Origin of the sequence: Burkholderia sp. Bp9090, from assembly GCF_003857985.1 — a bacterium.
Lineage (GTDB): Bacteria > Pseudomonadota > Gammaproteobacteria > Burkholderiales > Burkholderiaceae > Burkholderia.
Map to the genome: position 1 here is coordinate 56473 of NZ_QTPV01000016.1, position 56825 is coordinate 113297.

Genomic DNA, 56825 nt, shown 5'->3' on the forward strand with positions numbered 1-56825 from the left:
AGTGCGCGGCCGCGTTGTAGAAAGTCACGAGGTCGGCTTTCTCCTGCGGACGCGACGTATCGTCGAGATAGACCATGTGTCCACCCTGATAGTCCTTGATCGTCAGGTTCGGTTGCGTGCCGAGCCGCGCGAGGTCGAGCTCGGTCTGGTAGAACGGCGTCGCGATGTCGTGATACCCGTTCAGCGACAGCACCTTCAGCGACGGATTCAGCGTCAGCGCAGCCGCGAGATCGGGAATCGTGTCGGGCATCGCGAGGCCGTCGTGCGTCCAGTCCCAGGTCTCGATCGCATTGCTGCTGAGCGAATACGCCGACTGCGCGCTGTACTTCAGCACGTTCGGCAGGTAGCTGCCGATCGTGTCGGTGAACGGCTTCGTGATGAACGTGCTCGACGGGTCCCCGTCCGCCGCGAGCGGGCTCGACGACGGCACGTTCACGCGTGCGTCGTAGCGGCCGATCAGCGTGCCCGGGATCAGCGCCACCTGGAAGCTGTTGTCGAAGAAGGTCGGGACCACGTTGAAGTCAGCATTCCAAAGCGACTGCTTCACGCCGGTCGAATTCACCATCGTCGTGACGAGCGCAGGCGGAGGCGGCGTGTGGCTCGCGAGATAGGCGTTCACGGCGGGCGTGTAGCTGCCGGCCGTCAACTGGCGCATCTGGTCCGCGTACTGCGGCAGGCTCGACGGGTTCGGATTGTCGAGCTGGTAGTACGCGCCGACGGTGCCGTAGGACGGCACGAAGCCCGCGCAGCTCACCGGGCTCGCCCCGTTGTTCGAGTTGCCGACATAGTCGCTCGCCATGTCGCAGTTCGCGTTGTAGTTCAGGATCGACGACTGCAGCACGATGCCGTCGAGCTTCACGCCGGCCGTCTCGAGCAGGTTCGCGAGCACGTCGGTGCGCGGCGTGCCGTACGACTCGCCGAACAGGTATTTCGGCGAATCGTTGCGCTGGTTCACGGCGATGTAGCGCATCACGAAGTCGCGGAACGCGCCGCCGTCCTGGTCGACACCCCAGAACGTCTGGTTCGTGTTCGGCGCGATCGCCTCCGAGAAGCCGGTCCCGATCGCATCGACGAACACGAGGTCGGTCGTATCGAGCAGGCTTTCCGCGTTGTCGACGAACGGGAACGTCGAGGTATTCGCGTTCGGGTCGCCCGTCTGGATCCGCTTCGGACCGAACGAGCCGAGATGCAGCCACACCGATGCGGAACCGGGGCCGCCGTTGTACAGGAACGTGACGGGCCGCTTCGCCGCGGGCTGGTTGTCCGCGGTGTACGCGATGTAGAAGAACGAGGCTTCGGGCGCGCCCGTCCGCGGATTGCGCGCGACGAGATGACCGGCGGTGGCCGTGTAGCGAATCGTCTTGCCGTTCAGCGTGATCTGGTGATGGGTGACGGCGGCCTTTTCGACCGCGGCGGACGCGTCGAGCGATGCGCTCGCGCTCGATGAATAACTGTTGGGATCGTTGTACGGCCTGTCCACCTGAGCGGCGGGATCGGCTGAATTGGCGGTACCTGCTGCCGAGGACGGGGTCACGTCGTCGTTGCAGGCCGTCAGAATCAGCGAAGAGAACACAACTCCCAACCACAGCTTCGCTTTGCTCGCTGGCATCGTTGCTTTCCTTCTCTCGAATGTTTTTTTGTGTCGAGCAGCCGGGTGAGCCGCCCCCCGCCTCGATTGCGGCCGATAAGCCGAGGCGCCGGCCAATATACGCGAGCGGGTCGGCTTTGAAAAATTTGGAAATATTCGATCGATGGCCGGTGCAGTGCACACCTTTCAGGAATGCTTCGATTCGCGAACCGTCGCTTTTCAGTCGCCTTTCGATTGCTTTCGCGTTTACTCCGGAGCACTAAAAATCACGCGGATTTCGTGCCATATCGACAAACAAAATTCCGCGCGTGCGGGCATTGCTCAGCAAAGCGAAATAGACGAATTCGTCTAATGGATGCGGCCCGAAATGCGGGCATCACGAATGCGCTGCAGTGCACCAATGGCGCACCAGCGACGGAACGGACAATGCGACGGCGCGGGTGCCCCGCTCACTGCGATTGCGGAAGTTCGGCCGCGCCCATGCGGCGGGCAATGACGGCCGCGCGCTGCGCCTGGTAGGCCGAGCCGCGGTGCGCGTCGAACCAGCGCGGCTTCGGCAGCATCACCGCGAGGCGCGCCGACTGCCATGCGCCGAGCCGGCTCGCGGGAATCCTGTAGTAATAACGGGCGGCGGCCTCGGCGCCGTACACGCCGCGACCCCATTCGACCGAATTCAGGTAGATCTCGAAGATCCGCTCCTTGTCGAGCACCGTCTCGAGCATCCACGTGATGATCAGCTCCTGCCCCTTGCGGATGTAGCTCTTCTCGCGCGACAGGAACAGGTTGCGCGCGAGCTGCTGGGTGATCGTCGAACCGCCCGCGACGATCCGGCCGCGCGCCTTGTTCTTCTCCCATGCCTGCAGGATCGCGTCGACGTCGTAGCCGTTGTTGGTCGCGAAGGTCGAATCCTCCGACGCGATCAGCGCGCGCTTCAGGTTGCGCGAGATCTGGTCGTACGGCACCCACTGGTGCTGGATCCGCGCGGGCGGGTTGTCGCGCGACAGCCACCATGCGTCGGTCCGCATGAACGCGGTCGAACCGGGATTGATGAACGACCACGCGGCGATCTGCACGAGATAGAACAGCTGCGTCGCGAGCCATGCGCCCGCGAACACCGAACCCGCATAGACGAGCCAGCGCGTCGCGCCGACCGTGCGCGTGCGCTGCGTGCCGCTTACCGCCACCACGTGCCGCGCTCCGCTCAGGCGGCCGCGAGCGCCTGGCGCAGCGCGGCCAGCACCGGTGCGCCGTCCGGCCGCACGCCGCGCCAGATGAAGAACGATTCGGCCGCCTGCTCGACCAGCATCCCGAGCCCGTCGGCCGTGCGCGCGCCGAGCGACGCCGCATGCTGCATGAACACCGTCGGCTGCGCGCCGTACATCATGTCGTACGCGAGCGTGCCCGCGCCGAACGCGGCCGCGTCGCACGCCGGCAGCGCCGCATCGAGGCTGCCTGCCGTCGCGTTGACGATCACGTCGTACGGCTCGGCACGCACGGCGTCCGGGCCGCCGCCCGACAGTACGCAGCCCGCATCGTGCGCGGCCTGCGCGAACTGGCCGACGAGCGCCTCGGCCTTGCTCGCGGTGCGGTTCACGATCGTGATCGACAGCGGCGCGCGCTCGAGCATCGGCAGCACGACGCCACGCGCCGCGCCGCCCGCGCCGAGCAGCAGGATGCGCGCGCCCGCGAGCGACACGCCGAGATTCGATTCGATGTCGCGCACGAGGCCGACGCCGTCCGTGTTGTCGCCGTAGATGCCGCCGTCGGCATCGATGCGCAGCGTGTTCACCGCGCCCGCCGCCGCCGCGCGCGGCGACAGCGTGTCGGCGAGCGCGTGCGCGTCGAGCTTGAACGGCACCGTCACGTTCGCACCGCGTCCGCCTTCGGCGATGAACGCACGCACGGCGGCCTCGAAGCCGTCGACGGGCGCGAGCCGGTGCTCGTAGACGATCGCCTCGCCCGTCTGCGCGGCGAACTGCGCGTGGATGAACGGCGACTTGCTGTGCGCCACCGGGTTGCCGAACACCACATAGCGGTCGGCGCCGCTCGTCGACGCGGCTGCGTTCACGATGCGCGCCCCTCTTCGCTGTCCTGGCCGTTGGCGGTCGCGGCCGCGTCGCCCGCGGCCGTCGCGCCGTCCGCTTCGGCCAGTGCTTCGGCCTCGGCTTGCGCCGACGCGTCCTGCGCATCGACCAGCGTGTCGTCGCCGCCTTCGTTCTCGTCTTCGTCGTCGGACGCGTCGCCGCTCGTCACGGTCGGCGCGTCGAGCACGTTAAGCAGCCGCACCGACGCCTCGATCGTCAGCTCGTCGAGCGACATCACGTCGAGCAGCACGCGCGTGCCGCGCGCATGCACGCCGAGCCCCGGCACGTGCAGCAGCAGCGGAATTTCCTCGAGGCGCACCAGGTCGCCCTTCACGACGCTCGCGACGACCTGCTTCTTCTGCTCCTGCGCGAGCCAGCGCAGGCACCAGAAGTACTCCATCCGGCGCTGGTAGTCGGCGTACGCGGTATAGGTGTCGTCGAAGCCCTGCACGACCGCGTACAGGTCGGCGTCCTTCGGCTTGAACGGCGCGGCGAGCTTCGCGGTGACGCCGTGCTGCACGCATGCCAGCAGTTGCCACTGGTTCACGAGGTCGACGTAACGGCGCAGCGGCGACGTGCTCCACGCGTATTGCGCGACACCGAGGCCTTCGTGCGGCGCGGCCGTCGTCTGCATCCGCGTGCGCTTCGGGCCCGGCGCGCCGAAGCCGCGCTGCGAGCGATAGATGCCGGGCACCGTGTGATCGTGCAGGAACGCGCCCCACGTCGAGTTCGCGAGGATCGCGAGCTCCGACACGATCAGGTCGAGCGGCGAGCCGCGGCGGCGCGGCGTGATCGTCACGTGCTCGCCTTCGACGTAGAAGTTGTAGTCTGTGTTGCGCTGCACTTCGCGCTTCAGGCCGTAGCCCGCGCGCGCGACCTGGCGCTTCTCGAACAGCGCCTGCGCGAGCGGCCACAGCACGGCGATGTCGTCCTTGTGCGGATAGTCGCCGGTGCCGGCGGCGAGCGTCTCTTCGTTGACGAGCTCGTCGAGCGTGTTGTGGCGCAGGTTGTTCTTCACGAACACCAGTTCGGCGCGCGTCTCGTTCGCGACGATCTCCTGCGTCTCACGGTTGACGATGATGTACAGCGACAGCGCCGGGCGGTAGTCGCCTTCCTTCAGCGTGAACACGTCGACCACGTCGTCCGGCAGCATCGTGATCTTGTCGCCCGGCATGTAGACGGTCGACAGGCGCGCGCGCGCGATCGCGTCGACTGCGTCGCCGCGCACGATGCCGAGCGCCGGCGCCGCGATGTGCACGCCGATCCGCACGCGACCGTCGGACAGGTGCTCGACCGAGAACGCGTCGTCGATTTCGGTCGTCGTGATGTCGTCGATCGAGAACGCCTCGACGTCCGCGCGCGGCAGGTCGTCCGGCAGCGGGCCGACCGTGACGGCCGGGAAGCCCGTGCCGTGCGGGAAGAATTCCGCGAGGAAGCGCGCCTCGTGCAGCGCACGCGGCGACGCGATGCCGCCGCAGTCGAGCATCAGCCGCGCCGGCGACACGCCGCGCGCGCCGGCCGCCGCTTCCATCGCCTTGTATTCGATCGCATTCTTGTCCGGCCGCGTGAGCAGCCCGAGCACCTTGCCCGCGAACGCTTCCGGCAGCTTGCCGGCCTTCAGCTCCTCTTCGTACTGCGCCTGGACGAGCGCCTGCTGGCGCTTGCGCTCGAGCGACGCGAGCGCCATCTTGAGCTGCTCTTCCGGCGCGCGCTGATACTGGCCGCGCCCCTTGCGGCGGAAGTAGACGGGCGAGCCGTGCAGCCGCAGCACCAGCGCCGCGCGCTCGACCGGACCGTAGGTCGCGCCGAAGTATTCCGCGGCCAGCGCCGTATACGCGAATTCGTCGGCCGGCGCGCATTCCCACAGGAAATCCAGGTCGATCTGCTGCGCGGCCGTGTCGGCTTCCTGCATCAGCTCGCTAGCGGCCGGCTTCTCGAATTCGATCAGCACGTCTTTCGCGCGCACCTTCGCCCGCCGCCCGCCGGGCAACTCGACTTGAAACGCGTCGCCCTGGCGCGACAGCACGCTGCCCGCCTTGAAACTGCCCGATTCCTCGAAGAAAACGTTCACTCAGTACTCTCGTTCAGACTGCCGGGCGCCGCATCGGCGGCGCCGCATGATGATGGGAATTCGATCGGCATGACGCCGGGTTCATGACGTTCGGTCGTCGCAAAAAGCGAGAACGTCGTCGACATAGTCGGCAAATTCGCTGATTCCGTGGTCGCTGCCTTCGATCACGCGCGTTTTCGCGCCGGGGTAGTGGGCGAGCATCTCGCGGTAGTCCAGCACTTCGTCGCCCGTCGCCGCGAACAGATAGTAGCGTTCGGGCCGCGAAATCGCCGGCACGCGCAGCGCATCGAGCTCCTGCAGGTGATGGCGTTCGACGACGATCGATCCGCCGCCGTGCCACAGCGGCTGTTCGCCCAGATGCTGCTCGAGGTCGCGCTGCGGCACGATCGCCGGATTCAGCAGCACCGCCTTCCAGCCGTGCTTTTCGGCGAGCCAGGTCGCGTAGTAGCCGCCGAGCGAGCTGCCGATCACCGTCACGTCGCGCACCCCGGCCACCTCGGCTTCCGCGACGGCGATCGCCTCGAGCGGCGACACCGACAGCGACGGGCAGCGCCATTCGGGCGTGCGGCCGAGCTCGGCCATGCGCGCGGCGAGGAGCCGCGACTTCTGCGACTCCGGCGACGACCGGAACCCGTGCAGGTACAGGATCACGCGCGGCTCCCGAGCGCGTCGAGCAGCTTCTGGTGCACGCCGCCGAAGCCGCCGTTGCTCATCACGAGCACGTGGTCGCCCGGACGCGCGGCCTCGACGACCGACTTCACCAACAGATGGAGATCGTCGAACGCGCGGGCCTTGTCGCCGAGCGGCGCGAGCGCGTCGCCGAGATTCCAGCCGAGCGCGTCGCGCCCGGTCGGCGCGCCGTAGCCGAACACCAGGTCGGCGTCGGCGAGACTGGCCGGCAGTTGCGCCTTCATCACGCCGAGCTTCATCGTGTTCGAACGCGGCTCGAGCACGGCGAGAATACGGGAGTTTTGGCGGCCGATGCGTGCACGAAGGCCGGCGATCGTGGTTTCGATCGCGGTCGGATGGTGCGCGAAGTCGTCGTAGACGGTTACCCCATCCACGCTGCCGCGCACTTCCATGCGCCGCTTCACGTTGCGAAACGATGCGAGCGATTCGGCGGCCTGCGCGGGCGGCACGCCGACGTGGCGGGCGGCGGCGATCGCCGCGAGCGCGTTCATCCGGTTGTGGTCGCCCTGCACCTGCCACGCGACCTCACCGACACGCTCGGCCTGCGAATACACCGCGAAGCGCTCGTCGACCGGTACGCCGTCCTCGGCCGGCAGTGCCTGCCAGCCGCCGTCGACGCCGAAGCGCTCGACCTCGCTCCAGCAGCCGCGCGCGAGCACGCGCTCGAGCGCGTCCGAGCGGCCGTTGGTCACGATCCGGCCGACGCCCGGCACGGTGCGCACGAGATGATGGAATTGCGTTTCGATCGAGGCGAGATCCGGGAAGATGTCGGCGTGATCGAATTCGAGATTGTTGAGCACCGCGGTGCGCGGCCGGTAATGGACGAACTTCGAGCGCTTGTCGAAGAACGCCGTGTCGTACTCGTCGGCCTCGATCACGAAGAAACTCGAATCGGTCAGCCGCGCCGACACGCCGAAGTTCAGCGGCACGCCGCCGATCAGGAAGCCCGGGTTCAGGCCGGCATCTTCCAGCAGCCACGCGAGCATCGACGACGTGGTCGTCTTGCCGTGCGTGCCCGCGACCGCCAGCACCCACTTGCCTGCCAGCACGTGTTCGCCGAGCCATTGCGGGCCGGATACATAAGGCAGGCCGCGATCGAGGATCGCCTCCATCAGCGGGTTGCCGCGCGTGACGACGTTGCCGATCACGAACAGGTCGGGCTTCAGGTCGATCTGCTCGGCGCCGTAGCCCTCGATCAGCGTGATGCCCTGCGCCTCGAGCTGCGTGCTCATCGGCGGATAGACGCCCGCGTCGCAACCCGTCACCGTGTGGCCGGCCTCGCGCGCGAGCACGGCGAGACCGCCCATGAAGGTGCCGCAGATGCCAAGAATGTGGATGTGCATAGATGAATGCTTTCGCGCCGCCGGGCGCCGTCGATTCGGAAAGATGGTCTGCGGCACGCCGGACAGGCCGCCCGGCCAACGACTTTCGCCGCGACACAAAGACCGCCATTGTAACTGACGGCCCGCCGTGCCCGGCGGCCCGAACGACGGATCCGGATGCCGCGCGGAACGGCGGATGACGCGCGGCCGCACCGCGTTCGGCCGCCGCACGATCGAGTATGATTGCCGGATCATGTCTCGCAAACCTCTTGTCGACCCGCGGCGCGCCCGCGAGGAAATCGCCCAGTCCGCCGCCCGCCTGATCGCGGAGGACGGCCTCGATTACGCCAGCGCGAAGCGCAAGGCCGCGCGCCAGCTGTTCGGCGATACGCGCGTTGCCGGGGAATGGCTGCCGGATAACGACCTGATCGAGGAAGAACTGCGCGAGTACCTCGCCCTGTTCCAGAGCGACACGCAGCCGGACGAACTGCGCCGCCTGCGCGAGATCGCGCTCGACTGGATGCGCCGGCTCGCCGAGTTCAATCCGTACGTGACGGGCGCGGTGCTGAACGGCACCGCGAACGCGCATTCGGATATCCATTTGCAGATATTCACCGACAACCCGAAGGACGTCGCGATCTACCTGCTGAACCAGAACGTTCAGTACGACGTGTCCGAGACGCGGCATTTCGCCGGTCGCGCCGACGTCGAGACGCTCAGCTTCCTGTGGCGCCCGCGGCGCGACGTGGACGCGATCGGCATTCACGTCGCGCTCTACGCGAGCGACGACCTGCGCGGCGCGGTCAAGGCCGACGCGCGCGGCCGGGTCGCCCGCGCGGACGCCGCCTCATTGCGTGCGCTCGTCGAAGCCAGCAACGCCCCTTCCGAACCGGAATGATTCAACGATGATGATGAAACGCATGTTGCCGCTCGCGGTGGTCGCGGCCGCCGCCGTCGCCGGCGGGCTCGCCGCCGGCCACTGGTTCCGCGGCGGCAGCGCCGATGACGGCGTCGCCGTCGCCGCGCCCGCTGCGCAGGGCAGCCCGGTCGACCAGCTGTGGGCCGCGTCGCTGACCGGCGTCGACGGCAAGCCGGCGTCGCTCGCTTCCTTCAAGGGCCAGAAAGTCGTGGTCAATTTCTGGGCGTCGTGGTGCGGCCCGTGCGTCGAGGAGATGCCGGAGCTCGTCGCGCTGTCGCACCAATACAAGCAGAAAGGCATCCGCTTCATCGGGATCGGCGTCGATTCCGACCAGAACGTGAAGAACTTTCTGCAGAAGGTGAAGGTCGACTATCCGGTTTTCGTCAGCGGTTATGCGGGCGCCGATCTGGCCCGTAATTTCGGAAATACCGCCGGCGCGCTGCCGTTTACGGTCGTCATCGACGAAACCGGCAAGATTCGCGAGACAAAATTAGGACAAATCCAACCGGCCGAGCTGAAAAAGACCCTCGACGCGTTGTGATCGCCCTGAACGGCGGCCCGCACGTTGGCAGCGATTTGTACGTCGATCGCCGCAATTTCACGTGAATTCGCTGATACTTTGCAGCCGCACCGGTAATTCTTGCAGGTCCGGCGCGCCCGGCCGTTCGGCAAAACTAGACAAATTTCTCTAAATAGCGCTAAAGTTCGCGCAATTCCGCAGAAATAGAAGCGACCATGACACGATTGCTGGTGCTGCACGGCCCCAACCTGAACCTTCTCGGCACCCGGGAACCGGAGGTGTACGGCCGCGTCACGCTTGCGCAGATCGATCAGGCGCTTGCCGCGCGAGCCCAGGAAGCCGGCGCCGAACTGTCGTCGTTCCAGAGCAACCATGAAGGCGCGCTCGTCGACCGCATTCAGGCCGCGCGGGAGGAACAGACCGATTTCATCCTGATCAATCCCGCCGCGTATACGCACACGAGCGTCGCGATCCGGGACGCGATCGCCGGCGTCGGCATCCCGTTCGTCGAGGTTCACCTGTCGAACGTGCACCGCCGCGAAGCGTTCAGGCATCACTCCTACTTTTCCGACCAGGCCGAAGGCGTGATCTGCGGGCTCGGCTGGAAAGGTTATCTGTACGCGCTCGAGTACGCGCTGGACAAGCTGCAAGGCGCGTCGCGCGGCTGATTTCGCGATCTAGATTCAGCGCCGGTCCCACCGGCGCTTTCACGTATTGAAAGGGGAATTCCCGATGGATCTTCGTAAGCTGAAAACTCTGATCGACCTCGTTTCCGAATCCGGCATCTCCGAGCTGGAAGTCACGGAAGGCGAAGGCAAGGTGCGTATCGTCAAGAACGCGCCGCCGGTCTACGTGCAGCCGACGGCTGGGTATGCCCCGCAAGTCAGCGCGCCCGCTCCGTCGGTCGCGCTGCCGACCGAAGGTGCTGCCGCGCCGGCAGCAGGCGCCGCCGCCACACCGGCCGCCCCGCAAGGCCACGTCGTGACGTCGCCGATGGTCGGCACGTTCTATCGCGCGCCGTCGCCGGGCGCGGACCCGTTCGTCCAGGTCGGCGACACGGTCAAGGAAGGCCAGACGATCTGCATCATCGAAGCGATGAAGCTGCTCAACGAGATCGAGTCGGACAAGGCCGGCGTGATCAAGGAAATCCTCGTCGAGAACGGCCAGGCCGTCGAATACGGCCAGCCGCTTTTCGTGATCGGCTAAGTCCGCCGCGCGGCCCGTCCGGCCGCGCGCCGCCGATGCTCGCCAGGCGCCGTTCGCGCGCCCCTCGAAGAGACGAATACTCGCTATGTTTGAAAAAATCCTCATTGCCAACCGCGGTGAAATCGCGCTGCGCATCCAGCGCGCGTGCCGCGAGCTCGGCGTCAAGACGGTGGTCGTCTACTCGGAAGCCGACAAGGAAGCCAAGTACGTGCGCCTCGCGGACGAAGCCGTCTGTATCGGCCCGGCCCCGTCGAACCTGAGCTACCTGAACATGCCGGCGCTGATCAGCGCCGCGGAAGTCACCGATGCCGAGGCGATCCACCCCGGCTACGGCTTCCTGTCCGAGAACGCCGACTTCGCCGAACGCGTCGAGCAGTCGGGCTTCACGTTCATCGGCCCGCGCCCGGAAACGATCCGGATGATGGGCGACAAGGTCACCGCGAAGCAGACCATGATCAAGACCGGCGTGCCGTGCGTGCCGGGCTCGGAAGGCGCGTTGCCGGACGATCCGAAGGAGATCGTGAAGATTGCGCGCGCGATCGGCTATCCGGTCATCATCAAGGCAGCGGGCGGCGGCGGCGGGCGCGGGATGCGCGTCGTGCACACCGAAGCCGCGCTCGTGAACGCGGTCAACATGACCCGCGAGGAAGCCGGCCGTGCGTTCGGCAACCCGCAGGTGTACATGGAGAAGTTCCTCGAGAACCCGCGCCACATCGAAATCCAGGTGCTGTCGGACGCGCACAAGAACGCGATCTGGCTCGGCGAGCGCGACTGCTCGATGCAGCGCCGTCACCAGAAGGTGATCGAGGAAGCGCCGGCGCCCGGCATTCCGCGCCGCCTGATCGAGCGCATCGGCGACCGCTGCGCGGACGCGTGCAAGAAGATGGGCTACCTCGGCGCAGGCACGTTCGAATTCCTGTACGAGAACAACGAGTTCTACTTCATCGAGATGAACACGCGCGTGCAGGTCGAGCACCCGGTGTCGGAGATGATCACGGGCGTCGACATCGTGCAGGAACAGATCCGCATCGCTGCCGGCGAGAAGCTCGCGCTGCGCCAGCGCGACATCGAGTTCCGCGGACATGCGATCGAATGCCGGATCAACGCGGAAGATCCATTCAAGTTCACGCCGTCGCCGGGCCGGATCACGTCGTGGCATACGCCGGGCGGCCCTGGCGTGCGCGTCGACTCGCATGCGTACAATGGCTATTTCGTGCCGCCGAACTATGATTCGATGATCGGCAAGCTGATCACCTACGGCGCGACGCGCGACCAGGCGATCCGCCGGATGCGCATCGCGCTGTCGGAAATGGTCGTCGAAGGCATCCAGACCAACATCCCGCTGCACCGCGAGCTGATGATCGACTCGAAGTTCGTCGAAGGCGGCACCAGCATCCACTATCTCGAACACCGGCTCGCCCAGAAGCAGCAGGTCGCACCGGAAGAAGCGTAAGCATGAGCTATCGCGAACTCGTCGTCGAACTGGCCCGTGAGCATGCGGAGGCGCTGTCCGACGCGCTGCTCGACCTCGGCGCGCTGTCGGTGTCCGTCGAGGACGCCGACGCCGACACGCCCGACGAACAGCCGCTCTTCGGCGAGCCCGGCCTCGTTCCCGAACGCACCGCGTGGCAGCACTCGCGCGTGATCGCGCTGCTGTCGCCCGATCACGACCCGGCCGTGCTGCTCGCGGCGGCCGCGAACGAGATCGGCGTCGCCGAGACGCCGAAGTTCGACGTGCGCGAAGTCGAGGAACAGGACTGGGTGCGGCTCACGCAGTCGCAGTTCGAGCCGATTCCGATCGGCGAGCGGATCTGGGTCGTGCCGTCGTGGCACGACGCGCCCGACCCCGACGCGCTGATCCTCGAACTCGACCCCGGTCTCGCGTTCGGCACCGGCAGCCACCCGACCACCCGCCTGTGCATGGAATGGCTCGAACAGTCGGTGAAGCCCGGCCAGTCGGTGCTCGACTACGGCTGCGGCTCGGGCATTCTCGCGATCCTCGCGCGGAAATGCGGGGCGAACCCCGTGGTCGGCATCGACATCGATCCGCAGGCGGTCGAATCGGCGCGCCAGAACAGCGAACGCAACCATGCAGAAGTCACGTACGGGCTGCCCGATGCGTGCCCGGCCGGCGAATTCGACATCGTCGTCGCCAACATCCTGTCGAACCCGCTGAAACTGATGGCATCGATGCTCGCATCGAAGGTGAAACCGGGCGGGCGCATCGCGCTGTCGGGCGTGCTCGCGCGCCAGGCGGACGAAGTCGCGGCCGTCTATGCGCGCTACGTCGACATCTCGGTCTGGCGCGAACACGAAGGTTGGGTATGCCTCGCCGGAACGCGGCGGGAAAGCCATTAGAATAGCGCTGTCCTTCACTCTGGCCAGCAGGCCGCCCGGCTCGACATGCTTCTTGCGACGCGCTGCCCTCATTGCGAAACCGTCTTCCGGCTGCAGCAGGAACAGCTCGCGCTGCATGACGGGCTCGTGCGTTGCGGACACTGTCAGCAGGTCTTCAACGCATCGCAGTCGCTCGTACCCGATCCGGCACCGCCGGAATCCGCGCTGACCGAAGCGGCGCCGGTCGAGCCGGCCGCCGCCAACCCGCAACACGCCGCCGCGCCCGCGCGGCTCTTCACCTCCGACGCACCGGTCGAACCGGCAGCGGGTTCCGATTACCAGCCGGAAGGCTGGGACATGTGGGCGCCGTGGCTCGATGGCGGCGTCGACCCGTCCCTGCAGCACAGTGTCGAGACCGTGCGCGCCGAGCCGCTGATCCCGCTTGCGCTGCCGTCGACGGAATCCGGTGTGGTTCACCTGTCCGGCACGCCGGCGCCGATCGCATCGCAGCCGGCCGAGTTGCACGCCGTCGCCGCGCGATCGGCCGGACCGGATGCAGTGCCGCCCGAGACCGACGAACCGCTCACGCCGCTCACCGAACCCGACCTGCGTGAACCGCGCTTCGTCGCGCCCGCGCCGTCGATCGAACCCGCCGCAGCAGCGCCCGTCGAACCGGTCGGCAACGCGCGCTTCGCCGTGCCCGACGACGAGCACGCGCCACGCGAACCGCGCTTCGCGTTCAGGCCGGTACAAGCCGAGCCCGGACTCGAACCGAAACCCGAACCCGACACCCACGCCGAACGTGCCGCCGCACCGGCCGCAGCCGCCAGCGAACCCGGTGCCGAACCGGACGTACAACCGGCCGCCGAGCCGGTCGCCCAGCCGGCCGCCCCCTTCCCCGCCGCACTGTCCGACGACGACCGCCCGCCCTTCGCCGTGACGCGCGAGCCGCGCGCGCAGCAGCGACGTGGAACGCTCGGCGGCTTTTTCGGCGGCCTCGTCGCGGCCGTGCTCGCGGTGCTGCTCGTCGCGCAGCTCGCGTGGTGGCAGCGCGAAACCGTGATGATCTACTGGCCCGTCACGCAGGGCTGGTTCCGGCAGGCGTGCGCGCCGCTCGGCTGCAAGGTGACGCCGCCGCGCGCGATCGACGGCCTGCGGCTCGACGCGGCCGACCTGCGCCAGATCGACGGCCCGCGCGTGCTGGAGTTGAAGGTGCCGCTGACGAACCGCTACCGCGTCGCGCTCGCCTACCCGTCGCTCGAGCTGACGCTGCTCGACGACACGAATCACGTGACCGTGCGCCGCGTGCTCGCGCCGCGCGACTACGTGCGCCCGGGCATGCCGATCGACGCCGGGCTGCCGCCCGGCACGACGCAGACGATGGTCGTCCGTCTCGACACGAACGGCGCGCCCGCCTCGAATTTCCGCGTCCAGATCTTCTATCCGTGACGCCCCGCGGCGCGCGCATGCGCGCCGTCTCAACCCGCGCGCCGCTGCGGCGCGCTATTTCGGAGCACGAACATGAGCAAAGTTACGCTGGGTGGCAACCCGATCGATCTCGCCGGCACGTTCCCGGCCGTCGGCTCGCAAGCCCCCGACTTCAAGCTGGTCGGCAAGGACCTCGCCGACCTGTCGCTCGCCAGCTTCGCCGGCAAGCGCAAGGTGCTGAACATCGTCCCGAGCCTCGATACGCCCACCTGCGCGACGTCGACCCGCAAGTTCAACGAAGCCGCGTCGTCGCTCGACAACACGGTCGTGGTGGTCGTGTCCGGCGACCTGCCGTTCGCCGCCACGCGCTTCTGCACGACCGAAGGCCTCGCGAACGTCGTGACGGCTTCGACGTTCCGCGGCGGCCGCGCGTTCGCGAACGCATACGGCGTCGACGTGACGAGCGGCCCGCTGAACGGCCTGACGGCCCGCGCGGTCGTCGTGCTCGACGCGCAGGACAAGGTGCTCCACGCGGAACTCGTCGGCGAGATCAAGGACGAGCCGAACTACGACGCAGCGCTCGCCGCACTGAAGTAACCCGCAGCCGCCCGGCCCTGCCGCGCGAGGCCCGACGGCCTGCGCGCGCCGGCCGGGCAGCCGCCTCCCTTTGCTCTCTACAGGAACGCACGCCTTGACTACGCTGATTTGCGGCTCGCTCGCCTACGACAACATCATGACCTTCGAAGGCCGGTTTCGCGAGCACATCCTGCCCGACCAGGTTCACCTTCTGAACGTGAGCTTCCTCGTGCCGACGATGCGTCGCGAATTCGGCGGTTGCGCGGGGAACATCGCCTACGCGCTGCACATGCTCGGCGGCGACGCGCGCATCATGGCGACGGTCGGCGCGAACGACGCCGATCGCTATCTCGAGCGTCTCGACAGCCTCGGCCTGTCGAAGGCCAGCATACGCGTGGTGCCCGAAACGCACACCGCGCAGGCGATGATCACGACCGATCTCGAGAACAACCAGATCACCGCATTCCACCCCGGCGCGATGATGCAGTCGCACCTGAACCGCGCGGACGAAGTGTCGGGCGTGAAGCTCGGCATCGTCGCGCCGGACGGCTTCGACGGGATGGTCCAGCACGCCGAGCAATTCGCGAAGGCCGGCATCCCGTTCATCTTCGATCCGGGCCAGGGCCTGCCGCTGTTCGACGGTGCGACGCTGCGCCGCATCATTGAACTCGCCACCTTCGTTGCGGTCAACGACTACGAGGGCAAGCTCGTCAGCGACAAGACGGGCTGGTCCGAACAGGAAATCGCCAGCCGGGTTCAGGCGTTGATCATCACGCGCGGCGAGCGCGGCGCCACCATTCTTCACAAAAACGGCGAAGAACAGATTCCGGTCGTGCAAGCCGAGCGTGTCGTCGATCCGACCGGCTGCGGCGACGCCTTCCGGGGCGGCCTGCTGTACGGCATCGAGAATGGCCTCGACTGGGCAACCACGGGCCGCCTCGCGAGCCTGATGGGCTCGATCAAGATCGCCCACCAGGGGCCTCAAACTTACGCACTGACGCGCGCCGAAATCGACGCGCGCTTCGAGGCTGCCTTCGGGTACAGTCTCAAATGAATATTGTGGGAGAGCAAAGATGTTGACCAAGAAAACCCTCACGCTCGCTGCCATGCTGACGGCCACGCTGACGCTCGCCGGCTGCTTCACGGCGCCGGGCTCGGCAGATGTCTATAGCGTCGGCCAGGCGCAGCGCGAGCAAACCGTGCGCATGGGCACCGTCGAAAGCGTCCGTGCGGTGCGCATCCAGTCCGATGGCGGCGGCAGCGCGATCGGCACGCTCGGCGGCGGCGCGCTCGGCGCAGTCGCGGGCAGCGCGATCGGCGGCGGCAAGGGATCGATCCTGACGGCCATCGCGGGCGGTCTCGTCGGCGCGGTCGCAGGCAACGCGGTCGGCGAAAACCTCAGCACGGCGAACGGTGTCGAAATCACCGTGCGCCTCGACAACGGCGACCTGCGCTCGATCACGCAGGCGGCGAGCGGCGAAGTGTTCCGCGCCGGCGAACGGGTGCGACTGCTGTCGAGCGGCGGCGTCACGCGCGTCACGCACTAACGAGCATCCTCAGCACGCGGCGCAAGCCGCGGTCGAACGCATGTGCGAAGCTGCACATGCGTTTTTTTTCGTCCGTGCCCGGCAGCCGGCCGGCCCATCGATGCAGAGGGACGAAAAAAATCCCGCCACCTGAGCCAGATGGCGGGATCGATTGAGTAGCGCTACTCAACCCGCGGACACCGCGTGAGTGTCCGGGTAGTGCTGGTCAGCCGCGATTACGGACGGCTGCCGGTCGGGAACGGCCATGCCGCTGCCGGGTTGAGCGCGGTCTTCACGCCCGATGCCGGCGCGACCGATGCGGTCGACGCGGTGGTTGCCGGTGCAGCCTTCTTCACGACGGCCTTCTTCGGAGCAGCAGCCTTCTTCGGTGCAGCGGCCTTCTTCGCCGGTGCGGCAGCCTTCGGAGCAGCGGCAGCCTTCGGTGCAGCAGCAGCCTTCGGTGCAGCGGCAGCCTTCTTCGCAGGGGCAGCCTTCTTGGCAGGCGCAGCCTTCTTCGCAGCAGCCTTCTTCGCAGGCGCAGCCTTCTTGGCGGCAGCCTTCTTCGCCGGCGCGGCCTTCTTGGCAGCGGCCTTCTTCGCCGGTGCTGCCTTCTTCGCAGCAACCTTCTTCACCGCGACTTTCTTGGCTGCAACCTTCTTCGCAGCGGCCTTCTTCGCCGGTGCTGCCTTCTTCGCGGCAACCTTCTTCACCGCGACTTTCTTCGCAGCAACCTTCTTCGTTGCGACCTTCTTTGCCGCGACCTTCTTCGCAGCAGCCTTCTTCGCCGGTGCTGCCTTCTTCGCGGCAACCTTCTTCACCGCGACCTTCTTCGCAGCAACCTTCTTCACCGCAGCGGCCTTCTTCGCCGGAGCAGCAGCCTTCTTCGCAACGGTCTTCTTGGCAGCAACCTTCTTAGCAGCCGGTTTCTTCTTGGCAGTAGCCATGTTGTTCTCCTTCAGGTTCAGATGAGAGTCAGTTCAAACTACACCCTTCGTCAAAACCCGCTTCCCGCGGACGCTGTTCAGGACGTGCGCTTCGAAGCGGGCTATTCATCGGCGTACGCGGATACCACGCGCTTACGCTAATGAATACGGTATGGCGCGCGTGACCCCATGGCCTCGCGCGCCAAATCAAGTCGGTAGCCGGCGCGCCTCGCGCCGCCACCCCTAATCGCTTGATCAAGCGGACCGCCACACGGCCGTCCGCTTTTTCCGGAGGGAAGTTTGCCCATCCCACTGAAGGGTTCGCAAAGTGCCGATCATGTCGTTGGGCCGTTAAGGCACCGGGCATGCTTTGCATCAGGCGTTCTTGCTCCTAAACCTTGGGCCGGGGCCGAGAGGCCGCCGGCTGCTCACATCATGTGACGGGTTCGCTGCTGCGGGTTATTCCCAGGACAGCGCGCCGCCCGTCTGATACTCGATCACACGCGTCTCGAAGAAGTTGCGTTCCTTCTTCAGGTCGATCATCTCGCTCATCCACGGGAACGGGTTTTCCTCGTTCGGGAACAGCGGGTCGAGGCCGATCTGCTGGCAACGGCGGTTGCTGATGAAGCGCAGATAGCTCTTGAACATCGACGCGTTCAGACCCAGCACGCCGCGCGGCATCGTGTCCTCGGCGTAGCGGTATTCGAGTTCGACAGCCTGCTTGAACAGCTCGCGGATCTCGGCGCGGAATTCCGCGGTCCAGAGATGCGGGTTCTCGAGCTTGATCTGGTTGATCAGGTCGATGCCGAAATTGCAGTGCATCGACTCGTCGCGCAGGATGTACTGATATTGCTCTGCAGCACCCGTCATCTTGTTCTGGCGGCCGAGCGCGAGAATCTGCGTGAAGCCGACATAGAAGAACAGGCCTTCCATGATGCAGGCGAACACGATCAGCGACTTCAGCAGCTTCTGATCCGCTTCGAGCGTGCCGGTCTTGAAGGCCGGGTCCGTCAGCGTGTGGATGAACGGGATCAGGAATTCGTCCTTCGCGCGGATCGACGTGACCTCGTGGTACGCGTTGAAGATCTCGCCTTCGTCGAGACCGAGCGATTCGACGATGTATTGGTACGCGTGCGTGTGGATCGCCTCTTCGAACGCCTGGCGCAGCAGGAACTGCCGGCACTCGGGCGCCGTGATGTGGCGGTACGTGCCGAGCACGATGTTGTTCGCGGCGAGCGAATCGGCCGTCACGAAGAAGCCGAGGTTGCGCTTGACGATGCGGCGCTCGTCCTCGGTCAGACCGTTCGGGTCCTTCCACAGGGCGATGTCGCGGGACATGTTGATTTCCTGCGGCATCCAGTGGTTCGCGCAACCCGCCAGATACTTTTCCCACGCCCACTTGTACTTGAACGGCACCAGCTGATTGACGTCAGTCTGGCCGTTGATGATGCGCTTGTCTGCAACGTTGACCCGCGCTTCCGAACCGCCGGCGGGAACAGCCGATGCTTGCGGCGGCACCGCAAGATCGCCTTCGAAAATGTCGCGGACCTGATGGGCGGCAGGCGTTGCAGCCTGCATTCCGACAGCCATCCCTGCGGAGGTGCGCAACGCGTTTTGCTGCGCTCCGCTCGCGGGGGTTACGGCAGTCTTCTCGTCATCCCAGTTGAGCATAAATTCTCACCATCAATTTAGAACGGTTTGTACCATCTTTTCCTGAGCGATAAAAGGGCTCGCTCACGAAAAATCCTTTTTTCGATTCGCGTTGCGACCTCGATACAACACTTTGAGCAACGCATCGTCGTTCATGCAGCGCGCGACGTGTGTCGCACGTGTATCGCGAGGTGCGCTCGACGCATCGAACGCTGATCGAAACGCGACGTCGTCGGGGATGTTTCGATCGCTTGTCACTGCCTGCAACGCGAGTGCCGCGTTACAGATTCCTTATCATTTTTTTAGTTGAGAGCGGCGCACACTTCAACCTCGATCGGTTGTCGTGCGCGCCGCCCGAACCTTCTTCAGGTCATGCGCGCCGCGTTACTGGCAGGCTTCGCACTCGTCGAAGCCGGGATCGCCCGGGCGCATCGTGCATACCGGACCGTCCGCTTCGACCGGCGCGAGTGCCGGTGCCGCGTCGACTGCGCCCGACGACGACGCTGCGCCGCCCGCTGCACCGAAGCCGCCTGCCGCGCCTTGCGCGCCGCCGCTGCTCGAGCCGCCGCTCGTCGGCACCGCGTTCAGCGCGCCGTGTGCGACCGTCGACTTCTCGACGTGCGTCGCTGCCATCGTGCGGAGGTAGTAGGTCGTCTTCAGACCGCGCAGCCAGGCGAGCTTGTAGACCTCGTCGAGCTTCTTGCCCGACGCGCCGCCCATGTAGATGTTCAGCGACTGCGCCTGGTCGATCCACTTCTGGCGACGCGATGCCGCTTCGACCAGCCACGTCGGGTCGACTTCGAACGCGGTCGCGTAGATCGCGCGCAGGTCGGCCGGGATACGGTCGATGCGCGACAGCATGCCGTCGAAGTACTTCAGGTCGGCGACCATCACTTCGTCCCACAGGCCGCGTTCCTTCAGGTCGCGGACGAGGTACTCGTTGACCACCGTGAATTCGCCCGACAGGTTCGACTTCACGTACAGGTTCTGGAAGGTCGGCTCGATGCATGCCGACACGCCGATGATGTTCGAGATCGTCGCCGTCGGCGCGATCGCGACGCAGTTCGAGTTGCGCATGCCGTGCGCGGCGATCCGCGAACGCAGCGTCGTCCAGTCGAGCGACTCGGACGTGTCGACCTCGACGTAGCCGCCGCGCGCTTCCGTCAGCAGCTTCAGCGTGTCCTGCGGGAGGATGCCGCGATCCCACAGCGAGCCGCGGTAGCTCGAGTAGCGGCCGCGTTCCTCGGCCAGCTCGGTCGACGCGTAGTACGCGTAGTAGCAGACCGCTTCCATCGAACGATCGGCGAACTCGACCGCCGCTTCCGACGCGTACGGCGTGCGCAGCAGGTGCAGGCAGTCCTGGAAGCCCATGATGCCCATGCCGACCGGACGGTGCTTCAGGTTCGAGTTACGCGCCTTCGGCACCGCGTAGTAGTTGATGTCGATCACGTTGTCGAGCATGCGCATCGCGACGCTGATCGTGCGCTTCAGCTTGTCGTGGTCGAGCGCGTAGCTGCCGTCGGCCTGCTTCACCAGGTGGGCGACGAGGTTCACGGAGCCCAGGTTGCACACCGCGATTTCGGTGTCGCTCGTGTTCAGCGTGATTTCCGTGCACAGGTTCGACGAGTGGACGACGCCGACGTGCTGCTGCGGCGAGCGCACGTTGCACGGATCCTTGAACGTGATCCACGGGTGGCCCGTTTCGAACAGCATGCCGAGCATCTTGCGCCAGAGCTGCTGCGCCGGGATCTTCTTGAACAGCTTGATCTCGCCGCGCGCGACCTTCTCTTCGTAAGCCGTGTAAGCCTTCTCGAAATCGGCGCCGAACTTGTCGTGCAGGTCCGGGCAGGTCGACGGCGAGAACAGCGTCCAGTCGGCGCCTTCCATCACGCGCTTCATGAACAGGTCGGGAATCCAGTTCGCCGTGTTCATGTCGTGCGTACGGCGGCGATCGTCGCCGGTGTTCTTGCGCAGCTCGAGGAACTCCTCGATGTCGAGGTGCCACGATTCGAGGTACGCGCACACCGCGCCCTTGCGCTTGCCGCCCTGGTTGACCGCGACGGCCGTGTCGTTGACGACCTTCAGGAACGGGACCACGCCTTGCGACTTGCCGTTCGTGCCCTTGATATGCGAGCCGAGTGCGCGCACGCGGGTCCAGTCGTTGCCGAGACCGCCGGCGAACTTCGACAGCAGCGCGTTTTCCTTCAGCGCTTCATAGATGCCGTCGAGATCGTCCGCGACCGTCGTCAGGTAGCACGACGACAACTGCGAGCGGTGCGTGCCCGAGTTGAACAGCGTCGGCGTCGAGCTCATGAAGTCGAAGCTCGACAGCACGTTGTAGAACTCGATCGCGCGCGTTTCGCGGTCGATCTCGTTCAGCGACAGGCCCATCGCGACGCGCATGAAGAATGCCTGCGGCATTTCGATGCGGCTGCCGTCGACGTGCAGGAAGTAGCGGTCGTACAGCGTCTGCAGGCCGAGGTAGCCGAACTGCAGGTCGCGGTTCGCGTCGAGCGCTTCGCCCAGACGCTTCAGGTCGAACTGAAGCAGCTTGTCGTCGAGCAGGCCGGCGTCGACGCCGCGCTTCAGGAACTGCGGGAAGTATTCCGCGTAGCGGGCCGACATCTCGGCCTGGACCACTTCCTCGCCGAGGATCTCGCGACGGATCGTGTGCAGCAGGATGCGGGCCGTGACCTGGCTGTATGCCGGATCCTTTTCGATCATCGTGCGCGCAGCGAGGATCGCCGAGTCGTAGACCTGGCTCATCGGCACGCCGTCGTACAGGTTCTTCACCGTTTCCGCGACGATCGGGTCAGGGTTAACCGCAGCGCCGAGACCGTCGCATGCCGACACGATCAGCGCGCGCAGTGCGTTCAGGTCGAGCGGGCGCGTGACGCCGTTGTCGACGACGTTGATGCCGGTGCTCGACTCGCCGCCCGCTGCCGCTGCTTCCTCGCCCGCATGCTGGCGCTCGAGGTGACGCTTCTCGCGATACAGCACGTACGCACGCGCGACGTTGTGCTCGCCGCCGCGCATCAGCGCGAGTTCGACCTGGTCCTGGATGTCTTCGATATGGAACGTACCGCCGTTCGGACGGCTGCGCACGAGCGCGCGCACGACGTTGTGCGTGAGCTGCTCGACGAGTTCGCGTACGCGTGCCGATGCCGCGCCCTGCCCGCCATTGACGGCCAGGAAAGCCTTGGTCACCGCAATCGCGATCTTCGAAGGCTCGAACGACACCACGCTGCCGTTGCGGCGGATCACCTTGTAGTCGGCGAACGTGGCCTGCGGCGCGAGCGCCTGCGCGCCCTGTTCGGTCCCGCCGAGCGGACGGCTCGAGGCGCTCTCGTACTGGGACGTCGCGTTGTCGGTGGTTTGCATGTGCAAAGCTCCTGGTGTTGGATGGTGCGGAGAGAACCGCGGATTAAAACGAACGCTGCGCTATCGGATGCGCGAGCGGTAAGAGGCGAGCGATGCGTCGGGGAAGCCGGTTCGGTCGATGCGCGACAACCGATCCGGTCGTGTGCTTCGTCATGTGTACGCTGCCCCGTCGAAGTTCGCTGCGCTTGATTGCGACGCCCGGACCGCCCGGCCTGGCGCGCCGCACTGAGAACCCTGGCCGCCGGCGTTGCCCGCCGGCCGGTGCCGCTCGGGTTTCCCCTGCGACACACACTATATCTAGTACAGAACCGCTCAACTGGCACCAAGTATAGTGGACATTCCGGCGACATCAAAACGGAGAATTTTCGCCGGAGGTATTGACATCAACCCGGCCGCCCGGACGGGCAGACGCGACAAGGCATTGGTCGGAAAAAAAAATTTCGCCCGCTCAAAAACCCTGCGATCAGTGCTGACGGAAAGGAAAGTATTCGGCGGAAAACCCGGCATCGCTCGCGAAGCGTTGCCAATCGAAGTGCGGACCCGGGTCGGTCTTGCGGCCCGGCGCGACGTCCGAATGCCCGGCCACCGCATCGATCGGATAGCGTGCGGCGAGCGTGCGTGCGAGCACCCCGAGCGTCGCGTACTGCGCCGCGTCGAACGGCACGTCGTCCGCACCTTCGAGTTCGATGCCGATCGAGAAGTCGTTGCAGCGCGGCCGGCCGAAGAACTCGGACGCGCCCGCATGCCATGCACGCTCGTCGCACGACACGAACTGCACGAGTTCGCCGTCGCGGCGGATCAGGAAGTGCGCGGACACGCGCACGTCGCGCAGGTGGCGCTGGTAATAGGGGTGCGTATCGCAATCGAGGCGATTCAGGAACAGCGCCTCGATCGCATCGCCGCCGAACTCGCCGGGCGGCAGGCTGATGTTGTGGACGACGACGAGCGTCGGCACCGCGCCCGCGGGCCGCGCCTCGAAATTCGGCGACGGCGCGTGGCGCGCTTCGCGCACCCAGCCGTTCGCGTCGACCGACAGCAGCGCTGCGTCGCTCATCGGGCGTCGTGGCCGCTCGCGTGTGCGCCGTGGCGCTGCGCGTGCTCGGTACTGCAGAAGTATTCGCCGCCCGCGGCGACGGCGTCGCCCTGCGGCGTATGCACGCCGCACTCGGCGCAACGCACCATCGGTTCGGGCAGCGAGCGCGCGTCGCCGTTCGGGCGTGCCGCCCCGGCGCCGGGACCCGGTGCGCCGTCGTTGCCGCCACCGCGGCCGGCGCGCGCCTGCGCGTGCTCCTGGGCCTGGCGCAGCTTGCGCGTGAGCCACGAACCCGCGAAGAAGAGAAGAATCAGGAGAAGAATCTGTCGCATCGGAAACCTGCGTTCAAACCACGGAGCGGTGCAGCAGCACCTCGAAAACGAACCGGCTGCCGACATACGCGAGCAGCAGCGCGGCAAACGACACGAGCACCCAGCGCGCGGCGCCGCGCCCGCGCCAGCCCGACGTCTTGTGCGCGACCAGCAGGCCGCCGAACATCAGCCACGACAGCACCGCGAACACGGTCTTGTGATCGAGCCGCAGCGCGCGTGCATCGACCTGCTCGCTGAACAGGATCCCCGACGCGAGCGTCAGCGTCAGCAGCACGAAGCCGGCGCCGATCAGGCGGAACAGCAGCTTCTCGAGCGTGAGCAGCGGCGGCAGCGTTTCGAGCCAGCTCGCGATCCAGCCGGTCGAGCCGTCGCGCCCGCCGCTCCTCAGCGACTGCAGGCGCCGCTCGACCATCAGCATCAGGACCGCGTGCAGCGCGGCGATCGCGAAAAGGCCGTACGCGATGTTCGCGATCAGGAAGTGCATCTTGAACAGCGGCGCTGCGGCATAAGGCAGCACCCGCACGCCACCGAACACGAGCGGCAGCAGCGACGCGCCGCACGCGAGCGGCAGCACGAGCAGGCGCAGGCTGTCGAGCGGGAAGAAGAAGCTCTCGATCCAGTAGATGCCGGCGCCGAGCCAGAACATCGCGGACAGCGCGAACGCGAAGCCGAAGACCATCGCGTCGTGCGGGAAGATCGTCGTGTGCAGCAGCACGCCGTGCGCGACGAGCGCCGCGAACAGCAGCGCGCGGCCGGCGCCGCTCATTCCCGACGCGGCGGACGCCGGCACCGGCACGGCCGGCACGCTCGCGACGAGCGGCGTCGCACCCTGGCGGTGCGTGCGCCAGCCTGCGACGGCGAGGCCGCCGTACAGGAATGCGGTGAGGGCATACAGTACAATATCCATGTTCGAAGTTTACACTAGGCCCCCTTCCCGCGACGGCTCCCTTTTGTACGGTTCCGTTGCGCCTTCGGGCCCCACTGTCCATCGCTCCCCATGCTCGACAATCTCACTCAACGGATGGCGCGCGTCGTCAAGACGCTGCGCGGCGAGGCCCGGCTTACCGAGGCGAACACCCAGGAGATGCTCCGCGAGGTGCGTCTCGCGTTGCTGGAAGCCGACGTCGCGCTGCCGGTCGTCCGCGAATTCATCGCCAAGGTCAAGGAAAAGGCGCTCGGCGAGGAAGTGATCAGCAGCCTGTCGCCGGGCCAGGCGCTCGTCGGCGTGGTCCAGAAGGAGCTGACCGCCGTGATCGGCGGCGACTACGAAGGCAAGGCCGCCGAGCTGAACCTCGCGGTCACGCCGCCCGCCGTGATCCTGATGGCCGGCCTGCAGGGCGCCGGCAAGACCACGACCGCCGGCAAGCTCGCGAAACTCTTGCGCGAGAAGTACAAGAAGAAGGTGCTGACGGTGTCATGCGACGTGTATCGCCCGGCCGCCATCATGCAGCTGAAAACGGTGAGCGAACAGGTCGGCGCCGATTTCTTCCCGTCGACGCCGGACCAGAAGCCCGTCGACATCGCACTCGCGGCAGTCGACTGGGCGAAGCGCCACTACCATGACGTGCTGATCGTCGACACGGCCGGCCGCCTCGGTATCGACGAGGCGATGATGCAGGAAATCGCCGCGCTGCACGGCACGCTCAAGCCGGCCGAAACGCTGTTCGTCGTCGACGCGATGCTCGGCCAGGACGCGGTCAACACCGCGAAGGCGTTCAACGACACGCTGCCGCTCACCGGCGTCGTGCTGACCAAGCTCGACGGCGATTCGCGCGGCGGTGCCGCGCTGTCGGTGCGCCACATCACGGGCAAGCCGATCAAGTTCGTCGGCGTCGCCGAGAAGCTCGACGGCCTCGAGGTGTTCCACCCGGACCGGATGGCGAACCGGATCCTCGGCATGGGCGACATCCTCGCGCTCGTCGAGGAAGCGCAGCGCGGCGTCGACGTGCAGGCCGCGCAGAAGCTCGCCGACAAGGTCAAGAAAGGCGGCGACTTCGACCTGAACGATTTCCGCGCGCAGATCTCGCAGATGAAGAACATGGGCGGCCTGTCGTCGCTGATGGACAAGCTGCCCGCGCAGTTCCAGCAGGCGGCGGCCGGCGCCGACATGGGCCAGGCCGAGAAGTCGATCCGCCGGATGGAAGGCATCATCAGCTCGATGACGCCCGCCGAGCGCGCCAAACCCGAAATCATCAAGGCGACGCGCAAGCGCCGCATTGCAGCCGGCGCGGGCGTGCCGGTGCAGGAAGTCAACCGGATGCTGAACCAGTACGACCAGATGCGTACGATGATGAAGAAGCTGAAGGGCGGCAACATGCAGAAGATGATGCGCGGCTTGAAGGGCATGATGCCCGGCATGCGCTGATTCCGCCCGTCGGCCGGCGCGCGGGTTTTTGCCGTAGCGCGCGCCAGCCGTTCTGCTTCATTCTTATTTGTATACCGACTGCCCGCCAGAACTCATGAACCGCGAAGAAGCCCTCCACATTTTCGAACACTCCGAAGAGATCGTCTCGGCGGACGCCGTCAACGCGTCGATCGCCCGGATGGCCGAAGCGATCCGCGCCGAGATCGGCGACGCGTTCCCGCTCGTCCTCTCGGTGATGGGCGGCGCCGCGGTGTTTACCGGGATGCTGCTGCCGCATCTCGATTTCCCGCTGGAATTCGACTACATCCACCTGACCCGCTACCGCAACACGACGCAGGGCAGCCCGGAGATGCACTGGCGCGTCGCGCCGCGCGAATCGGTGAAGGACCGCATCGTGCTCGTGCTCGACGACATCCTCGACGAAGGCGAGACGATGGCCGCGATCCGCGACCGCATCCTCGACATGGGCGCGAAGCGCTTCATGTCCGCGGTGCTGTGCGAGAAGACGCTCACGAAGGCGAAACCGCTGCATCCCGACTTCTGCGGCTTCTCGGTGCCCGACCGCTACGTGTTCGGCTGCGGGATGGACGCCAAGGGCTACTGGCGCAACCTGCCGACGATCCGTGCGCTGACCGCGAACGTCTGATCGCCGCCCTGCCCACTATATAAATGGAAAGCGGCGCTCCGGTTACCCGGAGCGCCGCTTTTTTTCGTCGGTACGCACCAACGCGTTACATCTGCAGCTGGTGCACGAACGCCTTGATGCCGGCGAGCAGCATCTCGACCGAGATCGCGACGAGCACGAGACCCATCAGCCGCTCGAACGCGGCGACGGTCCGCTCGCCGAGCCACTGCTGGATCCGTTCGGCCAGCACCAGCGTGATCGCGCAGACGATCATCGTGACCGTCAGCGCGCCGACCCACTCGAACATCTTGCCCGGCGCCTGCGACGTCAGCAGCATCACCGTCGCGAGCGCGGACGGCCCGGCGAGCGCGGGAATCGCGAGCGGCACGATGAACGGTTCACCGCCGGCGCGCGGATCGCTGCCGAGCGCGCCGTCCGGATGCGGGAAGATCATCCGCAGCGCGATCAGGAACAGCACGATCCCGCCGCCGAGCCGCAGCGACAGGTCGGTGAGGTTCATCATCCGCAGGAAGCGGTCGCCGACCACCATGAAGAACAGCAGGATCACGAACGCGATCCCGACTTCACGCAGGATCAGCTTCACGCGCCGCTCACGCGGCACATCCCGCATCGCCGTGATGAACAGCGGGATGTTGCCGAGCGGATCCGTGATCAGCACGAGGAGCACGGTGGCCGACAGGAAGGTGTATTCCACCGTATCCTCCGGTCGAAGCGCTTAGCGCGCGAGCGCGGCGCGGATCTTCTCCGTCACCGTCGCCGCGGCCGCGTCGGCCGGCAGCAGCGTCGCCTCGGCGTCGCGGCGGCCCTGATACTCGATCTTGCCTTCCTTCAGGCCGCGCTCGCCGATCACCAGGCGATGCGGCACGCCGATCAATTCCCAGTCGGCAAACATCACGCCCGGGCGCTCGCCGCGATCGTCGAGGATCACGTCGATGCCGGCCGCGGCCAGTTCCGCGTACAGCTTGTCGGCGGCCTCGCGGACCATGTCGCTGCGATCGTAGCCCATCGGGCACAGCACGACTTCGAACGGCGCGATCGACTCGGGCCAGATGATGCCGCGCTCGTCGAAGTTCTGTTCGATCGCCGCGCCGAGAATGCGCGTGACGCCGACGCCGTAGCAGCCCATCAGCATCGGCTGCGGCTTGCCCGACTCGTCGAGGAACGTCGCGCCCATCGCTTCCGAGTACTTGGTGCCGAGCTGGAACACGTGGCCGACTTCGATGCCGCGGCAGATGTCGATCTCACCCTTGCCGTCCGGCGACGGATCGCCCTTCTTCACGTTGCGCACGTCGGCGACGTCCGGCTCCGGCAGGTCGCGGCCCCAGTTCACGCCAGCGATGTGATAGTCGACCTCGTTCGCGCCGACGACGAAGTCGCTCATGTTCGCGACCGTGCGATCGGCGATCACCTTCACCGGCTTCTTCGTGCCGACCGGGCCGAGGTAGCCCGGCGGCGTGCCGAACCACTCGACGATTTCCTGCTCGGTCGCGAAGCGGTGGTTCTTCAGCCCCGGCAGCTTCGACACCTTGATCTCGTTCAGGTCGTGGTCGCCGCGCAGCATCACGAGCCAGATGGTCGGCTCGGCGCCTTCGTTGTCGGTGGCGAGCACGATCGACTTGATCGTGCGCTCGAGCGGGATCGACAGCAGTTCGGCGACGGCCTCGCACTTCGCCTTGCCGGGCGTCGCGACCTTTTCCATCGCTTCGGCGGGTGCCGCGCGTTCGGCGATCAGCGGCAGGGCTTCGGCCGCTTCGACGTTCGCCGCGAAGTCGGACGTCGGGCAGTAGGCGATCGCATCCTCGCCGGTATCGGCGATCACGTGGAACTCGTGCGAGAAGTTGCCGCCGATCGAGCCGCTGTCGGCCGCAACCGCGCGGAACTCGAGGCCGAGGCGCGTGAAGATGCGCACGTATGCGTCGTACATCTTGCGATACGACTCGTTCAGGCCGGCCGCGTCCTTGTCGAACGAATACGCGTCCTTCATGATGAACTCGCGGCCGCGCATCACGCCGAAGCGCGGACGGATCTCGTCGCGGAACTTCGTCTGGATCTGGTAGAAGTTCACCGGCATCTGCCGGTAGCTCTTGATCTGGTTGCGCGCGATGTCGGTGATGACTTCCTCGTGCGTCGGCCCGATCACGAAGTCGTTGTCCTTGCGGTCCTTGAAGCGCAGCAGTTCGGGGCCGTACTGCTCCCAGCGGCCCGATTCCTGCCACAGCTCGGCCGGTTGCACGGCCGGCATCAGCAGCTCGATGGCGCCTGCCCGGTTCATTTCCTCGCGCACGATCGCCTCGACCTTGCGAATCGAACGCAGGCCGACCGGCAGGTAGTTGTAGATGCCGCCGGCGACGCGACGGATCATGCCGGCGCGCACCATCAGCTTGTGGCTGACGATCTCTGCGTCGGCCGGTGCTTCTTTGAGGGTGCCGATAAAGAAACGGGAAGCTTTCATGCGGACGGTTCCAAATACGGCGCCCCCAGGCGGGGCGCCCGAAAAAGTTTCAAGGTGAAAAAGCTGCGCGCGACGAACGACGATGGCGCAGATGACTTAGCAGACAAATCAGGGACAATTCAGCCGGTGTACCCCGCGCGGTTTCGCTCCGTCACGGTGCGCAGCGCCCGTTATCTGTTTATAATCAAAGCAATTTTAAAGGATTCGAAGGTGGTTGTATGCTGGATCGTGAAGGCTTTCGCCCGAACGTCGGCATCATCCTCTTGAACGCGCGCAACGAGGTGTTTTGGGGCAAGCGGCTCCGCGAGCATTCCTGGCAGTTTCCTCAAGGTGGGATCAAGTACGGCGAGACCCCCATGCAGGCGATGTACCGGGAGCTGCACGAGGAGACGGGCCTGCACCCGGAACACGTCAAGATAATCGGCCGCACTCGCGACTGGTTGCGTTACGAGGTGCCTGACAAGTTCATCAAACGCGAAGTACGCGGACATTACCGCGGCCAGAAGCAGATCTGGTTCCTTCTGCGGATGGTCGGACGCGATTGCGACATTTGCTTGCGCGCGACCGACCACCCGGAGTTCGATGCGTGGCGCTGGAACGAGTACTGGGTGCCGCTCGATGCGGTGATCGAGTTCAAGCGGGATGTCTATCAGTTGGCGCTGACGGAACTGTCGCGCTTCCTGCGCCGCCCGGCGCAGCGAGCCGAAAAGCCGCGTGGGCCGCGTCTGTCGCGCTATCCGCGCGTCATCGGCGCGCAGGCCCAGCAGACGCTGACGATTGTCGACACATCGGTGGTCTGTTCCGAGATCGAAGTGGAGGCGAGCACGCTCGACGAGATGCCGCCCCGCGTGATCGTCGGCAAATGACGAGTCGGACTGCATGACCGGGCGCGACCTTGGTGTCGCGCCCTTTTTTTACGAGGAATGCATATTGAAAGCGATTGCTCTCGCGCTCGCATCGATCGTCGCGGCGGCCACGCTGGCCGGGTGCGCGAATTCGAAGACGCCGACCAACAAGGATGACAGCGAGTTCGTGTACCTGCTGGACCGCCAGGGCAACTGGAAGGAAAACCCGGTCGACACGCTGCCGCCGCTGCCGCAAGCGGGCGATCTGCTGCCGTTCAACGTGTCGCAGAACACGCCGCTCAAGTTCTCCGTCGATGCGAAGTCGCTCGCGGTCGGCAGCGACGGCGTCGTGCGCTACGCAGTCGTCATCACGAGCCCGGCCGGCGCGCGCAACGTGAACTACGAAGGCATCCGCTGCGACACCTACGAATGGCGTCAGTATGCAGGCCTGAATTCGGATCACGACGGCTGGGACCGCACGGTCGAGAACGACTGGCGTCGCATCGAGAACGGCGAGCTGAACGCGTACCACTCGGCGCTGTACCAGGACTATTTCTGCGCGAACAAGATGCCGCAGGGCACGACCCAGCAGATCCTCGAGAACATCAAGTTCCACCGCACCGCGATGAGCCAGCTGCGCTGACCGCGCAACCGAGGCCGGCTGCCCGGCCTCGTTTCGCTTCGTCACAACAAAAAGCCCGCGCGATGCGGGCTTTTTGCTGTCTCGCGACGCCTGGCCGAACGGTTACACGAGCACGAGGTTGTCGCGGTGAATCAGCTCCGGCTCCAGCATGTAGCCGAGCACCGTCTCGATCTCGCCGCTCGGCTTGCGGTGAATCAGCTTCGTTTCCGCGCTGCTGTAGTTCGTGAGGCCGCGCGCCACTTCACGCCCGTCGGGGCCGACACACGCGATCACCTCCCCGCGTGCGAACGCGCCCTGCACGCCAGTCACGCCGATCGGCAGCAGGCTCTTGCCGCCGGCCGTCAGCTTCTCGACCGCGCCCGCATCGATCACGACGTGCCCGCGCACCTGCAGGTGATCGGCCATCCATTGCTTGCGCGCGGCCATCCGCGCGGTGCGCGCGATCAGCTGCGTGCCGATCGCCTCGCCCGCCGCCAGCCGCACCAGCACGTCGGCTTCGCGGCCGCTCGCGATCACGGTGTTCGCGCCGCTGTGCGCCGCGCGCTTCGCCGCGAGGATCTTCGTCAGCATCCCGCCGCGGCCGAGGCTCGAGCCTGCGCCGCCGGCCATCGCCTCGAGCTCCGGCGCGCCCGCGCTGGCTTCCGCGACCAGCGTCGCATTCGGATCCTTGCGCGGATCGGCGGTGAACAAGCCCGTCTGGTCGGTCAGGATGATCAGCGCATCGCCTTCGATCAGGTTCGCGACGAGCGCGCCGAGCGTGTCGTTGTCGCCGAACTTGATTTCGTCGGTGACGACCGTGTCGTTCTCGTTGATGATCGGCACGACGCCGAGCCGCAGCAGCGTCAGCAGCGTCGAGCGCGCATTCAGGTAGCGCTCGCGATCGGCCAGGTCGGCGTGCGTCAGCAGGATCTGCGCGGTGCGGATATCGTGCTCGGTAAAGCGGCTTTCATAAACTTGCGCGAGCCCCATCTGGCCGACCGCGGCGGCGGCCTGCAGCTCGTCGATCTCGCGCGGACGCTTGCTCCAGCCGAGCCGCTGCATCCCTTCCGCAATCGCGCCCGAGCTGACGAGCACCACTTCCTTGCCCTGCGCGCGCAGCGCGGCGATCTGGGCCGCCCAGCGGCCGATTGCAGCATGATCGAGCCCCTTGCCGTCGTTGGTCACGAGGCTGGAGCCCACCTTCACCACCAATCGCTTCGAATCCGCGATGATCGAACGCATCGTGCGCCGTCTCCTGTATCTGATGCCTGCCCGGCCGGGCGCAATTGAATTCAGGCACCGGACGCGATGCCCGGTGCGTGTCGGGCCCGCTCAGGCGTCGTCGCCGGGCGTCGCGCCGCCATCGGCTTGCGGCGCATCGCGGAACCGCACGTCCGCAGCCAGATCTTCCTCTTCCGCCGCACGATGCGCGTCCGAATGCTCGGCGAGGTAATCGTAGATCGCGTAGCACAGCGCTTCGCAGCCCTGGCCCGTGAGCGCCGAAATCTCGAACACCGGGCCGTCCCAGCCGAAACGGTCGAGGAAATCGGCGACGCGCGCCTCGCGCTCGTCTTCCGGCACCATGTCGAGCTTGTTGAGGACGAGCCAGCGCGGCTTCTCGTACAGCGCCTCGTCGTATTTGCGCAGCTCGCCGACGATCGCGGTCGCTTCAGCGACCGGGTCGACGCTTTCGTCGAACGGAGCCAGATCGACGAGATGCAGCAGCACGCCGGTGCGCTGCAGGTGTCGCAGGAACTGGTGGCCGAGGCCCGCGCCTTCGGCGGCGCCCTCGATCAGCCCCGGAATATCGGCGATCACGAAGCTCTTGCTCGGGCCGACCCGCACGACGCCAAGGTTCGGCGCGAGCGTCGTGAACGGATAGTCGGCGATCTTCGGCTTCGCGTTCGACACCGACGAGATGAAGGTCGACTTGCCGGCGTTCGGCATGCCAAGCAGACCGACGTCGGCGAGCACCTTCAGCTCGAGCCGCAGCATGCGCCGTTCGCCGGGCTTGCCGTCGGTTTTCTGGCGCGGCGCGCGGTTCGTGCTCGACTTGAAATGCAGGTTGCCGAGACCGCCTGCGCCGCCCTTCGCAAGCATCACCTGCTGATCGTGCTCGGTCAGGTCGGCGATCAGCTCGCCCGTATCCATGTCGGTCACGACCGTGCCGACCGGCATGCGCAGCGTGACGTCGTCCCCGCCCTTGCCGTAGCAATCCGAGCCGCGACCGTTTTCGCCGTTGCGCGCCAGGTGCTTCTTCGCGTAACGGTAGTCGATCAGCGTGTTGATGTTGCGGTCGGCGATCGCGTAGACGTTGCCGCCCCGGCCGCCGTCGCCGCCGTCCGGCCCGCCGAACGGAACGAATTTCTCGCGGCGCATCGACGCGCTGCCATCGCCTCCATCGCCGGCGATGACTTCGATTCGTGCTTCGTCAATGAACTTCATTCGTCACTCCGACCAGTATTTCCGCTATTGTGCCGCGCGCCGGCGCGCTTGAACAATCTGCCGTTCGGCCGATTGCCCGCCAGTGTCGCGACAGCCGCCGGCGCGCACATGCGCCCGGCGGCCAAATAAAAAAAGGCCCCGCGAAGACTGCGGGGCCTTTCGGCTACGAAGCCCGTGGGTGCCTGAACTTAGGCAGCCGCCGGGACAACGATGACCAGATGCTTCTTGTCCGCGCCCTTGGTCGCGAACTTGACGTGACCGTCGACCAGCGCGAACAGGGTGTGATCCTTGCCCATGCCGACGTTCTCGCCAGCGTGCATGCGCGTACCGCGCTGACGCACGATGATGCCGCCAGCGTTGATCGCCTGGCCGCCGTACACTTTCACGCCGAGACGTTTCGACTCGGAGTCGCGGCCGTTCCGGGAAGAGCCGCCTGCCTTTTTGTGTGCCATCTGATTGCTCCTTTACCGAGGCGCTTACGCGTTGATCGCGTCGATGCGCAGCTCAGTGTAGTTCTGGCGGTGGCCGCCGTGCTTTTGGTAGTGCTTCCGGCGACGCATCTTGAAGATGGTGACCTTGGCATGACGACCGTGCGACACAACGGTGGCCTTGACGGAAGCCCCACTGACCAGCGGCGTACCGAACTTAATCGATTCGCCTTCGCCCACTGCGAGAACCTGGTCGAGCGTGATTTCAGCGTCAATGTCAGCCGGTATCTGTTCTACTTTGAGTTTTTCGCCAACGGCAACCTTGTACTGCTTGCCGCCGGTTTTTATGACCGCGTACATTGAGAACCTCACTCTGGATCCAATTTTTCCGCACACCACGCGCGGAAAACACGTGATTATACATGGGCTTAGCACCCAAGTCAAAGCCGATCCACGATTGCCGCCCGCAAGCCCTGGCCGGACGGCCAAAATCACCGGGCAGACACGTCCGACAGACCGGCATATCGCGGATTCGACTTATAATCCGCGGCATCACCCATTTCGATCATCATGTCGTCGTCCACCGCCTCCCCCACCCTCAGCGCCGCCCACCTGCTCGCCCCGATCGCCAGCGACATGGAGCAGGTGAATCGCGTTATCCGGCAAAGCCTCGCGTCCGACGTGCTGCTGATCAACCAGATCGCCGAGTACATCATCGGCGCGGGCGGCAAGCGGCTGCGTCCGGCCCTGCTGCTGCTCGTCGCCGGCGCGCTCGGCGAGACGTCGCACCAGCGGCACGTGCTGGCCGCCGTCGTCGAGTTCATCCACACGGCCACGCTGCTGCATGACGACGTCGTCGACGAATCCGAACTGCGGCGAGGCCGCCAGACGGCCAACGCGCTGTTCGGCAACGCGGCGAGCGTGCTGGTCGGCGACTACCTCTATTCGCGTTCGTTCGAGATGATGGTCGGCGTCGGCAAGATGCGCGTGATGGAAATCCTGTCGGAAGCGACGACGATCATTTCCGAAGGCGAAGTGCTGCAGCTCCTGAACATGCACGACGCGGACGTCGACGAGACGCGCTACATGCAGGTGATCCGCTACAAGACGGCGAAGCTGTTCGAGGCGTCGGCCCGCCTGGGCGCGGTGCTCGCCGGCGCCGATGCGCCGACCGAAGCCGCCGCCGCCGAATACGGCCGCCGGATCGGCACCGCATTCCAGATCATGGACGACTGGCTCGACTACGCGGGCACGGCCGAAGCGATGGGCAAGAATGCCGGCGACGACCTGCGTGAAGGCAAGCCGACACTGCCGCTCATCTATCTGATCGAACGCGGCACGCCCGAGCAGTCGGCGCTCGCCCGCGAGGCGATCGAACAAGGCGGCACCGATCGCTTCGACACGATCTTCGACGCGATCACGCGTTCGGGCGCGCTCGACCATACGCTCGAATGCGCGCGCCAGGAAGCACAGGCCGCTGCGGCCGCGATCGCCGCGTTCCCGGATTCGATCTACAAGGAAAGCCTGCTCGCGCTGTGCTCGTACTCGACGTCGCGACAGTCGTAAGCGCGCGGCGACCGCGACGCGAACCGCTTTTCGAAAAATTTCTTCATCAAGGTATTCCCTTTTCGAAAAAACATCGTTATAGTTACGTTCTTGCTTGTGACGACGCAGCGATCTGAACGAAAGCGGCGAAGTCGGAAGAGCAAAAAATCGGGGTGTAGCTTAGCCTGGTAGAGCGCTACGTTCGGGACGTAGAGGCCGGAGGTTCGAATCCTCTCACCCCGACCAGATTTTGAAAAAACCGTGCACCGTGTGCACGGTTTTTTTTTGCCTTCTTCTGCCTGGTCTCGCGAGCGCGCGTGTCGCGCACGACACATCCCGGCCGCCGGCCTCTGCTATATTCCCTCCATCCCTGTCCTTCACTGCCCTTCTGACGCGTGGACCAAATTCCCTTATGGGCGCAAATCGGCGCCGTCTTCCTGCTTCTCCTCTGCTCCAGCTTCTTTTCCATTTCCGAGACCGCGATGATGGCGCTCAACCGCCATCGGCTGAAGCATCTCGCCGGCAAGGGCGTGCTCGGTGCGAAAACCACGCAGGGTCTCCTCACGCGCACCGACCTGCTGCTCAGCGTGATCCTGATCGGCAACAACCTGTTCAACACGATCATCCCGGTCCTGACGACGTCGCTCGCGCTGCACACGTTCGGCCGTAACAACCTGGCGCTGTCGATCGCGACCGGCATCGTCGCGTTCCTGATCATCGTGTTCGCGGAAATCGCGCCGAAGATCGTCGGCGCGACCTTTCCCGAACGCATCGCGCTGCCCGCCAGTCTCGTGATCGCGCCGCTGATGCGCGTGTTCAAGCCGGTCGTCTGGTTCGTCAATGAACTGGCGAACGGCGTGCTCTGGATGCTGCGCATCAATACGAAGAAGGGCCGCGACCAGCGGATGTCCGCCGACGAGCTGCGCGCGATCGTGCTCGAGTCGAGCAGCTTCATGCCGACCAAGCACCGCAGCATCCTGCTCAACCTGTTCGACCTCGAGAACATCACGGTCGACGACGTGATGGTGCCGCGCCGCCAGATCGAGTCGCTCAACTTCTACGCGCCGCTCGACGACATCCTGCATCAGCTCGAGACCTGCTATCACAACCGCCTTGTCGTCTACGAAGGCGACATCGACAAGGTGCTCGGCGTGCTGCACGTCCGCAAGACGCTCACCGGGCTGCACAACCAGGATTTCGACCGCGAAACGTTGCGCACGCTGCTCGCCGAGCCGTACTACGTGCCGTCGGGCACGCCGGTCGTCCAGCAGCTCCAGTATTTCCAGGAAAGCCGGCAGCGGACCGCGCTCGTCGTCAACGAGTACGGCGAACTCGAGGGGCTCGTCACGCCCGAGGACATCATCGAGGAACTGATCGGCGAATTCACGACGTCGATGCCGCGCGGCGAACGCGCGGGCGGCTGGAACGAGAACGGCGAATGCATCGTCGCCGCCAGCATGCCGCTGCGCGAACTGAACCGCTGGCTGCACCTGCAACTGCCGACCGACGGGCCGAAGACGCTCAACGGCCTGATCCTCGAAATCCTCGAGGAAATCCCCGAAGGCGACGTGTGCCTGAAGATCCGCGACGTGATGCTCGAGGTCATGCGCAGCGACGACCAGGCCGTGCGCACCGTCAAGCTCTTCAAGCCGCGCAGCACGCGCGCACGCGGCGCGCGCTAGCCGAACGGCCGACTGTCGGCGCCGCGCACGATACGCGACCATTTGCCGGTCACGATCAACAGGCGGCCGAGCGCCGGCTCACATGCACTTCCCACTTCCCGGGGCGCCGCTGCACACACAGCGGCCGCCTGTCTCCACCGACGCATCGCCCGCCGAAACACCGCGGTCGCTCGATGCGGCGCAACTCGACGACTCGCCCGCCGTACGGCTGCTGACCGACACACTGCACGCCGCCCGCGTGCGCGACGCGTCCGACATCCACGTCGAACCGTTCGAAGCAGGCTGGCGCATCCGCCTGCGCATCGATGGCGTCCTGCATGAACACGCGCGGCCGCCCGCTCATCTGCGCGACGCGCTCGTGACGCGGATCAAGGTGCTCGCCCGCATGGACATCGCCGAGCGCCGGCTTCCGCAGGACGGCCGGCTGCGCATCGCGGTCGACGGCGGCACGCGCGGCGACTACCGGGTCAGCTCGCTGCCCACGCTGTTCGGCGAGAAGCTCGTGTTGCGCCGCCTCGAAACGCTGCCGCCCGACCTCACGCTCGCGCGTCTCGGCTTCGACGCGCGGCAGGCCGCGGCGATGGAAGCCGCGATACGCGCGCCGCACGGTCTCGTGCTCGTGACCGGGCCGACCGGCAGCGGCAAGACGCTGTCGCTCTACTGCGCGCTGCAGATGCTCGACCGCGATGCGCACAATGTGTGCACGGTCGAGGATCCGGCCGAGATCCAGCTCGACGGCATCAACCAGGTCGGCGTCGCCGAAAAAGCCGGGCTGACGTTCGCCACTGCGCTGCGCGCGCTGCTGCGTCAGGACCCGGACGTCATCATGGTCGGCGAGATTCGCGATGCGGAGACGGCCGACGTCGCGATCAAGGCCGCACAGACCGGGCACCTCGTGCTGTCCACGCTGCATACGAACGACGCGCCGGCAGCCGTCGCGCGACTGCTCGACATCGGCGTCGCGCCATACAACCTCGCCGCCGCGTTGCGCCTCGTCACCGCGCAACGCCTTGTGCGGCGCCTGTGCCTCACCTGCCGCGTGCGTTCGGACGCGTCGGTGCGCGCGCTGCGCGAAGCAGGCTGCAATCCGGCAGCACTGGAATCCGGGTGGCGCCCGTTCGTCGCGCGCGGCTGTGCCGCCTGTCACGGCATCGGTTATCGAGGCCGCATCGGCCTGCATCAGACGATGCCGGTTTCACCGGAGATGGCGGAACGCATCGTCGCGCGCGCAAGCGTCGGTGCGCTCGCGCAATGCGCGGCAGCCGAGGGCGTACGTAGTCTGCGCGACGCGGCACTCGCGCACGTTCGCGACGGTACGACGAGCGTCGCGGAAGCACTGGCCGCGACGCCCGACGCGTGATCGCGATGCCTGCACCGCCGCACGAGACGCGTTTCGCGTGGCGTGGCCGTCGTCGCGACGGCACGCCATGCCGCGGGAACATCATCGCCTTCGACGCCGCCGCCGCACGTGCGGCGCTCGCGCGCGACGGCGTCACGGTGCTGTCGCTCGATGTCCGCGGCACGGCCCGGCCGCCGTCGGCCGGTGCGCGGGAAGTCACGCGCTTCACGCGTCAGCTCGCGAGCCTGCTGCAGGCCGGACTGCCGCTCGCACCGTCGCTCGAGATGCTCGCGCGCACCCGCACGCGCGACGGGCTGCCGCGCATCGCCGCCGGCCTCGCACGCGAGATCGTCGGCGGGCAACGCTTCGCCGCCGCGCTCGCACGCTACCCGTCCCAGTTCGGCACGCTGTATCGCCAGTTGATCGAGGTAGGCGAAGCATCGGGCGCGCTCGGCACCATACTGACCCGCGTCGCGGAGCACCGCGAACGTGCCGACGCGCAATGGCGCAAGCTGCGTGCCGCGCTCGCCTACCCGGTCGCCGTCATCGTGTTCGCGCTCGCGATCTCGGCCGCGCTGATGGTGTGGGTCGTGCCGACGTTCCGGCAGATCTTCGACGGCTTCGGCGCGGCCTTGCCGGCGCCGACCCGAGCCCTGCTCGCCCTCTCGTCCGCGACCTCGGCCTGGGGCGGCACGTTCGTCGCCGGGGCAGCGGTGGCGGGGCTCGCCGCACGTCACGCGCTGAGGCGCTCGCCATCGCTGCGCTACACGGCCGCGCGGCACGTGCTGGATGCACCGCTCGTCGGCGGCGCGCTCACGCGGTTCGCCACCGCGCGCTGGTGCCGCTCGCTCGCAACGCTGCTCGGTGCGGGCGTCCCGCTCGCCGATGCATTCTCCACGCTCGAACGCACCGCCGGCCATCCGGTGTTCGAGCAGGCCACCGCGCAGATCGCGACGCGCGTGCTGCGCGGCGCGCGTCTCGCCGATGCGATGCACGCGGCGGGCTGCTTCCCGGACGACGTCGTGCAGCCGATCGCCGTCGCCGAGGAAACCGGCGCGCTCGACACGATGCTCGCCGATATCGCCGCGCTATGCGAACGTCAGCTCGACGCACGCCTCGATGCGCTCGCCGCGCTCGGCGAGCCGCTGATCGTGATCGTCCTGGGTGCGCTCGTCGGCGGCCTCGTGATCGCGATGTATCTGCCCATCCTTCAGCTGGGCAACGTGGTGTAGCATCGCAACCGATTCTGTCGCCTTTTCAAGCCCGAACCCGAGCCCCATGACGCCCGCGCCCCTGACCACCGTTTTCGACTCGCCCGACAGCACGTTGCACGCGCTGGCGATGCTGCCGCTCGCGGTGCAGTATGCGTTCGCCGTCGTGCTCGGCCTGTGCGTCGGCAGCTTCGTGAACGTCGTCGTGCACCGGGTCCCGGTGATGATGCAGCGCGCGTGGCAGGCCGAAATCGCGGAAGCAACCGGCAGCGCAAGCTCGCCGCCGGACGACGGCTATCCGCCGCACTACGATCTGTGGCGCCCGCGCAGCGCCTGTCCGCATTGCGGTCACGTGCTGCGTGCGTGGGAAAACATCCCGCTCGTGAGCTACCTGCTGTTGCGCGGGCGCTGCCGTCAGTGCGGCCATGCGATCGGCGTGCGCTATCCGCTCGTCGAGCTCGCCGGTGCGCTGCTCGCCGCCGGTTCGCTCGCCGCGTTCGGCCCCACCGTTGCCGCACTCGCCGCGTTCGGACTGTGCGCCGCGCTGCTGGCGATGAGCGCGATCGATATCCAGACCGGCTACCTGCCCGATTCGATGACGCTGCCTCTGCTGTGGGCCGGGCTCGCACTGAATCTCGGCGGCACGTTCACGTCGCTGCGTTCGGCCGTGGTCGGCGCGATGGCCGGCTACCTGTTCCTGTGGTCGGTCTACTGGCTGTTCAAGTGGCTGCGCGGCATCGAGGGCATCGGCTTCGGCGACCTGAAGTTGCTCGCCGCGCTCGGCGCGTGGATGGGCTGGGCCGCGCTGCCGCAGGTCGTGCTGTTCGCCGCGGTGACGGGGGCGCTCGTCGGGCTCGTCGCGACCTGGCGCGGGCGCATGCGCTTCGAGGAGCCGATTCCGTTCGGCCCGTTCCTCGCGGCAGGCGGCGTCGCCACGCTGTTTTTCGGTACCCCTTTCTATTCGGCGCTCGGCGGCTGACATGACACGCTGCCGGCGTCCGCCATGTTCGCTGCGTCGCGGGGAGGCGCTTCGCTTCCGCGCGGCGGCCCGGCGGAGGCTCACATGTTTGCAATAGGACTGACCGGCGGCATCGGCAGCGGCAAGACGACCGTCGCCGACCTGTTCGCCGCACGCGGTGCATCGCTCGTCGACACCGACCTGATCGCGCACCGCATCACCGCACCGGCCGGTCTCGCGATGCCCGCGATCGAACACGCATTCGGACCGGACTTCGTCGCGGCCGACGGCTCGCTCGATCGCGCGAAGATGCGCGCACTCATTTTCAGCGACGACGACGCACGCCGGCGCCTCGAGGCGATCACGCATCCGCTGATCCGCGCCGAAACCGATCGCGAAGCCCGCGCAGCGCCGGGCCCTTACGTGATCTTCGTCGTGCCGCTGCTCGTGGAGTCAGGTAACTGGAAGGCGCGCAGCGATCGTGTGCTCGTGGTCGACTGTCCGGTCGAAACGCAGATCGCACGTGTGATGCGACGCAATGATTTCACGCGCGAACAGGTCGAAGCGATCATCGCGAGACAGGCAACGCGCGAAGCGCGTCTCGCAGCGGCCGACGACGTGATCGTCAACGACGCGACGACACCCGATGCGCTCGCCGCGCAGGTCGATGCACTGCACCAACGCTATCTCGCATTGGCGGCTGCCGCGCACTGATCGCGGCGTGCGATCGTGATGGTGTACGAAATTGGTGCGTTGCTAGGGTAGACAGTGAGCATTAGAATGTCCTGCATTGTTTCAATCCCTACCCTAGAGGCGAGCGCGCTTGATTCTTTACGAGTATCCGTTCAACGAGCGAATTCGCACGCTGTTGCGCCTCGAAGACCTGTTCGAGCGCTTCGCGTTCTTTTTGGCTCAGGAGGACCCGCGTGAGCATCACGTCGCGCTGACGACGCTGTTCGAAATCGCCGAGGTCACGGGCCGCGCGGACCTGAAATCGGATCTGATGAAAGAGCTCGAACGTCAACGCCAGACGCTCGCCCCCTTTCGCGGCAATCCGGGCATCGAACAGAATGCGCTCGAGTCCGTGCTCGGTGAAATCGAGCAGACGCTCGCCAATCTTGCGCAGATGCAGGGCAAGACCGGGCAGCATCTGGTCGACAACGAGTGGCTCGCCAGCATCCGCAGCCGCGCGGTGATTCCCGGCGGCACGTGCAAGTTCGACCTTCCGTCGTACTACGCGTGGCAGCAATGGCCCGCGGAACAGCGGCGCCAGGACATCGCGAAATGGATCCTGCCGCTGCTGCCGCTGCGCGATGCCGCGGCGATCGTGCTGCGGCTCGCTCGCGAATCGGGCCAGGCGTCGAAGGTGATGGCGATGCAGGGCAGCTACCAGCAGATGCTGTCGGGGCGCACCTATCAGCTGATGCAGGTGCGCGTGCCGCCGGAGCTGCGCGTGATTCCCGAAGCGAGCGCCAACAAATACATGTTGTGGGTACGGTTCACCATGCAGGACGGCGACGTGCGGCCGCGCGCGGTGGACATCGACGTGCCGTTCCATCTGACACTGTGCAATCTGTAACGGCCGTGTGCCGGTTCGACGCTTTCGTATGACTACCGTTGTGAAATGTCCTTCGTGCGGCGCAGAAGTGCGCTGGACGCCTGAAAACAAGTTCCGTCCCTTCTGTTCGGCCCGCTGCAAGCAGCTCGACCTCGGTGCATGGGCCGCGGAAAAGTACCGGATCGGCGGGTCCTCCGACGAGGGTCCGTCGTCGGAGGAAGACGGCACCGACGGCCGCCGCGACAGCTGAGCGGCGCACGGCACCGCCCATGGGCGGATACGGCCCGCCTTCCAGGCGAGCCGTCACGGCGTCATTGCGACGCCGCTTCCTTCTCGAGCAGTTCCAGCACCGGCAGCGCCGCCGGCAACAGCGGCGCGACCTCGACCGGCAGTTGCTGCCATACGAACGCCTGCCCTTCCTTGCTGTGCGGCTCACCCGTCCAGCCCGTCACCTTGCAGAAATAAAGCCGCACGTACGCGTGCGGATAATCGTGCTCGAGCGTATGCCAGCGGTGGCTGGCCGTGACTTCGATGCCGAGTTCCTCGTGCAGCTCACGCGCCAGCGCGTCCTCGACGCTCTCCCCGGCCTCCAGCTTGCCGCCCGGGAACTCCCAATAGCCTTCATACGGCTTGCCCTGCAGCCGCTGCGCGAGCAGGTAGCGACCGTCTGGCTGCACCATCACGCCGACCGCGACTTCCGTCACCTTCCGGCCGTCGGGCGCGCGCACGGCGCTCGTTACGGAATCCGTGCTCATGCCTGCTCCTTGCGACCCGACCAGTCGCGCGCGAACTGCCATGCGACACGCCCCGAACGCGAACCGCGCTCGAGCGCCCAGACGAGCGCATCGCCGCGTGCCGTCTCGATCTCGGCGTCCGCGCAACCGAAATGGCGCAGCCAGTGCGCGACGATGTCGAGGTAGTCGTCCTGCTTGAACGGGTAGAAGCTGACCCACAGGCCGAAGCGCTCCGACAGCGAGATCTTTTCCTCGACGACTTCGCCGGGGTGGATCTCGCCGTCCGGCAGATGCTTGTACGACTCGTTGTCGCTCATGTACTCGGGCAGCAGATGGCGGCGATTCGACGTCGCGTAGATCAGCACGTTGTCGGACTGCGCGGCGATCGAGCCGTCGAGCGCGACCTTCAGCGCCTTGTAGCCCGATTCGCCGTCCTCGAACGACAGGTCGTCGCAGAACACGATGAACCGCTCCGGACGCTGCGAGATCACCTCGACGATGTCGCCGAGATCGTGCAGATCGTCCTTGTCGACTTCGATCAGGCGCAGCCCGTCCTTCGCATAGGCGTTCAGGCACGCCTTGATCAGCGACGACTTGCCGGTGCCGCGGGCACCGGTCAACAGCACGTTGTTCGCCGGCTTGCACTGCACGAACTGTCGCGTGTTCTGCTCGATCAGCCCTTTCTGCCGATCGATGTTGTGCAGGTCGTCGAGCGTGATCGTCGACGCTGCCGGCACCGGTTGCAGATAGCCGCGCCCCTGGCGCTTGCGCCAGCGGAACGCGGTGGCGGCGTTCCAGTCGACGGCCGCCGGCGCCGGGGGCAGCATCCCCTCGAGGCGGCCGAGCAGCGCTTCCGCGCGCGTCAGAAACTGTTCGAGCTTGTCCATGTCGTTCGAGCGCTCCCGATCAGGAGCGGTAGTCCGCGTTGATGCTCACGTAATCGTGCGACAGGTCGCACGTCCAGACCGTTGCCTGCGCGTCGCCGCGGCCGAGCAGCACGCGAATCGTGATTTCGCTCTGCTTCATCACGCGCTGGCCGTCCTCTTCCTGATAAGCCGGGTTGCGGCCACCGGCCTTCGCGACGAGCACGTCGTCGAGATAGAGATCGATCTTGCCGACGTCGAGATCCGTGACGCCCGCGTAGCCGATCGCCGCGAGAATCCGGCCCAGGTTGGGGTCGGATGCATAGAAGGCCGTCTTCACCAGCGGCGAATGCCCGATCGCATACGCGATCTGGCGGCACTCGGCGACGCTCTTGCCGCCCTCGACCTGCACCGTCATGAATTTCGTCGCGCCTTCGCCGTCGCGCACGATCAGCTGCGACAGCTGCTGGGCAACCTGCGTCACTGCATCGCGCAGCGCCGCATAAGCCGGCGAGTCGGTCGACGTGATCGCGGGCAGCGTGCTCTTGCCCGACGCGATCAGGATGAACGAGTCGTTCGTCGACGTGTCGCCGTCGATCGTGATGCAGTTGAACGAGCGGTCGGCCACTTCCTTCACGAGCGTGTCGAGTACCGGCTGCGCGACGTTCGCATCGAACGCGAGGAAGCCGAGCATCGTCGCCATGTTCGGCTTGATCATGCCCGCGCCCTTGCTGATGCCCGTCAGCGTGACCGTATGGCCGTCGATCGTCACCTGGCGCGACGTGGCCTTCGGCAGCGTGTCGGTCGTCATGATCGCCTGCGCGGCGTCGTACCAGTTCGCGGCCTTGCGGTTCGCGAGCGCGGCCGGCAGCCCGGCCTTCAGGCGGTCGATCGGCAGCGGCTCGAGGATCACGCCGGTCGAGAACGGCAGCACCTGTGCGGCGTCGAGGCCCGCGAGACGCGCGAGTTCCGCGCAGGTTTCGCGGGTGTTCGCGAGGCCTGGCTCGCCGGTGCCCGCATTCGCGTTGCCCGTGTTCACGACGAGCGCGCGGATGCCCGCGCCGCCCGCGCGCACCTTCGCGAGATGCTCGCGGCACACGATCACGGGCGCGGCGCAGAAGCGGTTCTCGGTGAATACGCCAGCGACCGTCGCCCCTTCGTCGACGGAGATGACCAGCACGTCCTTGCGATTCGGCTTGCGGATGTTCGCTTCCGCCCAGCCGAGCGTGACGCCGGCGACGGGATGGAGTTGGGCGGGATCGATCGACGGAAAATTGACAGCCATGGGGCACACCTGCCGGATGGAAAATGCCGGCACGCGCCGGCATCGATTGGAAGAACCGGCGGCCGCACGCGCGGGCCGCCGCAACTCACGTCACTGACTCGAAGCTGCGAACGAAGCGGCACGCGGATGCGCGCCGCCGCCGATCATGACAGCTTCCCGTGACATTGCTTGTACTTCTTGCCGCTGCCGCACGGGCACGGGTCGTTGCGGCCGACCTTCGGCATCTCGCCGCCGGGGCCGCTGTGGGTCATCGCACTGCCGACCATGTCGGCCGTCGCCGTGGCCGCGGTGGCGGCCGCGACGTTCGCGACCGGCGCGCCGGATTCCGCGTAGTCGGCGTGCTGAAACTCGACGTTTTCGAGATGGCCGCCGCGCTCCTCGATCTGCTCGGCGGCTTCCTCGAGCTGCTCAGGCGACTGGATCTGCACGTTCATCACGATGCGCGTGACTTCCTGCTTGATCGCGTCGAGCATCGCGGCGAACAGCTCGAACGCTTCGCGCTTGTATTCCTGCTTCGGGTTCTTCTGCGCATAGCCGCGCAGGTGGATGCCCTGGCGCAGGTGGTCGAGCGCCGCGAGGTGCTCGCGCCACAGCCGGTCGACCGTCTGCAGCATCACCGAACGCTCGAACGCGCTGAACGATTCGCGGCCGACCAGCGCGACCTTCGCCTCGTACTGCTCGTCGGCGGCGGTCGTCACGGCTTCGAGAATCTCCTCGGCCGTGATCGACGACGACTCGTTCACCATTTCCTGGATCGCGAGGTCGAGCTGCCAGTCGTTGCGCAGCGCTTCCTCGAGCTCGGGCACGTCCCACTGTTCCTCGATGCTGCCTTCCGGCACGAACTGGCGGACGACTTCGGTGATCACGCCGTGACGCATCGCCGAGATCGTCTCGGTGATGTCGTGCGCTTCGAGCAATTCGTTGCGCTGCTGGTAGATCACCTTGCGCTGGTCGTTCGACACGTCGTCGTATTCGAGCAGCTGCTTGCGGATGTCGAAGTTGCGCGCTTCGACCTTGCGCTGCGCCGATTCGATCGAACGCGTGACGATGCCGGCCTCGATCGCCTCGCCTTCCGGCATCTTCAGGCGATCCATGATCGAGCGCACGCGGTCGCCCGCGAAGATGCGCAGCAGCGGATCGTCGAGCGACAGATAGAAGCGCGACGAGCCCGGATCGCCCTGGCGGCCCGCACGGCCGCGCAGCTGGTTGTCGATCCGGCGCGATTCATGGCGCTCGGTGCCGATGATGTGGAGGCCGCCCGCGGCCTTCACCTGCTCGTGCAGCGTTTCCCACTCGTCGTGCAACTGCTTGATGCGGCGCGCCTTTTCGTCGGCCGGGATCGCTTCGTCGGCTTCGATGAATGCGGCCTGCTTCTCGGCGTTGCCGCCGAGCACGATGTCGGTACCGCGACCGGCCATGTTGGTCGCGATCGTGATGCGCTTCGGACGGCCGGCTTCCGCGACGATCGCCGCTTCACGCTCGTGCTGCTTCGCGTTCAGCACCTCGTGCGGCAGCCCGGCCTGCTTCAGCAGGTGCGACAGCAGTTCCGAGTTCTCGATCGAGGTCGTGCCGACCAGCACCGGCTGACCGCGCTCGTAGCACTCGCGAATGTCGCGGATCACCGCGTCGTAGCGCTCCTTGGCCGTCTTGTAGATCTGGTCCTGCTTGTCGATCCGCTTCGGCGGACGGTTGGTCGGGATCACGACCGTCTCGAGGCCGTAGATCTCGTTGAATTCGTACGCTTCGGTGTCCGCCGTGCCCGTCATGCCCGCGAGCTTCGCGTACATCCGGAAGTAGTTCTGGAACGTGATCGAGGCGAGCGTCTGGTTCTCGCTCTGGATCTTCACGTGCTCCTTCGCCTCGACCGCCTGGTGCAGGCCGTCGGACCAGCGGCGGCCCGCCATCAGGCGGCCCGTGAATTCGTCGACGATCACCACTTCGCCGTTCTGCACGACGTAGTGCTGATCCTTGTGGAACAGCGTGTGGGCGCGCAGCGCCGCGTACACGTGGTGCATCAGCGTGATGTTCTGCGGCGCGTACAGGCTCTCGCCCTCGCCGATCAGGCCCCACTCGGCGAGCAGCCGCTCGGCCTTCTCGTGGCCCGACTCCGTCAGGAACACCTGGCGCGACTTCTCGTCGAGCGTGTAGTCGCCCGGCTTCTCGACGCCCGTGCCATCGGCCTTCTCCTCGCCGATCTGGCGCTCGAGCAGCGGCGGCAGCGCGTTCATCCGCACGTACAGCTCGGTGTGGTCTTCCGCCTGGCCCGAGATGATCAGCGGCGTACGCGCCTCGTCGATCAGGATCGAGTCCACTTCGTCGACGACCGCGAAGTTCAGGGCCCGCTGCACGCGCGCGTCGGTCTCGTAGACCATGTTGTCGCGCAGGTAGTCGAAGCCGAACTCGTTGTTCGTGCCGTAGGTGATGTCCGACGCGTAGGCCTGCTGCTTCTGGTCGTGCTCCATGCCGGACAGGTTGATGCCGACCGACAGACCGAGGAAGTTGTAGAGGCGCGCCATCCATTCGGCGTCGCGCTGCGCGAGGTAGTCGTTGACCGTCACCACGTGCACGCCACGGCCGGCCAGCGCATTCAGGTACACGGGCAGCGTCGCGACGAGCGTCTTGCCCTCGCCGGTGCGCATTTCCGCGATCTTGCCGTAGTGGAGCACCATGCCGCCGATCAGCTGCACGTCGAAATGGCGCATCTTCAGCACGCGGCGGCTCGCCTCCCGGCAGACTGCGAACGCCTCGGGCAGCAGCTTGTCGAGCGACTCGCCGCCCGCGATCCGCTGGCGGAACTCATCCGTCTTACCGCGCAACTGGTCGTCCGTCAGCTTCTCGATCTGCGTTTCGAGCGCATTGATCGTCGCGACGGTCTTTTGGTATTGCTTGACGAGCCGCTGGTTGCGGCTGCCAAAAATTTTCTGGAGAAAACCGGTTGTCATCGGATCGGATCCTGCGTCGCAGCACCGGCGCCCGGCGCGTGTTGCGCGCCCCGACGCCCGAGCCTCGGCGGCTTAGCGAATTAGTGGAATCAAACGAGGAATTTTAGCACGCGAGGAAGCATGCGCCGGTGTCCCGGCCCGACCCACGCCGCACGCCGAACCCGTGCAGGCAACCGGGCGCACGGCCCGAAAGCCGCCCGTGCGGGAGCCGGCGCGGGTACAATCGGCGTCAACGCCCGCGCCCGTGCGCGCCCGAAGAATGCCTCGATGAACCGATTTTCCAAGCGTTTCGGCCCGCTCCCCGCATATCGCCCGCAACCCGTGTCCGAAGTGCTCAACCGCACCGACGCGTTCGCGGCGCTGCGCGCCGGCGTCGAACAGGTTGCGTCGCTGCAGCGCGACCTCGCGGCGCTCCTGCCCGACTATCTTGCGAATCATGTCGAACCGGGCTCCATCAAGGACGGCACCCTGACCCTCTTTGCCGCGCACAATGCGCTCGCGGCCCGCCTGCGGCAGGTCGAGCCGCGCCTGCTCGCCGATCTCCAGAAGCGCGGCTGGCCGGTCTCGGCGCTGCGCGTACGCGTGCGGCCGAAGGACGCGCCGGAACCGCCGCACGTGAAGCAGGCGCGCATGACGACCGTCGGCGCCGCCGCGTTGCGCGAGCTCGCCGATCACCTCGAGCCATCGCCGCTGCAGGCCGCGCTCGCGCGGATGGCCGCACGGCACGGCGCGAAGTCGTCGCGCTGAACGCGCGCCGCCGCCCGTGCGGGCCGGCCGCCCAATAAAAAAGCGACCCGAAGGTCGCTTTTTTTATCGCGGGGCGCCGGACGCCGATCAGGCGAAGGCCGTCTGCGCGTCGAACGCGAAGCCCTTCGGCGCAGCCTGCGGGTCGTCGAACGTGACGATCTCGTACGCGTCTTCGTGCGCGAGCAGTTCGCGCAGCAGCGCGTTGTTCAGCCCGTGCCCCGACTTGTACGCGGTGTACGACGCCAGCAGCGGATGGCCGACCACGTACAGGTCGCCGATCGCATCGAGCATCTTGTGCTTCACGAACTCGTCGTCGTAACGCAGCCCGTCGTTGTTCAGGATCCGGTACTCGTCGAGCACGATCGCGTTGTCCATGCTGCCGCCGCGCGCGAGACCCAGCTCGCGCATCATTTCGACTTCATGGGCAAAACCGAACGTGCGCGCACGCGCGATCTCGCGCACGTACGACGTATTCGCGAAATCGACCTCGAGTTCCTGGCCGGTCTTGTCGACGGCCGGGTGACGAAAGTCGATCGTGAACTTCAGCTTGAAGCCGAAATACGGATCGAGACGCGCGAACTTGTCGCCGTCGCGGATTTCGACCGGCTTCTTCACCTTGATGAAGCGCTTCGGCGCGTTCTGCTCCTCGATGCCCGCGGACTGGATCAGGAACACGAAGGACGCGGCGCTGCCGTCCATGATCGGGATTTCCTCGGCCGTCACGTCGACATAGAGGTTGTCGATGCCGAGGCCGGCGCACGCCGACATCAGGTGCTCGACGGTCGACACGCGCGCTCCATCCTTCTGCAGCACCGACGCGAGCCGCGTGTCGCCGATCGACATCGCGGATGCCGGAATGTCGACAGGCGTGGGCAGGTCGACGCGCGAGAATACGATCCCCGTGCCCGGCGCGGCCGGGCGGAGCGTCAGTTCGACCTTGCGGCCCGAGTGGAGACCGATGCCCACGGTCTTCACGATCGATTTGATGGTGCGCTGCTTCAACATGGTGTTCTTCGTCTTGATTGAGAATATCAATCAGGAGTTATATTCGATAGGTGAGATTATAGCGTAATTCCCTATTCGACGCTGTTTGAAACTGCGTATCAATCTGTTTCGACTGGTTACCCGCGCCGATACGGGACGGGCCGATGCCCGGAACGGAGGCGTTTCCGGTCATCGGCCCGTGTTACAACTGCCCTGAGGCCGGTGAGCAGCGTTGCCGGCAGGCAACGGCGCACCGCACGATCAGGACTTCAACGTCGCGAGCACACTCGCCGCATCGCTCACTTCGAACTTGCCCGGCGCTTCGACGGCCAGCGTCTTGACCACACCGTCGTCGACCACCATCGCGTAGCGCAGGGAACGGATTCCCATGCCACGCGCGGACAAATCCTGCGTCAGCCCCAGCGCATGAGTGAAAGCAGCGCTGCCGTCCGCCATCATGCGCACCTTGCCCGCGGTGTGCAGATCACGTCCCCATGCGCCCATCACGAATGCGTCGTTGACGGACACGCACCAGAGCTCGTCGATGCCCGCCGAGCGCAGTTGCTCGGCGTGCTCGACATAGCCCGGCACATGCTGCGCCGAGCAGGTCGGCGTGAAAGCTCCCGGCAATCCGAAGATCACCACCCGCTTTCCCGCAACCTGGTCGCGCACGCTGAAGGCATTCGGCCCCAGCGTGCAGCCTTCGCGCGCGTCGTCGATGAACTCGAACAGTTGCGCGTCGGGCAGCGCGTCGCCCACTTGAATCATGGCTGGTCCCTCATAGCGATACGGTTTTTCAGCGTGTTGCGGACAGCACGGCCCATCCCGCCTCGCTCGAGCGAAGAGGGCACGTTTCCCGGCCCGGCGTCGCATCCGACGCGGCCTGTCGTGGTCCGTGGCATCCGTCACGCCGGCGTTACCGCGGCAAACTTGCCGCGGCTTCGCCTGTGTGCGTCGTCAGTCAGCCTGCTTGCGCAGGAAAGCCGGGATGTCGTACGTGTCGACACCCTTCTCCTGCAGCGCCTGCACGTGCGATGCCGCGGTTTCGCGCGAGTTGCGCCACACCGCCGGCGTATCGAGCGCGCCGTAGTCGGCCGTGCTGACGTGCTGCGGCTGCGCATAGCCGTGCGAGACGTTGACCGGCTGGTTGTCGGTGCCGGTGCGCAGCAGCGTCATCGGAGCCGATTGCTGCTTCTTCGCCGCACGGCCCAGCCCCGTCGCCACGACCGTCACGCGCAGCGCATCGCCCATCGCGTCGTCGTACACCGCACCGAAGATCACCGTGGCATCTTCCGCCGCGTAGCTCTTGATCGTGTTCATCACTTCGCGCGTTTCCGACAGGCGCAGCGAACGGCTCGACGTGATGTTGACCAGCACGCCGCGCGCGCCCGACAGATCGACGCCTTCGAGCAGCGGGCTCGCCACGGCCTGTTCCGCCGCAAGGCGTGCGCGATCGACGCCGGCGACCGTCGCCGTGCCCATCATCGCCTTGCCCTGCTCGCCCATCACCGTCTTCACGTCTTCGAAGTCGACGTTCACGAGGCCATCGACATTGATGATTTCGGCAATGCCCGCAACCGCGTTGTTCAACACGTCGTCCGCGCACTGGAAGCACTTGTCCATCTCGGCGTCATCGCCCATCACGTCGAACAGCTTGTCGTTCAGGACGACGATCAGCGAGTCGACGTGATCCTCCAGTTGCTGCGAGCCTGCTTCCGCGACGCGCATGCGCTTGCCGCCTTCGAATTCGAACGGCTTGCTGACGACACCAACCGTCAGGATGCCCATCTCCTTCGCGATCTGCGCGACCACCGGCGCCGCGCCCGTGCCCGTGCCGCCACCCATGCCGGCCGTGATGAACACCATGTGCGCGCCACGCAGTGCGTCGGCGATGCGCTCGCGCGCCTCTTCCGCCGCCGCCTTGCCCATTTCCGGCTTCGCGCCGGCGCCGAGGCCCGTGTTGCCGAGCTGGATCACGGACGGTGCGCGCGCACGCGACAGCGCCTGCGCGTCGGTGTTCATCACGATGAAGTCGACGCCCTGCACGCCACGGTTGATCATGTGCTGAACGGCATTGCCGCCAGCGCCGCCAACGCCGACCACCTTGATGATGGTGCCGTTGGTTTCGGTTTCCAGCATTTCGAATTCCATTGTTGCCTCCGTCAAGAAAATAGAACTACTCGGCCGTTATTCGGCAGGAGATCGGGCAACCCCCTGTCGCGCGCCAGCCGCCGGCACCGGCGCGAATTTCGATTCGGTATGTCAAAAGTTGCTCAGGAACCATTCCTTCATCCGCGAGAAGATCTGCCCCGCGTTGCCGGACTGCACGGCGACCTTGCGGCCGCGCATGCGCTGTGCACTGCCTTCGACCAGCAGGCCCATCGCCGTCGAGTAGCGCGGGTTGCGCACCACGTCGGCGAGGCCGCCTGCGTATTCCGGCGCGCCGATGCGCACCGGCTTCAGGAAAATGTCTTCGCCGAGCTCGACCATGCCCGGCATCATCGAAGCCCCGCCGGTAATGACCACGCCGGAGCTCAGCAGTTCTTCGTAACCCGACTCGCGCACGACCTGCTGCACGAGCGAGAACAGTTCCTCGACGCGCGGCTCGATCACGGCGGCAAGCGCCTGGCGCGACAGCGTGCGCGGACCGCGTTCGCCGAGGCCCGGCACTTCGACCATCTCGTCCGGATCGGCGAGCGCCTGCTTCGCGATCCCGTAGCCGACCTTGATGTCTTCCGCGTCCGGCGTCGGCGTGCGCAGCGCCATCGCGATGTCGCTCGTGATCTGGTCGCCGGCGATCGGAATCACCGCGGTGTGGCGGATCGCGCCTTCGGCGAAGATCGCGATGTCGGTCGTGCCGCCGCCGACGTCGACCAGCACCACGCCGAGATCCTTCTCGTCTTCAGTCAGCACGGCCAGCGACGACGCGAGCGGCTGCAGGATCAGGTCGTTCACTTCCAGCCCGCAGCGGCGCACGCACTTGACGATGTTCTGCGCGGCGCTGACCGCACCGGTCACGATGTGCACCTTCACCTCGAGGCGGATCCCGCTCATGCCGATCGGCTCGCGCACGTCTTCCTGGCCGTCGATGATGAATTCCTGCGTGAGGATGTGCAGCACCTGCTGGTCGGTCGGGATGTTGATCGCCTTCGCGGTCTCGATCACGCGCGCGACGTCGGTCTGCGTGACCTCCTTGTCCTTGATCGCGACCATCCCGCTCGAGTTGAAGCTGCGGATGTGGCTGCCGGCGATCCCCGTGAACACGTTGGTGATCTTGCAGTCGGCCATCAGCTCGGCTTCCTCGAGCGCGCGCTGGATCGACTGCACGGTGGCCTCGATGTTGACCACCACGCCCTTCTTCAGACCTTTCGACTCGCTCTGGCCGAGGCCGATCACCTCGTAATGGCCTTCGCCCTTCAGCTCGGCGACGATGGCCACCACCTTCGACGTGCCGATGTCGAGGGAAACCAGCAGATCCTTGTAGTCTTTGCTCATAAAGTGCTCTTGCGTGTGATCTCTCGTTACTTCTTGCGCTTGTCGGTATCGGTCAGGAACCGCATGCCTGCCGCACGAATCGCGAATCCGTTCGGATAACGCAGGTCCGCGTACTCGATGTCGTTGCCCCAACGCTCCGTGACGGCCGGCCACGCGGCGACGAGGCGCTGGCTCCGGTCATGCAGCGACTCGCTGTTGCGTTCCTTGCCCAGCTCGACCTGCATGCCGTTCGACAGCTTCACCGTCCACGCGTAGCGCGCCGACAGCGTCACTTCTTCCGGCGCCGCCTTCAGCGGCGCAAACCAGTTCGCGAAGTCGTGATACCGCGTGACGACTTCCTTCGCACTGCCCTCCGGGCCGTCGAACGCGGGCAATTCCTGATCCAGTTCGCCCTGGTTCGCGGTGAACAGCTCGCCGTCGACGCTCACGAGCTGCGCACTGCCCCAGGTCCCGAGCGGTTTGTACTCCTCGAGCGTGACAGCCAGCGCATTCGGCCACACCCGGCGCACGCTCGCGTGGCGCACCCACGGCATCTGCTCGAACGCGGCCCGCGCCGCGTCGAGATCGACCGTGAAGAAATTGCCCTTCAGCCGGCCGACCACGCCCGCACGCACCGTCGGCGAGTTGATGTGCTCGGTGTCGCCATCGATCCGGATTTCGCGCAGCGCGAACGTCGGACGCTGGATCAGCCAGTAGCAGCCGGCCGCCGCCAACACGAGCAGCAACAGCGCGTACAGCGCGCTGGCGGCAAGGTTGAGTTGGCGAACGTTGTTCCACATACGTCGTTCCGTTCCTGCGTCAGTCGTTGAGCGTAAGCGACAGCACCTTCACGACCAGCTCCGAATAGCTGATGCCGATCGAGCGCGCGGCCTTCGGCGGCAGCGAGTGGTCGGTCATCCCGGGGGCCGTGTTCACTTCCAGGAAATACGCGTTGCCGGCGGCGTCGAGCATGAAGTCCGCCCGGCCCCAGTCGGTGCAACCGAGCACGTCGAACGCGCGGCGCGCGATGCGCTTCAGTTCCGCTTCCTGTTCGGCGGGCAGCCCGCACGGAATCAGGTATTGCGTGTCGTCGGCGACATACTTCGCGTGGTAGTCGTAGAACTCGCCGGCCGGCACGATCTTGATCAGCGGCAGGTCGAGATCGCCGGCGATGCACGCGGTGTATTCGCCGCCGCCTTCGATGCTCTTCTCGACGATCACGATCTTGTCGTGCGTCGCCGCTTCCGACAGTGCGGCGGGCAACGCGTCGGCCGTCTTCACCTTCAGCACCGCGACGCTCGAGCCTTCGCTCGCCGGCTTCACGAACAGCGGCAGGCCGAGCTTCGCGACGATGTCCGTCGCGCGCGCCGCGTAGTCGTCGCCGCGCATCACCGTCTCGAACGGCGGCGTCGGCACGCCCGTCTGCTGCCACACGAGCTTCGTGCGGAACTTGTCGAGGCCGAGCGCCGAGCCGAGCACGCCGCTGCCCGTGTAGCGGATCCCGTAGAAATCGAGTGCGCCCTGGATCTGGCCGTTCTCGCCGTAGCCGCCGTGCAGCGCGTTGAACGCGCGCACGAAGCCTTCGTCCTTCAGCGCCGACAGCGGCCGCTCGGCCGGGTCGAACGGATGCGCGTCGACGCCCGCGTCGCGCAGGCCCTGCAGCACGAGGCGGCCCGAGGTGAGCGACACCTCGCGCTCGGCGGATTCGCCGCCGAACAACACCGCCACCTTGCCGAAACGTTTCGGATCGATCCCGCTCATGTCATGCCTTCTGTTGAGTGTGTTGCACGAGCTTCGCCGGCACGCCGCCGATCGAACCCGCGCCCATCGTGATCACCACGTCGCCGTTCTGCGCGACCTTCGCCAATGCATCCGGCACGTCGTCGACCGTCGCGACGAACACCGGGTCAACCTTCCCCACCGCGCGCAGCGCACGCGACAGCGCGTCGCCGTTGGCCGTCGCGATCGCCGCTTCGCCCGCGGCATAGACTTCCGTCAGCACCAGCGCGTCGACCGTCGACAGTACGTTGACGAAATCGTCGAAGCAGTCGCGCGTGCGCGTGTAGCGGTGCGGCTGGAACGCCAGCACGAGGCGGCGGCCCGGGAACGCGCCGCGCGCGGCCGCGATCGTCGCGGCCATCTCGACCGGGTGGTGGCCGTAATCGTCGATCAGCGTGTACTGGCCGCCGTCCGCGCTCGGCACCTCGCCGTAGCGCTGGAAGCGCCGGCCGACGCCGTTGAATTCCGCGAGCGCCAGCTGGATCGCGTCGTCCGCCACGCCGAGATCGGTCGCGATCGCGATCGCCGCGAGCGCGTTCTGCACGTTGTGCAGGCCCGGCAGGTTCAGCACCACCGCGAGCGGCGCACGGCCTTCGCGGATCACCGTGAAGTGCATGCGGCCGTCGCGCGCGTCGATGTCTTCCGCGCGCACCTGCGCGTCCGGCGACAGCCCGTAGCGCACGACCGGCTTCGAGATGAACGGGATGATCTGCCGCACGTTCGGATCGTCGACGCACACCACCGCGCTGCCGTAGAACGGCAGGCGCTGCGTGAACTCGATGAACGCCTGCTTGAGCCGCGCGAAATCGTGGCCGTAAGTGTCCATGTGATCGGCGTCGATGTTCGTGATGACTTCGATCACCGGATACAGGTTCAGGAACGACGCGTCCGACTCGTCGGCCTCGGCGACGATGAAGTCGCCCGTGCCGAGCCGCGCGTTCGCGCCGGCGCTGATCAGCCGGCCGCCGATCACGAAGGTCGGGTCGAGGCCGCCTGCCGCGAGCACGCTCGCGACGAGGCTCGTCGTCGTGGTCTTGCCGTGCGTGCCGGCGATCGCGATGCCCTGCTTCAGGCGCATCAGTTCCGCGAGCATCACCGCGCGCTGCACGATCGGCACGCGCTGGCTACGCGCGGCCAGCACCTCGGGGTTGTCCGAGCGCACGGCCGTCGATACGACGACCGCGTTCGCGCCCTCGATGTTCGCCGCGTCGTGGCCGATCGCGATCCGCGCGCCGAGCGCCTCGAGACGGTCGGTCACCGCGTTGCGCGACAGGTCGGAGCCGCTGACCTCGTAGCCGAGGTTGACGAGCACTTCGGCGATGCCGCTCATGCCCGCGCCGCCGATCCCGACGAAATGAATGTGTTTGACGATGTGTTTCATTGCAGTTTTTCCAGGTTCGCGCCGGCCGCCTTCGCGCAGACACGCGCGACTTCGTCGGTGGCCTCGGGCTTCGCCAGCGAGCGCGAACGCTCCGCCATGTCCGCGAGCGACGCCCGCGACTGGCCGCGCAGCCAGTCGGCGAGCAGTTCCGCCGACAGGTCGCGTTGTTGCACCAGCACGGCCGCGCCCGCATCGGCGAGGAACGCGGCGTTGGTCGTCTGGTGGTCGTCGACCGCGTACGGGAACGGCACGAACAGCGCCGCCACGCCCACCGCCGCGATCTCCGACACCGTCATCGCGCCGGAACGGCAGATCACCAGATCCGCCGCCGCGTACGCGCTCGCCATGTCGTCGATGAACGGCACGAGCCGCACGTCTTCGCCGGCCGCGAAACCGGCCGCTTCGTAATTCGCCTTCAGCGCGTCGATGTGCTTCGCGCCGGCCTGGTGCACGACGCGCGGACGCTCGTCCGGCGTCAGCAGCGCCAGCGCGCGCGGCACGACTTCGTTCAGCGCGGCCGCACCGAGGCTGCCGCCGACGACCAGCACGTTCAGCGGGCCGCTGCGCGACGCATAGCGTGCTTTGGGCGGTTCCGTGTGCGCAAGTTCCGCACGAATCGGGTTGCCCGTCCATTCCGCGTGCGGCAGCGCGCCGGGAAACGCGACGAGCACGCGTTTGGCCAGTTTCGCGAGCACCTTGTTGGTCAGGCCCGCGATCGAATTCTGTTCGTGCAGCACGAGCGGACGACCCGACAGCGCGGCCATCACGCCCGCCGGGAACGTGATGTAGCCACCCATCCCGAGCACGACGTCCGGCCGCACGCGGCGCAGCGCGCCGAGGCTCTGCCAGCATGCGCGCAGCAGGTTGAACGGCAGCGTCAGCTTGGTCTTCAGGCCCTTGCCGCGCAGTCCGCCGAAGCGCACGTATTCCATCGGAATGCCGTGCTTCGGCACG

The 56825-nt window shown here is 66.4% G+C and carries 54 protein-coding genes and 1 tRNA gene (2 of these 55 only partly in view); 24 read left to right on the top strand and 31 right to left on the bottom strand.

Features of this window, described 5'->3' with window-relative positions; genetic code table 11:
* The 6 genes from DIE16_RS16970 to mpl form a co-directional block, all read right to left on the bottom strand.
* Positions 1-1609, bottom strand: the 5' portion of a protein-coding gene (locus DIE16_RS16970; protein WP_124892851.1) for a S10 family peptidase. 2 nt of this gene lie to the left of the window's left edge; only the first 1609 of its 1611 coding nucleotides appear in the window; its start codon is at positions 1607-1609; only part of the stop codon is in view: it crosses the left edge, with 1 base visible at position 1.
* Positions 1610-2037: 428 nt separating this feature from the next.
* Complete coding sequence (mtgA, locus tag DIE16_RS16975) at positions 2038-2775, bottom strand: monofunctional biosynthetic peptidoglycan transglycosylase (RefSeq protein WP_124892853.1); 738 nt, start codon at positions 2773-2775, stop codon at positions 2038-2040.
* A 14-nt stretch (positions 2776-2789) separates the two neighbouring features.
* Entirely contained in the window at positions 2790-3656 is an 867-nt protein-coding gene (aroE, locus tag DIE16_RS16980) for a shikimate dehydrogenase (RefSeq protein ID WP_124892855.1), read from the bottom strand.
* Entirely contained in the window at positions 3653-5743 is a 2091-nt protein-coding gene (locus tag DIE16_RS16985) for an RNB domain-containing ribonuclease (RefSeq protein WP_124892857.1), read from the bottom strand. The genes aroE and DIE16_RS16985 overlap by 4 nt, the downstream gene beginning before the upstream one ends.
* A gap of 81 nt (positions 5744-5824) precedes the next feature.
* Positions 5825-6394, bottom strand: a complete 570-nt coding sequence (locus DIE16_RS16990) for a YqiA/YcfP family alpha/beta fold hydrolase (protein ID WP_124571469.1) — start codon at positions 6392-6394, stop codon at positions 5825-5827.
* A complete protein-coding gene (gene mpl, locus DIE16_RS16995; RefSeq protein WP_124892859.1) occupies positions 6391-7776 on the bottom strand; it encodes a UDP-N-acetylmuramate:L-alanyl-gamma-D-glutamyl-meso-diaminopimelate ligase in 1386 nt (461 codons plus the stop codon). Before mpl ends, DIE16_RS16990 begins: the two co-directional genes overlap by 4 nt.
* 232 nt (positions 7777-8008) lie before the next feature.
* Between mpl and DIE16_RS17000 the strand changes: the two genes are divergently transcribed.
* The 10 genes from DIE16_RS17000 to DIE16_RS17045 all read left to right on the top strand — a co-directional run bounded on the left by DIE16_RS17000 (position 8009) and on the right by DIE16_RS17045 (position 16288).
* Positions 8009-8653, top strand: coding sequence for a UDP-N-acetylmuramate--alanine ligase (locus DIE16_RS17000; protein ID WP_124892861.1), 645 nt, complete (start codon positions 8009-8011; stop codon positions 8651-8653).
* 7 nt (positions 8654-8660) lie between these two features.
* Positions 8661-9215: a TlpA disulfide reductase family protein gene (locus DIE16_RS17005; protein ID WP_124488238.1), complete on the top strand. Its 555-nt coding sequence runs from the start codon at positions 8661-8663 to the stop codon at positions 9213-9215.
* Between the two features lie 194 nt (positions 9216-9409).
* On the top strand, positions 9410-9862 hold the full coding sequence (gene aroQ / locus DIE16_RS17010) for a type II 3-dehydroquinate dehydratase (RefSeq protein ID WP_040143361.1): 453 nt from the start codon (positions 9410-9412) through the stop codon (positions 9860-9862).
* A 64-nt stretch (positions 9863-9926) separates the two neighbouring features.
* The gene (gene accB, locus DIE16_RS17015; RefSeq protein ID WP_124488237.1) at positions 9927-10400 is read left to right on the top strand and encodes an acetyl-CoA carboxylase biotin carboxyl carrier protein; all 474 of its coding nucleotides are present in this window, start codon (positions 9927-9929) and stop codon (positions 10398-10400) included.
* Between the two features lie 85 nt (positions 10401-10485).
* Positions 10486-11853, top strand: a complete 1368-nt coding sequence (gene accC / locus DIE16_RS17020) for an acetyl-CoA carboxylase biotin carboxylase subunit (RefSeq protein WP_044844200.1) — start codon at positions 10486-10488, stop codon at positions 11851-11853.
* A 2-nt stretch (positions 11854-11855) separates the two neighbouring features.
* Positions 11856-12758, top strand: coding sequence for a 50S ribosomal protein L11 methyltransferase (gene prmA, locus DIE16_RS17025; RefSeq protein WP_124488236.1), 903 nt, complete (start codon positions 11856-11858; stop codon positions 12756-12758).
* A gap of 45 nt (positions 12759-12803) precedes the next feature.
* Positions 12804-14186 carry a DUF3426 domain-containing protein gene (locus DIE16_RS17030; RefSeq protein ID WP_124892863.1) on the top strand — a complete coding sequence of 461 codons (1383 nt, stop codon included), beginning with the start codon at positions 12804-12806 and terminating at the stop codon, positions 14184-14186.
* Between the two features lie 72 nt (positions 14187-14258).
* Complete coding sequence (tpx, locus tag DIE16_RS17035) at positions 14259-14762, top strand: thiol peroxidase (protein ID WP_044844203.1); 504 nt, start codon at positions 14259-14261, stop codon at positions 14760-14762.
* A 94-nt stretch (positions 14763-14856) separates the two neighbouring features.
* Positions 14857-15795 carry a carbohydrate kinase family protein gene (locus DIE16_RS17040; RefSeq protein WP_044844204.1) on the top strand — a complete coding sequence of 313 codons (939 nt, stop codon included), beginning with the start codon at positions 14857-14859 and terminating at the stop codon, positions 15793-15795.
* A gap of 19 nt (positions 15796-15814) precedes the next feature.
* Positions 15815-16288 (top strand): glycine zipper 2TM domain-containing protein, encoded by a 474-nt coding sequence (locus DIE16_RS17045; protein WP_011883213.1) that lies wholly within the window; start codon positions 15815-15817, stop codon positions 16286-16288.
* A gap of 215 nt (positions 16289-16503) precedes the next feature.
* On the opposite strand, the gene DIE16_RS17055 is transcribed toward DIE16_RS17045, so the two are convergent.
* The 7 genes from DIE16_RS17055 to DIE16_RS17090 all read right to left on the bottom strand — a co-directional run bounded on the left by DIE16_RS17055 (position 16504) and on the right by DIE16_RS17090 (position 24493).
* Positions 16504-17211, bottom strand: a complete 708-nt coding sequence (locus tag DIE16_RS17055; protein ID WP_044844205.1) for a histone H1-like DNA-binding protein — start codon at positions 17209-17211, stop codon at positions 16504-16506.
* Positions 17212-17239: 28 nt separating this feature from the next.
* Positions 17240-17566 carry a hypothetical protein gene (locus DIE16_RS17060; RefSeq protein WP_082088468.1) on the bottom strand — a complete coding sequence of 109 codons (327 nt, stop codon included), beginning with the start codon at positions 17564-17566 and terminating at the stop codon, positions 17240-17242.
* A gap of 83 nt (positions 17567-17649) precedes the next feature.
* Complete coding sequence (locus tag DIE16_RS17065) at positions 17650-18861, bottom strand: ribonucleotide-diphosphate reductase subunit beta (RefSeq protein ID WP_044844206.1); 1212 nt, start codon at positions 18859-18861, stop codon at positions 17650-17652.
* Between the two features lie 363 nt (positions 18862-19224).
* Positions 19225-22221 carry a ribonucleoside-diphosphate reductase subunit alpha gene (locus DIE16_RS17075; RefSeq protein ID WP_124520011.1) on the bottom strand — a complete coding sequence of 999 codons (2997 nt, stop codon included), beginning with the start codon at positions 22219-22221 and terminating at the stop codon, positions 19225-19227.
* A gap of 463 nt (positions 22222-22684) precedes the next feature.
* On the bottom strand, positions 22685-23275 hold the full coding sequence (gene ampD, locus DIE16_RS17080) for a 1,6-anhydro-N-acetylmuramyl-L-alanine amidase AmpD (RefSeq protein WP_124488232.1): 591 nt from the start codon (positions 23273-23275) through the stop codon (positions 22685-22687).
* A complete protein-coding gene (locus DIE16_RS17085) occupies positions 23272-23586 on the bottom strand; it encodes a PP0621 family protein (protein ID WP_124488231.1) in 315 nt (104 codons plus the stop codon). Before DIE16_RS17085 ends, ampD begins: the two co-directional genes overlap by 4 nt.
* Before the next feature lie 13 nt (positions 23587-23599).
* Positions 23600-24493 carry an inner membrane protein YpjD gene (locus tag DIE16_RS17090; protein WP_124488230.1) on the bottom strand — a complete coding sequence of 298 codons (894 nt, stop codon included), beginning with the start codon at positions 24491-24493 and terminating at the stop codon, positions 23600-23602.
* A gap of 90 nt (positions 24494-24583) precedes the next feature.
* Between DIE16_RS17090 and ffh the strand changes: the two genes are divergently transcribed.
* Positions 24584-25951, top strand: coding sequence for a signal recognition particle protein (ffh, locus tag DIE16_RS17095; RefSeq protein ID WP_039317379.1), 1368 nt, complete (start codon positions 24584-24586; stop codon positions 25949-25951).
* 94 nt (positions 25952-26045) lie between these two features.
* A complete protein-coding gene (locus DIE16_RS17100) occupies positions 26046-26597 on the top strand; it encodes a hypoxanthine-guanine phosphoribosyltransferase (protein WP_044844211.1) in 552 nt (183 codons plus the stop codon).
* Between the two features lie 85 nt (positions 26598-26682).
* Here the strand turns inward: DIE16_RS17100 and DIE16_RS17105 are convergent, their stop codons facing one another.
* Positions 26683-27291 (bottom strand): MarC family protein, encoded by a 609-nt coding sequence (locus tag DIE16_RS17105; RefSeq protein ID WP_044844212.1) that lies wholly within the window; start codon positions 27289-27291, stop codon positions 26683-26685.
* A 21-nt stretch (positions 27292-27312) separates the two neighbouring features.
* Entirely contained in the window at positions 27313-29049 is a 1737-nt protein-coding gene (locus DIE16_RS17110; RefSeq protein WP_044844213.1) for a proline--tRNA ligase, read from the bottom strand.
* Between the two features lie 218 nt (positions 29050-29267).
* On the opposite strand from DIE16_RS17110, the gene DIE16_RS17120 reads away from it, so the two are divergent.
* Positions 29268-29915, top strand: coding sequence for an RNA pyrophosphohydrolase (locus tag DIE16_RS17120; protein ID WP_044844214.1), 648 nt, complete (start codon positions 29268-29270; stop codon positions 29913-29915).
* A gap of 13 nt (positions 29916-29928) precedes the next feature.
* The gene (locus tag DIE16_RS17125) at positions 29929-30537 is read left to right on the top strand and encodes a CNP1-like family protein (protein WP_044844215.1); all 609 of its coding nucleotides are present in this window, start codon (positions 29929-29931) and stop codon (positions 30535-30537) included.
* Between the two features lie 102 nt (positions 30538-30639).
* Here the strand turns inward: DIE16_RS17125 and proB are convergent, their stop codons facing one another.
* The 4 genes from proB to rplU all read right to left on the bottom strand — a co-directional run bounded on the left by proB (position 30640) and on the right by rplU (position 33749).
* Positions 30640-31758, bottom strand: a complete 1119-nt coding sequence (gene proB, locus DIE16_RS17130) for a glutamate 5-kinase (RefSeq protein WP_044844216.1) — start codon at positions 31756-31758, stop codon at positions 30640-30642.
* Positions 31759-31848: 90 nt separating this feature from the next.
* Entirely contained in the window at positions 31849-32961 is a 1113-nt protein-coding gene (gene cgtA / locus DIE16_RS17135; protein WP_044844217.1) for an Obg family GTPase CgtA, read from the bottom strand.
* 188 nt (positions 32962-33149) lie between these two features.
* Complete coding sequence (gene rpmA / locus DIE16_RS17140) at positions 33150-33413, bottom strand: 50S ribosomal protein L27 (RefSeq protein WP_006476999.1); 264 nt, start codon at positions 33411-33413, stop codon at positions 33150-33152.
* A gap of 24 nt (positions 33414-33437) precedes the next feature.
* On the bottom strand, positions 33438-33749 hold the full coding sequence (rplU, locus tag DIE16_RS17145) for a 50S ribosomal protein L21 (RefSeq protein ID WP_006025184.1): 312 nt from the start codon (positions 33747-33749) through the stop codon (positions 33438-33440).
* Positions 33750-33959: 210 nt separating this feature from the next.
* Between rplU and DIE16_RS17150 the strand changes: the two genes are divergently transcribed.
* The 9 genes from DIE16_RS17150 to DIE16_RS17190 all read left to right on the top strand — a co-directional run bounded on the left by DIE16_RS17150 (position 33960) and on the right by DIE16_RS17190 (position 41932).
* A complete protein-coding gene (locus DIE16_RS17150) occupies positions 33960-34955 on the top strand; it encodes a polyprenyl synthetase family protein (RefSeq protein ID WP_044844218.1) in 996 nt (331 codons plus the stop codon).
* 148 nt (positions 34956-35103) lie between these two features.
* Positions 35104-35180 (top strand) — tRNA-Pro (locus tag DIE16_RS17155).
* Between the two features lie 149 nt (positions 35181-35329).
* Positions 35330-36616: an HlyC/CorC family transporter gene (locus tag DIE16_RS17160; protein ID WP_124892865.1), complete on the top strand. Its 1287-nt coding sequence runs from the start codon at positions 35330-35332 to the stop codon at positions 36614-36616.
* An 82-nt stretch (positions 36617-36698) separates the two neighbouring features.
* Complete coding sequence (locus DIE16_RS17165) at positions 36699-37976, top strand: GspE/PulE family protein (RefSeq protein WP_124488228.1); 1278 nt, start codon at positions 36699-36701, stop codon at positions 37974-37976.
* Positions 37977-37981: 5 nt separating this feature from the next.
* Entirely contained in the window at positions 37982-39187 is a 1206-nt protein-coding gene (locus tag DIE16_RS17170) for a type II secretion system F family protein (RefSeq protein WP_124892867.1), read from the top strand.
* Positions 39188-39233: 46 nt separating this feature from the next.
* Positions 39234-40145 carry an A24 family peptidase gene (locus DIE16_RS17175; protein WP_124488226.1) on the top strand — a complete coding sequence of 304 codons (912 nt, stop codon included), beginning with the start codon at positions 39234-39236 and terminating at the stop codon, positions 40143-40145.
* An 84-nt stretch (positions 40146-40229) separates the two neighbouring features.
* The gene (coaE, locus tag DIE16_RS17180) at positions 40230-40838 is read left to right on the top strand and encodes a dephospho-CoA kinase (RefSeq protein ID WP_124892869.1); all 609 of its coding nucleotides are present in this window, start codon (positions 40230-40232) and stop codon (positions 40836-40838) included.
* Between the two features lie 109 nt (positions 40839-40947).
* Positions 40948-41703 carry a cell division protein ZapD gene (gene zapD / locus DIE16_RS17185; RefSeq protein WP_044844223.1) on the top strand — a complete coding sequence of 252 codons (756 nt, stop codon included), beginning with the start codon at positions 40948-40950 and terminating at the stop codon, positions 41701-41703.
* Positions 41704-41731: 28 nt separating this feature from the next.
* A complete protein-coding gene (locus DIE16_RS17190) occupies positions 41732-41932 on the top strand; it encodes a DNA gyrase inhibitor YacG (RefSeq protein WP_039317342.1) in 201 nt (66 codons plus the stop codon).
* A 61-nt stretch (positions 41933-41993) separates the two neighbouring features.
* Here the strand turns inward: DIE16_RS17190 and DIE16_RS17195 are convergent, their stop codons facing one another.
* The 4 genes from DIE16_RS17195 to secA form a co-directional block, all read right to left on the bottom strand.
* Positions 41994-42437: an NUDIX domain-containing protein gene (locus DIE16_RS17195; protein ID WP_044844224.1), complete on the bottom strand. Its 444-nt coding sequence runs from the start codon at positions 42435-42437 to the stop codon at positions 41994-41996.
* Positions 42434-43303, bottom strand: coding sequence for an ATP-binding protein (locus DIE16_RS17200; protein ID WP_044844225.1), 870 nt, complete (start codon positions 43301-43303; stop codon positions 42434-42436). Before DIE16_RS17200 ends, DIE16_RS17195 begins: the two co-directional genes overlap by 4 nt.
* A gap of 19 nt (positions 43304-43322) precedes the next feature.
* The gene (argJ, locus tag DIE16_RS17205; protein WP_124488224.1) at positions 43323-44564 is read right to left on the bottom strand and encodes a bifunctional glutamate N-acetyltransferase/amino-acid acetyltransferase ArgJ; all 1242 of its coding nucleotides are present in this window, start codon (positions 44562-44564) and stop codon (positions 43323-43325) included.
* Positions 44565-44707: 143 nt separating this feature from the next.
* Entirely contained in the window at positions 44708-47506 is a 2799-nt protein-coding gene (secA, locus tag DIE16_RS17210) for a preprotein translocase subunit SecA (protein ID WP_124488223.1), read from the bottom strand.
* Between the two features lie 267 nt (positions 47507-47773).
* Here secA and DIE16_RS17215 point away from each other — a divergent pair, with 267 nt between their 5' ends.
* Positions 47774-48253: a DUF721 domain-containing protein gene (locus tag DIE16_RS17215; RefSeq protein WP_124500207.1), complete on the top strand. Its 480-nt coding sequence runs from the start codon at positions 47774-47776 to the stop codon at positions 48251-48253.
* 87 nt (positions 48254-48340) lie between these two features.
* Here the strand turns inward: DIE16_RS17215 and lpxC are convergent, their stop codons facing one another.
* The 8 genes from lpxC to murG all read right to left on the bottom strand — a co-directional run.
* A complete protein-coding gene (lpxC, locus tag DIE16_RS17220) occupies positions 48341-49258 on the bottom strand; it encodes a UDP-3-O-acyl-N-acetylglucosamine deacetylase (protein ID WP_044844229.1) in 918 nt (305 codons plus the stop codon).
* Positions 49259-49498: 240 nt separating this feature from the next.
* Positions 49499-50005 carry a peroxiredoxin gene (locus DIE16_RS17225; RefSeq protein WP_044844230.1) on the bottom strand — a complete coding sequence of 169 codons (507 nt, stop codon included), beginning with the start codon at positions 50003-50005 and terminating at the stop codon, positions 49499-49501.
* Positions 50006-50194: 189 nt separating this feature from the next.
* Entirely contained in the window at positions 50195-51388 is a 1194-nt protein-coding gene (ftsZ, locus tag DIE16_RS17230) for a cell division protein FtsZ (protein WP_044844231.1), read from the bottom strand.
* A 111-nt stretch (positions 51389-51499) separates the two neighbouring features.
* On the bottom strand, positions 51500-52732 hold the full coding sequence (ftsA, locus tag DIE16_RS17240; RefSeq protein WP_044844232.1) for a cell division protein FtsA: 1233 nt from the start codon (positions 52730-52732) through the stop codon (positions 51500-51502).
* Positions 52733-52758: 26 nt separating this feature from the next.
* The gene (locus DIE16_RS17245) at positions 52759-53511 is read right to left on the bottom strand and encodes a cell division protein FtsQ/DivIB (protein WP_124520021.1); all 753 of its coding nucleotides are present in this window, start codon (positions 53509-53511) and stop codon (positions 52759-52761) included.
* 19 nt (positions 53512-53530) lie between these two features.
* A complete protein-coding gene (locus DIE16_RS17250; protein WP_040143319.1) occupies positions 53531-54472 on the bottom strand; it encodes a D-alanine--D-alanine ligase in 942 nt (313 codons plus the stop codon).
* Position 54473: 1 nt separating this feature from the next.
* The gene (gene murC, locus DIE16_RS17255) at positions 54474-55871 is read right to left on the bottom strand and encodes a UDP-N-acetylmuramate--L-alanine ligase (RefSeq protein WP_044844234.1); all 1398 of its coding nucleotides are present in this window, start codon (positions 55869-55871) and stop codon (positions 54474-54476) included.
* Positions 55868-56825, bottom strand: partial view of an undecaprenyldiphospho-muramoylpentapeptide beta-N-acetylglucosaminyltransferase gene (murG, locus tag DIE16_RS17260; RefSeq protein WP_044844235.1) — the 3' portion only. 146 nt of this gene lie beyond the right edge of the window; the window shows 958 of its 1104 coding nt (coding positions 147-1104); the start codon falls outside the window, past its right edge; the stop codon is at positions 55868-55870. Before murG ends, murC begins: the two co-directional genes overlap by 4 nt.

Excerpts from the sequence above, each read along its gene's own strand:
- mpl (WP_124892859.1), bottom strand. The coding sequence starts at position 7,776 with ATGCACATCCACATTCTTGGCATCTGCGGCACCTTCATGGGCGGTCTC.
- DIE16_RS17000 (WP_124892861.1), top strand. The coding sequence starts at position 8,009 with ATGTCTCGCAAACCTCTTGTCGACCCGCGGCGCGCCCGCGAGGAAATC.
- DIE16_RS17005 (WP_124488238.1), top strand. The coding sequence starts at position 8,661 with ATGATGATGAAACGCATGTTGCCGCTCGCGGTGGTCGCGGCCGCCGCC.
- aroQ (WP_040143361.1), top strand. The coding sequence starts at position 9,410 with ATGACACGATTGCTGGTGCTGCACGGCCCCAACCTGAACCTTCTCGGC.
- accB (WP_124488237.1), top strand. The coding sequence starts at position 9,927 with ATGGATCTTCGTAAGCTGAAAACTCTGATCGACCTCGTTTCCGAATCC.
- accC (WP_044844200.1), top strand. The coding sequence starts at position 10,486 with ATGTTTGAAAAAATCCTCATTGCCAACCGCGGTGAAATCGCGCTGCGC.
- prmA (WP_124488236.1), top strand. The coding sequence starts at position 11,856 with ATGAGCTATCGCGAACTCGTCGTCGAACTGGCCCGTGAGCATGCGGAG.
- DIE16_RS17030 (WP_124892863.1), top strand. The coding sequence starts at position 12,804 with ATGCTTCTTGCGACGCGCTGCCCTCATTGCGAAACCGTCTTCCGGCTG.
- tpx (WP_044844203.1), top strand. The coding sequence starts at position 14,259 with ATGAGCAAAGTTACGCTGGGTGGCAACCCGATCGATCTCGCCGGCACG.
- DIE16_RS17045 (WP_011883213.1), top strand. The coding sequence starts at position 15,815 with ATGTTGACCAAGAAAACCCTCACGCTCGCTGCCATGCTGACGGCCACG.
- DIE16_RS17055 (WP_044844205.1), bottom strand. The coding sequence starts at position 17,211 with ATGGCTACTGCCAAGAAGAAACCGGCTGCTAAGAAGGTTGCTGCCAAG.
- DIE16_RS17060 (WP_082088468.1), bottom strand. The coding sequence starts at position 17,566 with ATGCAAAGCATGCCCGGTGCCTTAACGGCCCAACGACATGATCGGCAC.
- DIE16_RS17065 (WP_044844206.1), bottom strand. The coding sequence starts at position 18,861 with ATGCTCAACTGGGATGACGAGAAGACTGCCGTAACCCCCGCGAGCGGA.
- DIE16_RS17075 (WP_124520011.1), bottom strand. The coding sequence starts at position 22,221 with ATGCAAACCACCGACAACGCGACGTCCCAGTACGAGAGCGCCTCGAGC.
- ampD (WP_124488232.1), bottom strand. The coding sequence starts at position 23,275 with ATGAGCGACGCAGCGCTGCTGTCGGTCGACGCGAACGGCTGGGTGCGC.
- DIE16_RS17085 (WP_124488231.1), bottom strand. The coding sequence starts at position 23,586 with ATGCGACAGATTCTTCTCCTGATTCTTCTCTTCTTCGCGGGTTCGTGG.
- DIE16_RS17090 (WP_124488230.1), bottom strand. The coding sequence starts at position 24,493 with ATGGATATTGTACTGTATGCCCTCACCGCATTCCTGTACGGCGGCCTC.
- ffh (WP_039317379.1), top strand. The coding sequence starts at position 24,584 with ATGCTCGACAATCTCACTCAACGGATGGCGCGCGTCGTCAAGACGCTG.
- DIE16_RS17100 (WP_044844211.1), top strand. The coding sequence starts at position 26,046 with ATGAACCGCGAAGAAGCCCTCCACATTTTCGAACACTCCGAAGAGATC.
- DIE16_RS17110 (WP_044844213.1), bottom strand. The coding sequence starts at position 29,049 with ATGAAAGCTTCCCGTTTCTTTATCGGCACCCTCAAAGAAGCACCGGCC.
- DIE16_RS17120 (WP_044844214.1), top strand. The coding sequence starts at position 29,268 with ATGCTGGATCGTGAAGGCTTTCGCCCGAACGTCGGCATCATCCTCTTG.
- DIE16_RS17125 (WP_044844215.1), top strand. The coding sequence starts at position 29,929 with ATGACCGGGCGCGACCTTGGTGTCGCGCCCTTTTTTTACGAGGAATGC.
- proB (WP_044844216.1), bottom strand. The coding sequence starts at position 31,758 with ATGCGTTCGATCATCGCGGATTCGAAGCGATTGGTGGTGAAGGTGGGC.
- cgtA (WP_044844217.1), bottom strand. The coding sequence starts at position 32,961 with ATGAAGTTCATTGACGAAGCACGAATCGAAGTCATCGCCGGCGATGGA.
- rpmA (WP_006476999.1), bottom strand. The coding sequence starts at position 33,413 with ATGGCACACAAAAAGGCAGGCGGCTCTTCCCGGAACGGCCGCGACTCC.
- rplU (WP_006025184.1), bottom strand. The coding sequence starts at position 33,749 with ATGTACGCGGTCATAAAAACCGGCGGCAAGCAGTACAAGGTTGCCGTT.
- DIE16_RS17150 (WP_044844218.1), top strand. The coding sequence starts at position 33,960 with ATGTCGTCGTCCACCGCCTCCCCCACCCTCAGCGCCGCCCACCTGCTC.
- DIE16_RS17165 (WP_124488228.1), top strand. The coding sequence starts at position 36,699 with ATGCACTTCCCACTTCCCGGGGCGCCGCTGCACACACAGCGGCCGCCT.
- DIE16_RS17170 (WP_124892867.1), top strand. The coding sequence starts at position 37,982 with ATGCCTGCACCGCCGCACGAGACGCGTTTCGCGTGGCGTGGCCGTCGT.
- DIE16_RS17175 (WP_124488226.1), top strand. The coding sequence starts at position 39,234 with ATGACGCCCGCGCCCCTGACCACCGTTTTCGACTCGCCCGACAGCACG.
- coaE (WP_124892869.1), top strand. The coding sequence starts at position 40,230 with ATGTTTGCAATAGGACTGACCGGCGGCATCGGCAGCGGCAAGACGACC.
- DIE16_RS17190 (WP_039317342.1), top strand. The coding sequence starts at position 41,732 with ATGACTACCGTTGTGAAATGTCCTTCGTGCGGCGCAGAAGTGCGCTGG.
- DIE16_RS17195 (WP_044844224.1), bottom strand. The coding sequence starts at position 42,437 with ATGAGCACGGATTCCGTAACGAGCGCCGTGCGCGCGCCCGACGGCCGG.
- DIE16_RS17200 (WP_044844225.1), bottom strand. The coding sequence starts at position 43,303 with ATGGACAAGCTCGAACAGTTTCTGACGCGCGCGGAAGCGCTGCTCGGC.
- argJ (WP_124488224.1), bottom strand. The coding sequence starts at position 44,564 with ATGGCTGTCAATTTTCCGTCGATCGATCCCGCCCAACTCCATCCCGTC.
- secA (WP_124488223.1), bottom strand. The coding sequence starts at position 47,506 with ATGACAACCGGTTTTCTCCAGAAAATTTTTGGCAGCCGCAACCAGCGG.
- DIE16_RS17215 (WP_124500207.1), top strand. The coding sequence starts at position 47,774 with ATGAACCGATTTTCCAAGCGTTTCGGCCCGCTCCCCGCATATCGCCCG.
- lpxC (WP_044844229.1), bottom strand. The coding sequence starts at position 49,258 with ATGTTGAAGCAGCGCACCATCAAATCGATCGTGAAGACCGTGGGCATC.
- DIE16_RS17225 (WP_044844230.1), bottom strand. The coding sequence starts at position 50,005 with ATGATTCAAGTGGGCGACGCGCTGCCCGACGCGCAACTGTTCGAGTTC.
- ftsZ (WP_044844231.1), bottom strand. The coding sequence starts at position 51,388 with ATGGAATTCGAAATGCTGGAAACCGAAACCAACGGCACCATCATCAAG.
- ftsA (WP_044844232.1), bottom strand. The coding sequence starts at position 52,732 with ATGAGCAAAGACTACAAGGATCTGCTGGTTTCCCTCGACATCGGCACG.
- DIE16_RS17245 (WP_124520021.1), bottom strand. The coding sequence starts at position 53,511 with ATGTGGAACAACGTTCGCCAACTCAACCTTGCCGCCAGCGCGCTGTAC.
- DIE16_RS17250 (WP_040143319.1), bottom strand. The coding sequence starts at position 54,472 with ATGAGCGGGATCGATCCGAAACGTTTCGGCAAGGTGGCGGTGTTGTTC.
- murC (WP_044844234.1), bottom strand. The coding sequence starts at position 55,871 with ATGAAACACATCGTCAAACACATTCATTTCGTCGGGATCGGCGGCGCG.